This is a genomic window from Streptomyces sp. NPDC002817, from assembly GCF_053592055.1.
Genome location: NZ_JBSFUY010000051.1, coordinates 1 through 45,474 on the forward strand (window position 1 = coordinate 1; position 45,474 = coordinate 45,474).

34 protein-coding genes, 1 tRNA gene and 2 pseudogenes are annotated in these 45,474 nt (G+C 68.4%); 16 read left to right on the top strand and 21 right to left on the bottom strand.

Annotated elements, in window-relative coordinates:
- Positions 1-823: 823 nt before the first annotated feature.
- Positions 824-1,291 carry a GatB/YqeY domain-containing protein gene (locus tag ACWD3I_RS45725; protein ID WP_365406528.1) on the bottom strand — a complete coding sequence of 156 codons (468 nt, stop codon included), beginning with the start codon at positions 1,289-1,291 and terminating at the stop codon, positions 824-826.
- 110 nt (positions 1,292-1,401) lie between these two features.
- Between ACWD3I_RS45725 and ACWD3I_RS45730 the strand changes: the two genes are divergently transcribed.
- The 4 genes from ACWD3I_RS45730 to ACWD3I_RS45745 all read left to right on the top strand — a co-directional run bounded on the left by ACWD3I_RS45730 (position 1,402) and on the right by ACWD3I_RS45745 (position 5,319).
- Positions 1,402-2,328 (top strand): metallophosphoesterase, encoded by a 927-nt coding sequence (locus ACWD3I_RS45730; RefSeq protein ID WP_365406530.1) that lies wholly within the window; start codon positions 1,402-1,404, stop codon positions 2,326-2,328.
- A gap of 197 nt (positions 2,329-2,525) precedes the next feature.
- The gene (locus ACWD3I_RS45735) at positions 2,526-3,323 is read left to right on the top strand and encodes a Pr6Pr family membrane protein (protein WP_365406533.1); all 798 of its coding nucleotides are present in this window, start codon (positions 2,526-2,528) and stop codon (positions 3,321-3,323) included.
- Positions 3,324-3,365: 42 nt separating this feature from the next.
- Positions 3,366-3,439 (top strand) — tRNA-Pro (locus ACWD3I_RS45740).
- Between the two features lie 377 nt (positions 3,440-3,816).
- Positions 3,817-5,319: a PE-PGRS family protein gene (locus ACWD3I_RS45745; RefSeq protein ID WP_365406615.1), complete on the top strand. Its 1,503-nt coding sequence runs from the start codon at positions 3,817-3,819 to the stop codon at positions 5,317-5,319.
- On the opposite strand, the gene ACWD3I_RS45750 is transcribed toward ACWD3I_RS45745, so the two are convergent.
- From ACWD3I_RS45750 to ACWD3I_RS45765, 4 genes are all read right to left on the bottom strand, one after another.
- Positions 5,249-6,091, bottom strand: coding sequence for a PE-PGRS family protein (locus tag ACWD3I_RS45750; protein ID WP_365406536.1), 843 nt, complete (start codon positions 6,089-6,091; stop codon positions 5,249-5,251). The two genes, ACWD3I_RS45745 and ACWD3I_RS45750, sit on opposite strands and share 71 nt — an antisense overlap.
- A gap of 152 nt (positions 6,092-6,243) precedes the next feature.
- Positions 6,244-7,779, bottom strand: a complete 1,536-nt coding sequence (locus ACWD3I_RS45755) for a LacI family DNA-binding transcriptional regulator (protein WP_365406539.1) — start codon at positions 7,777-7,779, stop codon at positions 6,244-6,246.
- 48 nt (positions 7,780-7,827) lie between these two features.
- Positions 7,828-8,184, bottom strand: a complete 357-nt coding sequence (locus ACWD3I_RS45760) for a helix-turn-helix domain-containing protein (RefSeq protein WP_365406617.1) — start codon at positions 8,182-8,184, stop codon at positions 7,828-7,830.
- Positions 8,185-8,282: 98 nt separating this feature from the next.
- Positions 8,283-8,540 carry a helix-turn-helix domain-containing protein gene (locus tag ACWD3I_RS45765; protein WP_365406542.1) on the bottom strand — a complete coding sequence of 86 codons (258 nt, stop codon included), beginning with the start codon at positions 8,538-8,540 and terminating at the stop codon, positions 8,283-8,285.
- Positions 8,541-9,024: 484 nt separating this feature from the next.
- Between ACWD3I_RS45765 and ACWD3I_RS45770 the strand changes: the two genes are divergently transcribed.
- The 5 genes and pseudogenes from ACWD3I_RS45770 to ACWD3I_RS45790 form a co-directional block, all read left to right on the top strand.
- Positions 9,025-9,945: a hypothetical protein gene (locus tag ACWD3I_RS45770; RefSeq protein ID WP_365406545.1), complete on the top strand. Its 921-nt coding sequence runs from the start codon at positions 9,025-9,027 to the stop codon at positions 9,943-9,945.
- Entirely contained in the window at positions 9,942-10,637 is a 696-nt protein-coding gene (locus ACWD3I_RS45775) for an ATP-binding protein (RefSeq protein ID WP_365406620.1), read from the top strand. The genes ACWD3I_RS45770 and ACWD3I_RS45775 overlap by 4 nt, the downstream gene beginning before the upstream one ends.
- An 81-nt stretch (positions 10,638-10,718) precedes the next feature.
- Positions 10,719-12,050 carry a hypothetical protein gene (locus ACWD3I_RS45780; protein ID WP_365406548.1) on the top strand — a complete coding sequence of 444 codons (1,332 nt, stop codon included), beginning with the start codon at positions 10,719-10,721 and terminating at the stop codon, positions 12,048-12,050.
- Between the two features lie 29 nt (positions 12,051-12,079).
- Positions 12,080-12,685 carry a plasmid mobilization protein gene (locus ACWD3I_RS45785; protein ID WP_365406551.1) on the top strand — a complete coding sequence of 202 codons (606 nt, stop codon included), beginning with the start codon at positions 12,080-12,082 and terminating at the stop codon, positions 12,683-12,685.
- Between the two features lie 4 nt (positions 12,686-12,689).
- Positions 12,690-14,030 (top strand): annotated as a pseudogene (locus tag ACWD3I_RS45790) (mobilization protein); the annotation flags it as partial.
- Positions 14,031-14,039: 9 nt separating this feature from the next.
- Here ACWD3I_RS45790 and ACWD3I_RS45795 read toward each other — a convergent pair.
- Positions 14,040-15,173 carry an IS630 family transposase gene (locus tag ACWD3I_RS45795; RefSeq protein ID WP_365406554.1) on the bottom strand — a complete coding sequence of 378 codons (1,134 nt, stop codon included), beginning with the start codon at positions 15,171-15,173 and terminating at the stop codon, positions 14,040-14,042.
- Between the two features lie 91 nt (positions 15,174-15,264).
- Between ACWD3I_RS45795 and ACWD3I_RS45800 the strand changes: the two are divergent.
- A pseudogene (locus tag ACWD3I_RS45800) lies at positions 15,265-15,582 on the top strand (mobilization protein); the annotation flags it as partial.
- Positions 15,583-15,685: 103 nt separating this feature from the next.
- Entirely contained in the window at positions 15,686-16,078 is a 393-nt protein-coding gene (locus ACWD3I_RS45805) for a hypothetical protein (RefSeq protein WP_365406557.1), read from the top strand.
- A gap of 148 nt (positions 16,079-16,226) precedes the next feature.
- Here ACWD3I_RS45805 and ACWD3I_RS45810 read toward each other — a convergent pair whose 3' ends face one another.
- The 3 genes from ACWD3I_RS45810 to ACWD3I_RS45820 all read right to left on the bottom strand — a co-directional run bounded on the left by ACWD3I_RS45810 (position 16,227) and on the right by ACWD3I_RS45820 (position 18,272).
- Positions 16,227-16,769, bottom strand: coding sequence for a hypothetical protein (locus tag ACWD3I_RS45810; protein WP_365406560.1), 543 nt, complete (start codon positions 16,767-16,769; stop codon positions 16,227-16,229).
- A 252-nt stretch (positions 16,770-17,021) separates the two neighbouring features.
- Positions 17,022-17,480 (bottom strand): hypothetical protein, encoded by a 459-nt coding sequence (locus tag ACWD3I_RS45815; RefSeq protein WP_365406563.1) that lies wholly within the window; start codon positions 17,478-17,480, stop codon positions 17,022-17,024.
- A gap of 105 nt (positions 17,481-17,585) precedes the next feature.
- Positions 17,586-18,272: a DUF317 domain-containing protein gene (locus ACWD3I_RS45820; RefSeq protein ID WP_365406566.1), complete on the bottom strand. Its 687-nt coding sequence runs from the start codon at positions 18,270-18,272 to the stop codon at positions 17,586-17,588.
- Positions 18,273-18,887: 615 nt separating this feature from the next.
- Here ACWD3I_RS45820 and aspS point away from each other — a divergent pair.
- Together aspS and ACWD3I_RS45830 are read left to right on the top strand one after the other, a co-directional pair.
- Positions 18,888-20,198 (top strand): aspartate--tRNA(Asn) ligase, encoded by a 1,311-nt coding sequence (aspS, locus tag ACWD3I_RS45825; RefSeq protein WP_365406568.1) that lies wholly within the window; start codon positions 18,888-18,890, stop codon positions 20,196-20,198.
- Positions 20,199-20,490: 292 nt separating this feature from the next.
- Positions 20,491-21,348, top strand: a complete 858-nt coding sequence (locus tag ACWD3I_RS45830) for a hypothetical protein (RefSeq protein ID WP_365406571.1) — start codon at positions 20,491-20,493, stop codon at positions 21,346-21,348.
- On the opposite strand, the gene ACWD3I_RS45835 is transcribed toward ACWD3I_RS45830, so the two are convergent.
- From ACWD3I_RS45835 to ACWD3I_RS45850, 4 genes are all read right to left on the bottom strand, one after another.
- Positions 21,336-22,193 (bottom strand): aldo/keto reductase, encoded by an 858-nt coding sequence (locus ACWD3I_RS45835; RefSeq protein ID WP_365406574.1) that lies wholly within the window; start codon positions 22,191-22,193, stop codon positions 21,336-21,338. The two genes, ACWD3I_RS45830 and ACWD3I_RS45835, sit on opposite strands and share 13 nt — an antisense overlap.
- Positions 22,127-23,323, bottom strand: a complete 1,197-nt coding sequence (locus tag ACWD3I_RS45840) for a JmjC domain-containing protein (RefSeq protein ID WP_365406577.1) — start codon at positions 23,321-23,323, stop codon at positions 22,127-22,129. Before ACWD3I_RS45840 ends, ACWD3I_RS45835 begins: the two co-directional genes overlap by 67 nt.
- A 382-nt stretch (positions 23,324-23,705) precedes the next feature.
- Positions 23,706-23,846, bottom strand: coding sequence for a hypothetical protein (locus ACWD3I_RS45845; RefSeq protein ID WP_365406580.1), 141 nt, complete (start codon positions 23,844-23,846; stop codon positions 23,706-23,708).
- 176 nt (positions 23,847-24,022) lie between these two features.
- Positions 24,023-24,514: an ATP-binding protein gene (locus ACWD3I_RS45850; RefSeq protein WP_365406583.1), complete on the bottom strand. Its 492-nt coding sequence runs from the start codon at positions 24,512-24,514 to the stop codon at positions 24,023-24,025.
- A gap of 251 nt (positions 24,515-24,765) precedes the next feature.
- Here ACWD3I_RS45850 and ACWD3I_RS45855 point away from each other — a divergent pair, with 251 nt between their 5' ends.
- A complete protein-coding gene (locus ACWD3I_RS45855; protein ID WP_365406586.1) occupies positions 24,766-26,109 on the top strand; it encodes a transcriptional regulator in 1,344 nt (447 codons plus the stop codon).
- Between the two features lie 72 nt (positions 26,110-26,181).
- Positions 26,182-27,354 (top strand): serine hydrolase domain-containing protein, encoded by a 1,173-nt coding sequence (locus tag ACWD3I_RS45860; RefSeq protein WP_365406623.1) that lies wholly within the window; start codon positions 26,182-26,184, stop codon positions 27,352-27,354.
- Here the strand turns inward: ACWD3I_RS45860 and ACWD3I_RS45865 are convergent.
- On the bottom strand, positions 27,351-27,551 hold the full coding sequence (locus ACWD3I_RS45865; RefSeq protein WP_365406588.1) for a hypothetical protein: 201 nt from the start codon (positions 27,549-27,551) through the stop codon (positions 27,351-27,353). The genes ACWD3I_RS45860 and ACWD3I_RS45865 overlap by 4 nt on opposite strands.
- Before the next feature lie 272 nt (positions 27,552-27,823).
- On the opposite strand from ACWD3I_RS45865, the gene ACWD3I_RS45870 reads away from it, so the two are divergent.
- Entirely contained in the window at positions 27,824-30,409 is a 2,586-nt protein-coding gene (locus ACWD3I_RS45870; RefSeq protein ID WP_365406591.1) for a GmrSD restriction endonuclease domain-containing protein, read from the top strand.
- Positions 30,410-30,514: 105 nt separating this feature from the next.
- Here ACWD3I_RS45870 and ACWD3I_RS45875 read toward each other — a convergent pair whose 3' ends face one another.
- The 7 genes from ACWD3I_RS45875 to ACWD3I_RS45905 all read right to left on the bottom strand — a co-directional run bounded on the left by ACWD3I_RS45875 (position 30,515) and on the right by ACWD3I_RS45905 (position 45,230).
- Positions 30,515-32,665 carry a UvrD-helicase domain-containing protein gene (locus tag ACWD3I_RS45875; RefSeq protein WP_365406594.1) on the bottom strand — a complete coding sequence of 717 codons (2,151 nt, stop codon included), beginning with the start codon at positions 32,663-32,665 and terminating at the stop codon, positions 30,515-30,517.
- 116 nt (positions 32,666-32,781) lie between these two features.
- A complete protein-coding gene (locus ACWD3I_RS45880; RefSeq protein WP_365406597.1) occupies positions 32,782-34,134 on the bottom strand; it encodes a hypothetical protein in 1,353 nt (450 codons plus the stop codon).
- A gap of 122 nt (positions 34,135-34,256) precedes the next feature.
- On the bottom strand, positions 34,257-35,024 hold the full coding sequence (gene drmC / locus ACWD3I_RS45885; RefSeq protein WP_365406600.1) for a DISARM system phospholipase D-like protein DrmC: 768 nt from the start codon (positions 35,022-35,024) through the stop codon (positions 34,257-34,259).
- A 13-nt stretch (positions 35,025-35,037) separates the two neighbouring features.
- The gene (locus ACWD3I_RS45890; protein WP_365406603.1) at positions 35,038-36,972 is read right to left on the bottom strand and encodes a DUF1998 domain-containing protein; all 1,935 of its coding nucleotides are present in this window, start codon (positions 36,970-36,972) and stop codon (positions 35,038-35,040) included.
- A complete protein-coding gene (gene drmA, locus ACWD3I_RS45895; RefSeq protein WP_365406606.1) occupies positions 36,969-40,811 on the bottom strand; it encodes a DISARM system helicase DrmA in 3,843 nt (1,280 codons plus the stop codon). The genes ACWD3I_RS45890 and drmA overlap by 4 nt, the downstream gene beginning before the upstream one ends.
- A gap of 289 nt (positions 40,812-41,100) precedes the next feature.
- Positions 41,101-43,956, bottom strand: a complete 2,856-nt coding sequence (locus tag ACWD3I_RS45900) for a competence protein CoiA family protein (protein ID WP_365406609.1) — start codon at positions 43,954-43,956, stop codon at positions 41,101-41,103.
- 422 nt (positions 43,957-44,378) lie between these two features.
- Positions 44,379-45,230 (bottom strand): tyrosine-type recombinase/integrase, encoded by an 852-nt coding sequence (locus ACWD3I_RS45905; RefSeq protein ID WP_365406612.1) that lies wholly within the window; start codon positions 45,228-45,230, stop codon positions 44,379-44,381.
- Between the last annotated feature and the right edge of the window lie 244 nt (positions 45,231-45,474).

The following is a 45,474-nucleotide window of genomic DNA, read 5'->3' on the forward strand; positions in this document are numbered from 1 at the left end:
TGGTCCGCCTCGAACCCCGGCTCGACCAGCGACGCCAGCGTCTTCCAGGCGTAACCGCTCTTCTCCGTCGCGGTCAGCAGATGGAAGCCCTGGGCGTCACCGGTGGTCGTCCACGCGATGTCGGACGACGACTTGTAGTCCTCGCCGAGTACGTCGACACGCTCACCCGCGGGCACCGAATCCGGGCCGGGCTCGGCCGACTTGACAGTTGCCTCGGTCCCGGCGCCGGGTGAGGCATCCTCCTCCGCCCAGGCCGTGGCCTGGAGCAGACCCGCCAGAATTCCGCCGGCGGCTATGAGAGCCAGCGGAGCTCGTGCTCGTCCGAGTCCTTGCCTTGGTCCTTGTCTGGGTCCTTGTCTGAGTCCTTGTCTGGGGCTCAACCACTCGTCCTTCCTGCTCTCCTGATACGCGTGCCGGGACGGCACGCATCGTCCGGCCCACGGGTGCGCGTAGCGGTGGGGCCGGAAGTTGGGGGGGGAGGGGCGTATGCGGCGGAAGGGTGGGGACGGCGTCGTAGGACGTCTTCGTGTGGCACGTCGTAGGACGTCTTCGCGTGGCTCGTCGTACGGCGTTCCCGTGTGGGCGTTCTCGGAGACGAGTGCGTTGGCCGTGTCAGGAGCGCCAGGTGAAATCCCGCTGCTGAAGGCCTTGTTACTGCGTTATTCGATCAGAGAGGACAGCGATCTCTCAACGAACGCACACGAATTGACGTCATTACGCCAGGTTCGACGAGAAGGGTGAGCGGACACACAGAAAGCCCCGCTTTTCTCCCTGGAGGGAGGAAAGCGGGGCTTTTCGCGCTCTGAGTTTGTCGGCCCTGTTCTCAGCCGGCCAGCAGCTTCTTCACCACGGCGGCGACACGGCCGCCCTCGGCGAGGCCGGCGACCTTCGGGTTCACGATCTTCATGACGGCACCCATGGCCCGCGGGCCCTCCGCGCCGGCGGCCTTGGCCTCCTCGACGGCCTGGGCGACGATGTCGTTCAGCTCGTCGTCGGACAGCTGCTTGGGCAGGTACTCGGCGAGCACCCCACCTTCCGCCTTCTCCCGCTCGGCGCTCTCGGCCCGACCACCCTGCGCGAAGGCGTCCGCGGCCTCCCGGCGCTTCTTCGCCTCCTTGGTGATCACCTTGAGGACCTCGTCGTCGGAGAGCTCGCGCTTCTCCTTGCCCGCAACCTCCTCCTTGGTGATCGCGGCGAGGGTCATGCGCAGCGTCGAGGAGCGGAGCTCGTCGCGCTCCTTGATCGCGGCGGTGAGGTCTTCCTGGAGCTTCGACTTGAGCGTGGTGGTCATGTGACTGATTCTCGCAGGTGTGCGAGGCCGGACGCCCGTCGATTTCGGAGGGCCGGCTTCAAGGGACGGCGGGCGACGGGGTACTTGCCGGGTCTGACACGATGGGACCCATGCGCGCGCGATACGGAGTACCTCTGTCGATCGCGGCGGCTGGCGCCGCCGGTCTGGTGTACGCGGCGGGCTTCGAAGCCCGCTCCTTCCGCCTCCGACGGGTCACCGTCCCCGTCCTCCCTGCCGGAATGCGTCCCCTGCGCATGCTCCAGGTCTCCGACATCCACATGGTCGGCGGTCAGCACAAGAAGCAGCGCTGGCTGCGTTCACTGGCGGGCCTGCGCCCCGACTTCGTGATCAACACGGGGGACAACCTGTCGGACCCGGAGGGCGTGCCGGAGGTCCTGGACGCGCTGGGCCCGCTGATGGAGTTCCCGGGGGCGTATGTCTTCGGCTCCAACGACTACTACGGCCCCAGGCCCCGCAACCCCGCCCGCTATCTGCTGGAGAAGACGAGCGGCCGCCACGGTCTGAACGGCAACCCGCCCGCCGTCGGCGTCGTCCACAACCCGTGGGAGGACCTGCGGGACGGTTTCGACACCGCGGGCTGGCTCAACCTGACCAACACCCGCGGCACCCTGAAGGTCGAGGGCGTGTCGATCGAGTTGACCGGCCTGGACGACCCGCACATCAAGCGCGACCGGTACGCGGAGGTGGCCGGCGGCCCGTCGTCCTCCGTGGACTTCTCGATGGGCGTGGTCCACGCGCCGTATCTGCGCGTCCTCGACGCCTACGCCGCCGACGACTATCCGCTGATCCTCGCCGGCCACACGCACGGCGGGCAGCTGTGCATCCCCTTCTACGGGGCGCTGGTCACCAACTGCGACCTGGACACGGAACGGGTGAAGGGTCTGTCGACGCACACGGCCGAGGGCAGGACGTCGTATCTGCACGTCTCGGCGGGCTGCGGGACGAACCGCTACACGCCGGTACGGTTCGCGTGCCCGCCGGAGGCGACGCTGCTGACGTTGGTGGCGCGGGGGTAGCTTGCGCGTGGGTGCGTGGGTGCGTGGGTGCGTGGGTGCGTGGGTGCGTGGGTGCGTAGGTGCGGGTGCACGGGCCGGGCGCAGGTCCGCGGGCACGGGTGCCGGGCACGGGTGCCGGGCACGGGTGCCGGGCCGTGGGGTAACCCGCACGGCCCGCCCGTATCGCCCCTTTTGTCGGGGGTGCTTAGCGTGAGGGCATGACCGCCCCGATACCCAGGGACATCCCGGATCTTCCCGCGATCCCGGGCATGCCCGCGCTGCTGCCCTCTCCCGTCCCCGCCACGGCGGTGGTGGCCCCCGTACGCCGCCCCCTGGCCGCCGCGTACCGCCTGCTGGTCGCTCTCGCGGCCGCGGCGGCCGTGACGATCGATCTGCTCCTCGGCAGCCCCACCCGTGTGCTGAGCTACTTCTCGGTCCAGAGCGCGATCCTGCTGGCGCTGGTGACCGTGCTGTCGGCGAAGCGCGCGTGGAGCGCCCGCCGCCCGCTGCCGGCCGCCCTGACGGGCGCGACACTCCTCTACGTCCTGATCGCGGGCTCGGTGTACCACCTGCTCCTGGCGGACGCGACGACCCCGTTCTCGATGACGGGCGAGACGACTCCCCCGACCGGCTGGCAGGCCCTGGCGAACCACGTCCTCCACACGGGGCTGCCGATCGCGGCGGTCGTGGACTGGCTGTTCCTGACCGCACCCGGCCGCTTCCACCTCCGCCGGGCGGCGACCTGGCTCCTCTTCCCCCTGGCCTATCTGGCCTTCTCCTTCACCCGGGGCGAACTGCTCCTCCCCGGCACCCCGGCCCGTTACCTCTACTCCTTCCTCGACGTCGACCTCCACGGCTACAAGAGCGTCCTCGGCAACGCCCTCCTCCTCGGCCTCTCCTTCTACGCCCTCGCCATCCTCCTCGTAGCCCTCGACCACGCCCGCCCGAACCCCCTCCGCCACCGCGCCCACCACCGCGCGAAAACCGGATTTCGTCTCCAGCCACCAGTGGGCTAAAGTAAACGTCGTCGCCGCGACAAGCAGGACAAGCAGCGACATCGGGGTGTAGCGCAGCTTGGCAGCGCGCTTCGTTCGGGACGAAGAGGTCGTGGGTTCAAATCCCGCCACCCCGACAGCTGTAACACCAGGTCAGGCCCGGTGCTGAGAGATCAGCACCGGGCCTGATTTGCGTTTCGACCCTGTCTTGGGAGCCATTTGGGAGCCAACTGGGTGTGATCTTCCGGATCCGGCTCCCAGGTTGGCTCCCGAGGAGTGGCGTTCCGCCTCCTCCTAGCGCGATGTACGCCTCGCGCCCCGAGTGAGGCATTGCACGGCTTGTGCCGAGGAGACCTGAGACGGTACGACGATCGCCATGCACCCTTGGTCTCCGTTAAATGACCGGCAGCTCGCACTCCTGACCCGCATCGGGGGCGGAACCGACCCCGTCACTTCTGACAGCCCCGAGCTCGCCGTCACGGCTCGCGCGCTCAGGGACCGGGGCTTGGTGACCATGCCCCGGAAGAAGGGGAGGTGGCAGGCGGAGATCACTGACGCGGGTCGCTTCTACCTGGAGCACGGTCATCACCCCGACCGCCCGGAACTGGCTCCACGCAAGCCTCGCACGGCGGCGTCTGAAGCCGAGACGCCGGTTGCCGCTGGACCTCAGCAGAATGCCGATTGTCCGACGGAGACGAAGCCCGTATCGAAGCGTGCCATGAAACCTCCGCGCCCGTCGCCAGCGGCTGTCGGGCCGGCGCTCATCGCGCAGGTGCAGAAGGCCGGACGATTCCTTCGGATCCCGGACCCCAGTGCCGAGGAACGGGCTCGCTATCGCAGGGCGTTCGACGCGGCGCGGCAGTGCGCTCCGGAGGGGTATCACCTCAAGTACAGCGGGCGGGCGAAGGGCGACTTCTTCCTCGGCCTGCTCCGCGTGACTGGTGAGGACGACACTGAGTGGAACCGCATCCGCCTGGCGCGGAGCCGCGTGATCACCGACGTCGAGGACGTGCTCGCCGCCGTCACGGCGGACCACAGCGCTTTCGAGATCTCCGAGGAGATCCTGCCGAGAGTCCTCGCGCTGCTCCGGCTGCTCGCCGCGCAGGCTCTCGCGCGGTACGGCGAGATCGCGGTGTCCAAGAAGCGCAAACAGCCGAGGCCGCTGCTCACCGTCCACGGCAGGACGTACGAGATCGGCTTCCGTGAGCGGCAGAAGCAGGTCCGGTACGTCCCCAAGCAGCCGGGCCGGCGCACGTACGACTGGCAGCGGGTCACGCCGGCCCACAAGTTCGAGCCGTCGGGCGAACTGGAGCTGCTGGTCAGCGAGAACTCGGGTTACGGCTACAGCTACGGCTGGAAGAAGGAATGGGCCGACACGGCCAAGAAGCCGTTGGAGGAGCAGATCGCCTCAATCTTCCGGGCGTTGAAGGCACGCGCGGAGGAGCAGGAACGGGCCCGGCTGGAACGAGACGCGGAGCAGCGGCGTCTGCGAGAGGAGCGGGAGCGCCAGGAGGCCGAGCGCCGACGGCTGGCGGCGGAGCGAGAGGAGCGCGAGCGGCGGGAGTGGGAAGCTGCGGTAAGTACGGCTTCGGCCAGGGCAGCTCACGCGGTACGGGCCGAGCTCTTCGGCACGGCCCTTGAGCAGTGGCGGGCCGCGGGTGAGATCCGGGAGTTCTGTGCCGCGCTGGATGAAGTCGCCGCCGCGTCGGAAGATGCCCCCGAAGCTGAGAGGCTGCGTGAGTGGTCGGCTTGGGGGAATGCGGAGGCCGATCAGCTCGACCCCACCACGAACGGCCAGGGCCTGGCCGCTCGCGACTTCCACGCGAAGCCGACGAAGAGGCAGCTGCGACCGTTCCTCGACGGGTGGCACCCGGACCGGCCGGAGAAGGAGAAGCCTCCGGCTCAGCCAACGCCTCCCAAGCCGGAGCCGGACCCATGGCGCGGCGTCATCGACGCACATCAGGATCAAGGGTGGCGATATGGACGCCCAGGTCGCGCTCAATGGTGGAGGCGATGACGCCATGACCTCGGTCGCGTAGGGCCTTGACCGCCTTCTCCACGAGTTCCCCGAGCCTGATGACCTCGGCGCGGAGTGCGACCAACTCGTCGTAGCGGTCGGCTTTGTCTTCGCCGCACCAGGCCCGGACGGTTCGCAGGACAGCTACCTCCGCGTCCAGCTTCCGGTCGTCCCTCCGGCTGTAGGAGTACCAGGAGGACTGGGCGCGCTCCTGCTCGATGCCCTGCTGCTTGCGGTCCACCTCCGGAAGGATCTCGTCGGCGAGGCGGCCGGCGACCTGGCGGGCGACGCGCTCGGTGACCGGCCACCCGGCCAGGCACATGCCGTGGCGGTTCTCGTAGACCATGGCGTCGCCGCGGAGTTCAGCTGCGTCCATGCCGGTGAGCGGTGCCGTCTCGTCGAGACGGCTCAGCTCCAGGACCCCGGCGTCGGCCACCGTTCGGCGCAGACGGAGCCTGTTCTTCGGACGGACGAAGCCGAGGATCATGCGGGCGGCCTCGAAATCCGTGCTGCCCCGGACGTGACGAGAGGACTCGGCCAGCGCCAGCTCCGCCGCGTCGTCCGCGCGGAACGTATCAACATCCGCCCACGGTGCTACAAGAGAGCCGGAACTGACCCACTCCTGCAGACCAGCAGCATCGCCTTCGAGGAACCGCACGTGGACCCAGCCAGACCTGCCGGAGCTGCCCACACGTACGACCTCCACCTGGCGGACCTCGCTACCCAGATCCTTCGGCCTCGCGCGGTACGCCCAGTGCTCGCCAATCTCCATGTGCCTATTGAGCCAGGTCTGTTGGCCCTCCCACCGGGCGTTTGCCATAACCTCCCGAGCGAGGTGACCTCCACGAGGTTGACGCTGCCTCCGCAAGGTGTCGCCGGAGACGGCTGTGCCTCTGTCGGTGACCGCAGGAGGCACAACAGCATTTACCGCAAGGACTCCTCAGGCTTACGTGATTCCCTGAGAGCACGTAGGAGATCGCCGAGTACGCGCACTGGTGAGGTAGGGCTCATCGCCAGGCGGGTGTCGAGTGCTGTCTCCCACTGCTCTGTCAGTCCGAGCATGAGGCGCTCGCGCATGCCGGGGGTGACATGGGCGTAGCGCGCCGAGACGGAGCCGTCGATGTGGCCCATGCGGTCGTCCATGAGGACCTTCTCGGTGCCGAGATCCTCCATCGCGGTTCGGTGGGTGTGGCGGAGGCCGTGGGGTGTGAGGCCCTTGGCGATCGGGAGCCAGCAGACGTCGGCCCGGTCGCTGGCTCCGCGTCCTCGGGCCGGAACTCCGGGCCATGGTTCGCCAAGCAGTGGTACGGGCCGGGTTTCCTGGGGTGCCTTCTTCGGGTACCAGCCGGAGACCGCCGGGGTGAACAGCCAGGTCGCGAAGCCGTTTCGGCGCCAATGAGCTGCGTTCTGAGCCACCGCGCCGCCCCGCATGAACCCAAGGTCCGCGATGGCCTGCTCCACCCTCATCCGCTTGGCTTCGGTGACGCGGTCGGGGTGGTTGAGGACATTGGACACGGTGCCCGTGGAGACTTCGGCACGGCGTGCGACGTCGACGAGCTTCGCACCGTGGTGGCCGCCGGTGCGGGCGGTGCCCTGCCCCCGGAAGACGTAGGTCTTGCCGTGACACGGGCAGGGTTTCGGCTTCGTGCGGGCGACGTGGTTGGCGACCAGGGCCGAGAGCCACTCCATCGCGTCGAGGGTGCGGTAGCTGTCGTCCTTGGGCGGGCAGCGCACGAGCTCGCCGGTGTCGAGTTCGTACAGCTGCCATTCGACGCGGACGGAGCCGGGGCGGGCGAACTCCGTTTCCAAGCCGACGATTTCGCCCCAACGCATCCCGGTGTAGCCCTTGAGGACGACGGCAACGAACTCGTCGTCGCGGCCGGAGAGCAGGGCGGCGCGCTCGGCGGTCAGCAGGATGCCGAGTGGGTCGGTGACGACCTTCTCCGGGCCACGGTCGCGGGAGCGGCCGGCGCGCTTGCCGCGTCCGCGCCGTCTGGCGGCCGGGTTCGAGGTGATCAGGCCCTCGTCGATCGCGTCCTCGAAGATCAGGTGGAGCGTCGAGCGCCAGGTCTTGACGCTGGAGGCGGCGTAGACGGCCTTCTCCTTCTTCTCCCACAGGTCGACGTCCGTGCGCAGGATGCCGGCGAGCGCCTTGTCCTCGAAGTCGGGGAGCAGGTGCTCCTCGATGTGGCGCTTGTAGTTCTGCATGGTCGAGGCGGCCAGGTCCTGGGCCTCGTACCAGCGGTTCGCGTACTCGCCGAAGGTTTCCTGGCCGAGTGCTGGGTCGCGCCAGTCACCGCGCCGGTACTTGTTCTCGGCCTCGCTCGCGGCGCGCTGAGCCTCGCCCTTGGTGGCGAACCGGATCGCCTTGCCGTTGTCGTCGGCCACCGTGAGGTGTTTGCCGGGCGCGGTCTTGTACCGGCCGCGCCAGTAGTTTCCGCGCTTCTCCGCGAAACCCAACTTCCGTCTTCCTCCCCTGCTCTCGGATTGTGACTGGGCGCGGGCGCGCTACGCGACGGTCTCGTACTGGGTACGGCGCGGCGGTCGAGCCCGTAGACGCCCCGGCGTCGAGGCCGTAGTCGGCCCAGTAGGCCGGGCGGCACGAGTTCGTGCCGCGGGAGGATTTGTCGCTGCACGAATCGCCGACACGCTGCTGTCGGCTCGCTTCGGGCGCTCTTCGTGGAGGCGGACGATCTCGGCGAGGTGCGCGGCGGTGAAGCGGTAGGCGCGGCCGACGCGGGTGTGCGGGATGAGTCCGCGTCGGGCCCGGTCCTTGACCCACCAGGCGGAACAGCCGAGGGCTTCGGCGATTTCTTCGGGACGGTAGAGACGGGGCAAGGGGGCACCACCCTCGGTGACGGGCAGGCGTCGTACGAAGGCAGGGGGTATGTCGGAGTGGTGCAAGAAGGGCGGGTCCTTACTGGGCGGGAGCGTGCTCTGTCAGCGGCGCTGGGCTGGCCTCGTCACGTGGCGGTCGGCCTCTGCAGCAGGACGAGAGGCGAGACGAGGAGGACTTCGGCGATCGCGACGAGGTCGTCGGCATCACATCGGCGTTGGGCGCGTTCGATGCGGGACAGCATGGTGTTGGACATCGGGTGGCCGAGGGCGGTCACGCGGCCAGCCAACTGGCGTTGTGACAGGCCGCGTTCGGTCCGGAGGATTTCGATGGTGCGAGCCGCCCGTATTCCAGCGGGTCCGACTTCCAGTGAGCGTGGGGGCATGGCTCCAATTGAAAGGTGCATTCGCCGGTTTGGGTAACCGGCGATCGTGGTCTATGTTGCGCTCGCGTCGTTCGCCGGGATGCGGTTCCCTGGGGTCGGGAAGGGACACGGAACAGCACATCGATCATGGCGTTGACGTGCGGTGTTGTGTTGTAGCTTCCCCGTCTGCGGCTCGTCAACGGCTTGCTGATGTGATGCTTCTGGCTCTGCAGTCCGGGCAACTATTTGGTCAACCGCCGATCGTGCCTTACGGTTTTGCTCCCGCCTGCCACCCAGCCCCCTTTCTCGCGGCCTTTCTGCCGTGAGAGATTGCGCCGGATAGGGCTGGACTTGCGCGACTGGGGTGTGGCTATGTTGACGACACCCCCGGAAACGCAATCGCTTCTCTGCGCGCGTCCGCGCCAACACCCCCTCGAATCCCGCCCCGACCGACGGTGAGCCGTGATGTCCACGCACAGGCCACCGAGTGAGGACCGCCCCGCACTTGGCACGAATCCGCACCATCAAGCCCGAAGCCTTCGTCTCCGAATCCCTGGCCGCCGTCTCCTTGACCGCCGAGCGCACCTTCCTCGGCCTGCTCACCCAGGCCGACGACCAGGGCCGCCACCGCGACCACGCCGCGATCATCGCCGGGCAGTTGTGGGTCCTACGCCCGGAGCACACCCCCTCCGACGTCGAGACGGACCTCGGCCAGCTCGCCGACGCAGGACTGATCTGCCGCTACAAGGGCGCCGATCACAAGCGGTACCTGCACATCGTGACCTGGCACCAGCATCAGAAGATCAACCGGCCCAGCAAGAGCCGCCTCCCCGCCTGCCCGATTCATGACGCTTCGGGCGCTGCCGCGCCTGCCGCGGGAGCCGGTGTCACGGAGTCCTCACTGCCGCCTCACGCAGTCCTCCCTGAGGGCTCCGACGAGGTACGTGAGTCCGCACTGAATCCGGGGCGCTATAGCGAAGCCACAGGTCAGGAGCGCTTCACGGAGCCCTCCGTGAGGGATCAGGGAGCGCTCGGTGAGGCAGCAGTGACCTCTCACCGTCCGGATCTAGGACCTAGGACCATGGATCTAGGAGATATCCCTTCGGGGGGCGCAAGCGCCCACGCGCCCGACACCATCTCGGCCAAGCAGCTCCTTGCCGAGTACATCGCCGCGTGCAACCACCGCCCGCCGGACGCCTTCCTGAACCATCTCGGCAAACAGGTGCGCACGCTGCTCGACGAGGGCATCGCTCCCGCCCACCTCCGGACTGCCCTCGAACGCCACCGGGTCAAGGGCCTGTCCCCGGGCGTCCTGCCGAGCCTGGTCCACGAGGTCATGAACGCCGCCTCCCCCGCCACGCCCGCCGCCCACCGGGCGTGGACGAATCCCACCGACGTCGTCGCCGCCTACGGAGATGAGCTCTGACCGCCACCCTCACCCGCGCGCCCCAGCCCGTCGGCGCGATCACCGACCGGCTCAACACGATCCTCGCCAACCGCGGCATCGACCCCGCCGCTGCCGCCCACGAGCCGGCGCCCGAGACCGTCACCGCCCTGGAACTCGCCGACGCCCGCATCCCCGCCCGCTACCGCCGCGCCCTGGCCGACCACCCCCAGATCACCGCCTGGGCCGACCAGATCGCCCGCGCCGGACGCCCCGGCCCGACCGGACCCGGCATCGCCGAGGGCCCGTCGCTGCTGATCGCCGGCCCCACCGGCACCGGCAAGACCCACCAGGCGTACGGCGCCGTCCGCGCACTCCTCACCCGAGGTGTCCGCCTGCGCTGGGAAGCCACCACCTCCGCCGACCTCCACGCGCGGCTCCGCCCCCGCGCCGGCCACGACGGCGAACGGGAACTGCAGACGCTGGCCCGCTGCCCCCTGCTGCTCCTGGACGACCTCGGCGCGGCCAAGACCAGCGAATGGACCGAGGAGCTCACCTACCGGCTCATCAACCACCGGTACGAGCACATGCTCCCCACCCTCATCACCACCAACCTCCCCACCGCCGACCTCCGCACAGCGCTCGGCGACCGCGTCGCCTCCCGCCTCGCAGAGATGACCGAACGCGTCATCCTCACCGGCCCCGACCGACGCCGCACCGCACCCGCCGCCTGAACGCCGCGCGCCCCCTCACCGCCCCGCCCGTCCGCGCTTCCGCATGCCCTCGAACGCGCGGACCCCTTGGAGAGCCTCTGCATGACACCTGGCACCACCACACTCATCAACGCCAACGGCATCGGCATGCTCGCCTTGCCGCACTGGCTCCCTGCGCCTGCGGCTATCGCGGCCCTGCTCGTCGTCGCGCTGTCCGCCGTATGGTCCCTGCAGCGGTGCCTACGGAAGCCGAGCGCTGGAAAGCGTCGTAGCACCGCGGCGATCCCGGTCGCCGCCATCGCCGCGATCGGCTGCACCGCCTACAGCGCGGACACCAGCTGGCGCTTCGCCGCCGACTACCTCGACATGGGCAGCACCATCGAGCGCGCCGCGATGTTCGCCGCCGCTGAACTCGCCTTGTTCGCCAGCGCACTCATGGCCCGGCAGAACCTCAACGGCCCGAAGCAGGCGCCCGGCGCGCCCGGCACCCTCACCTGGGTAATCACCGGCGTGCAGATCCTGCCTGCCTACGCCGAGTCCGGCCTGGTCGGCGGAACCGTGCGTGCCGTCGTCGGCCCGGTTCTGGCGGCCGTGCTCTGGCACCTGGCCATGGGTATCGAACTGCGCCACCGCAGCCCGCACGCAGACTCCCGCAGCCTGACCGCCGTCATCGCCCGACAGGCACGCGAACGGCTGCTGGCCCGCCTGGGAATCGCCGACCGGGACGCGGATGCCGCCCGGATCATCCGCGACCGCGCCCTCGACCGGGCCGTCACCCTGATCCTCCGAGCAGACATCATGCCGCCCGACAAGCGCACGAAGTGGCGAGGCCGGCGCCTCACCCGCCGCCTACACCAGGCTCTGGAGCAGGCCGATGTCGACCGCGACAAACGCCAGGACGAGCTGCTGCTACGCAAGCTCGCCACCCGCCAACAGGTCACTGCCCTGGCCTCCAAGCCATTGCCCGCGCGGTGGCCCGAACCCGCCACGCGTACGAGGGGCGGCTCCGCGACTGCCCACCCGCGGGCCACGGCAAGAGAGCGGGCAGAAACTTCGGGCCGCCCGCCCCCCAAGGTCGCGGGCGATGATGCCGCCGACGGGGCAGCCCGTCCCCAGCCCGAAAACCGCCCGCAACAGCCCGCCCGCACCACGGTCGGCCCGGAACGAAAGCCGGGCGAGGAACCGCCGAGCCACGACCAATGGACGGCCTCGCGGGTGGAGTCGAAGCGCCCGGGCCCCAAGCCACGCGCGACACGAGACCTCCTCAACGAGTACGCCCGTGACCTCTACCGCGAGCACGGACGTCTCTCCCGTGACCTGCTGGAGGAAGCCGTGCGCACGGACGGCTACAGCGTGGCCAGCGATACCGCCGGCGAGGTGGTCCGCACCGTCAAGGCCGAGCTGCCGACGGCGCCCGTCGGCCACCCACGCTGAGCCCCCCAACACCCAAGGAAAACCACTCAATGCACGACTCGCACAACGAACTCCCCACTCCCCAGGAGGGGATGATCACCGGCCTCGACAGCGCAGCAAGTTGTCGGATAAGGAGTCCTTATCCGGCCCCCGCCCTGGAGGGGGCGGAGGCGTCCGGCGCCGAGGCGGCACCGGAGTCGGCCGGCCCAGGGGGGCCAACCGGGACAGGGGGAGCCGAGTCGTCGTCCAGCATGCCGCCGCAGCAGTCTGCCCCGCGTCGCCGTCTGCGTGACAAGCAGCTGCGCGAGCGCCGCGTCCACCCTCGCTACAACGACGACGAGTTCGCCCTAATCGTGAATGCCGCTGCCCTGAGCGGCATGGCCCTGGGCGGCTACGTGGCCGAGTGCTCGCTCGCCGCCGCCCGCACCGACGACCCCACCGCAGCGGTCGCCGACTACCGCGCCATGGTCAAGGCGCTGATGGCCGCCAACGGACGGCTCGGCATGATCGGCAACAACCTCAACCAGCTCACATGGCACCTCAACAAGGACGGTGCCTGGCCCCACCCCGACGTCGTCCAACGGCTCCTGGCACGCGTCGAGGCATCCATCACCGAGCTGGACACCGCCATCGCCCAGGTCACTGAAGGGCGGTGAGCGGGTGATACCCAAGATCATCCTGAGTGCGGGCCCGTATGCCACGCGCCGCACGATCGGCTACCTCTTCGGCAAGGGCCGGGCCAACGAACACATCGACCCCCACCTGGTGGCCTCCTGGAACGGCTTCGCCCCCGACCCCGGCCGCAGCCCCCACCGCGATCCGAAGGACGCGATGGCCCAGCTCGTCGCACAACTCGACCAGCCCGTGAAGATGCTGGGGGACAAGGCACCCAAGGACACCGTGTGGCACTGCCCCGTCCGTGCCGCCCCCGAGGACCCGATCCTCACCGACGCCCAGTGGGCCGACATCGCCCGCCGCATCGTAGCCGCCGCCGGCATCGCCCCCGACGGGGACGAGCACGCCTGCCGCTGGGTGGCCGTCCGCCACGCCGACGACCACATCCACATCGCCGCCACCCTCGTACGCCAGGACGGCCGCCGTCCCGAGCGCGGCTACGACCAGCGCGCCGTCCAGCGCGAGGCCCGAAAGATCGAAATCGACTACGGGCTCAGGCAGTTGAAGCAGGGAGACGGCACCGGTGCCAAGCGCCCCACCAGCAAGGAACACTTCAAAGCCAGGCGCCTGGGCCAGGACGCCGCCACCCGCGACGTGCTGCGTCTGCGGGTTCGCCGAGCGGTCGCCGCCGCGGCCGACGAGGCCGAGTTCTTCGCTCTGCTGCAGGCGACGGACGTGATCGTGCGCCTCAAGCTCGGCCCCTCCGGCGACGCGCTGGGCTGCAACTTCGCCCTGCCCGCAGACACGAACGACAAGGGTGAGCCGGTGTTCTACGCGGGCTCCACCCTCTCCCCCGACCTGTCCCTGCCCAAGATCCGCAAGAGCCTCGCCACCACCGGCCCCGAACCGGCTACTGCCCGGCCGGGCAACCCGTGGCACCAGGCCACCGCCGCCGCCAAACGCATCCCCCACCACCTCGCCCACGACGACGCCCACGCCGCCCAGGGCCAGCTCGTTGCCCTGGGCGCGACGCTGGACCTGCTGCCGGCCACCGCTCCGGCCACGCTGAGGGCCGAACTCGAACGCGCCGCAGCCGCCTTCGAGCGAGCCACCCGCTCCCGTATCACCGCCGATATCGCCAGCACCCGCGCCCTGCGCCGCAGCGTCCAGGCGATCTGGCGCGACCACCCGCAGGAGGGTGACGGCACGGGGCTGGCGATGCTCCTCGACGCCGCCCTCACCGCCGTGGCGTTCGCCGTGCACTGGCACCGCACCCACCAGCACGCCCAACAGGAAGCCGCCGCCGCACAGGCACTCGTCCACCTACAGATCGCCTACGGGCAGGTCGCCGAGCCGGTCCTGGCGGGCCTCGCCCAACGCACCCCTAGTGCCGCATCAGGCAACGTTCGCCTTGTTCACGACACTGCGCAGGTGTTCGTCGGCGGCGTGCTTGTTCCGCCAGATGATGTAGCGGCGGATCATGCTGCCCTGCTCCTTGTGGCTGGCGTGATCGGTGCCGTCGAGAGCGAAGTAGCGCAAGGCGGTGAACTGGGCCTCGATCCGGTTCAGCCAAGAGCTGTTGGTCGGCGTGTAGGCGATCTCCACGTTGTTCGCCGCCGCCCATGTCCCCACCCGCTGACACCGCTTCGTGGTCAGGTGCGGTGAGTAGTTGTCGCAGACGATCGCGATGCGCTTCTCGTCTGGGTGCAGTGAGCGCAGGTAGCGGCAGAACTCCAGGAACTTCGACCTGTTCTTGGTCTTCTTGACGTGCCCGTAGAGCTGGTCCTTGGCGAGGTCGTAGGCGGCGAACAGGTGCCGGACCCCGTGCGGGCGTGTGTAGGTCGCCCGGCGTCGGGGCCTCGGATCGCGGTCGGGGTCCTTGTGTCTGCCGCCGCGTTCGGCCCATTGCCGACCGGGGTGGGGCTGCAGGTTGAGCGGCCCGAACTCGTCCATGCAGAAGACGACTTCGGGCTCGCCCTTCTCGGCTATGACCTCGCCGTCGGCGATCGCATAGAGATGCTCGACGCGGGCCTTCTTGGCCGCGTAGTCCGGGTCGCGGGAGGTCTTCCAGGTCTTCACGCGTTGAAACGAGACGCCCTCCTCGCGGAGCAGGACCCGAAGGCCCTCGTGGCTGATGTCGTCGACCACCCCCTCGGCGACCAGGAAGTCGGCCAGCTTGGCCAGACTCCAGGTCGAGAACGGCAGGCCGTGCTCGGCCGGCTTCGACTTGGCCATCTTCTTGATCTCCCGCCGTTCCGGGAGAGTGAAGGTCTTCGGCCGGCCACCCTTGTACTTCGGGTACAGCGAGCCGAAGCCGTCCGCGTTGAAGTTGTGGATCACATCCCGGACCCGGTCCGCACTGGTGAAGGTCACCTCGGCGATCTTCGCCACGGGCATGGCCTGCGCCGATAACAGCACCATCTGAGCCCGCCGCCAGGTCACCACCGAACCAGTGCCTCTGCAGATGATCCGCAGCAACCGACTGCCCTCGTCGCCATCAATCTCCCGGACCCGCACGCGTTCAGCCACGTGATCATTCTCGCTGTCCGAGGCCCGTCGACGCAGCAACTGGGCGACACATCACGACAGGGCGAACGTTGCTTGATGCGGCACTAGCGACCAGACCAAGCGCCGCTTCGCCCATCACCTCCAGGAGACGGTCCCGGAGCACGCCGAGCGCATCCTCAACGACGCCTCCTGGGACGCGCTCGCCACCGTGCTCGCCCAGGCGGAAGCCGCCGGGCACAACGCGGCCACCGTCCTGGACCAGGCACTTGGACAGCGCACGCTCGACGACGCCCACAGCCCGGCCCGCGCGCTGACCTGGCGCATACGCCGCCTCGGCGAGCGTCACGCCCCCAGCCCCCGCGCCCAGGCAGCAGCCCGCCCCACAGTCGGCGTGCCGCTTCAGCAGCGGCCTCCTGCGCGGCGGCGCTGACCCGCAGGCGCGCGGACTGTAGCCGACGATTCCCGGTTACCGAAACCGGGGATCGTCCGGAGCATTTGTGCCCCAACCCCGACCTCCGGAAGGAACCCCCTCCATGGCCCAGACCGACATCCGCCCCCGCGTCGTCATCCTCCTCGCCGACGTAGACCCCTCCCGCCGCGACGGACCCGGTCGCCTGTACCGCCGCGACGGCCGCCCCCTCACCGGCGCCGAGCACGACCTGTTCGCCACCAGCACCTCGGACGAGATCGCCATGGCCGTCGCGCACAGGCTGCCCGACGAAGCCAGCTGGATGAGCGAAGGCGATCTGGTGGCGAAGTCCCTCGTCAGCCTGTACATGAAGTACGCGTACCAGCTGCCCGACGACTCCCTGGACAGCGTCTACGACCTCATGACCGACGAGGACTACGCGGAGTTCGAGCGTCTGACCGACCTCCAAAACGCCCTGTACGCACGCGAAGAGCACGCCGAACTCGAAGAAGACTGACCGACCACACACCAGCGGGCGGCGATTCAGGACCACGCCCACCAGCCAGCGCCCTCAGCACCACGCACCCATCAACGTGAACCCCAGCCCCACACACGCCGCAGGCCCGACCGGAAACACCGGCCGGGCCTGCGGCATCCACACGAACTCACGTGGTCACACGGGCTTTCGCCACCGCCCTCTCCACATGGGCATCAACCAGCGCGGCCGAACCCGAGACCACCGCAACGACCATCCCCACACGAACAGCCGTCTGCTTGACTACGCGGCTGCGCCCGTCAGCGGTGAAGGTGAGCAACTGGCCCCAGCGCTCGTCCCCCAGCCTGGGCACGGACACGCTCCGAGTCGTGACCGTGACGGCCGCGCTGCCGACGAGGACCTGGTAGCTGGAGCAGGACGTCATCGCCTCGAAGATCCGGCCCACCCCGCTGGAGAGCTCGGCCGCGGTACCGCTGTACAACTCCTCAGAGACCTCCGAACCGGTGCCGCTCGCGTAGGTGAAGGAGACCTTCGCCCGGCGCGGGAAGCCGAGGCTGCCGCCAGCCGCAGCGTCGCCGCCGAGGTCATCCAGCGCGGGACAGCCGGTCACGGTGACGTCATCGTGCCGACCGGGCTGTTCCGCCTTGCGGGCGTAGCCCTCGCCCAGGTCGCCCTCGTCGAGAAGCCGCTTGGCCAGCGCGGCTGAGGACAACGGCCCAGCAGCCGGGGCGTTCCTGCCCTCCTGGTGTCCCGATACGGAGGCGGAAGACGTCGGGTCCGTGGCGCGGGTGTTGCCGCTGGAGCAGGCCGTCAGGACCAGGACGGACGCAGCTCCCAGGCAGAGCGCGGTCGTGGTGGGAAAACGGATGTGGAACCCCCATGTTGGTGCGGAGCGAACGGTCTGACCAAGCCGGCTCTCCGGGGCCGGCGATGTGGAGGGGAAGGGAAGGGGGGTTCGTGGGAGTCAGTGGCCGAGGTGGCGCAGCCCGTCCTCAAGGGCGGGGTGCCAGTGGTCGGCCGGACCGGAGTGGCGGTTGTACCAGGCCGCGTCCAGCTCCGGCTCCCTCGCCGTATGGCCGGCACGGCAGCGCAGCCACACCGAGTCGTCGCGCAGGCAGAGGACAACCCAGTTCCGGTACGCGCCGCACGTGTGACACTCGCGTACCTCGCCGCCGATGACGAGCGGCTGGTCCCAGCGCATCATGAACCCGGCGACGTCCTGTCGGGACGGCGCCCGAAGTTCCGGCGGCAGGAAGTCGGAGTCCGGCCCAGCCTCCCCGGTGTCCTGGACGGCAGCGGCGACAGGGCCGGGCGCATCGGGCCAGGGCATTTCGGTGTGCATCTGCAGCAACGCCTGGCCCGCACGCTGAGCGTCACGGAACGCATGGTCGGCGCGAGCACGGCGCCGGAATATTCGGAACATACGGGTCTCCTTCATTGTCATCCGGCGAGTCCGGGAAACAGCCCTCTCAGGGACATCGGCGCTCGGCGAGAAGCCGCACGCCAGCCACCCGCGGGGCGTGGGTCGTCAGCTGCGGCGGACGACCATGAGCCGGCCCTCGGCGTCCTTGGGCAAGGTGCGGCGGGACACCACGGCTGGCGAGGCCAGCGAGGAGGCGAAGGCGGCGACCAGATCATGGGGGACACCGGCGCTGAAACTGGCGCACCACAGATACGGGGCGCCGAGAACGGGTTCCGTCCACGCCTGCCAGCCCATCAAGCCGGGGCGCGGATCGGCGTCCTGGACGAGCGGCGGCTGCAGCCCCAGGGAGAAGGTGGCGGAGAACCCGGGGTCCATGGCGGTGGTGTGGGGACTGTCCAGGTCACGGACCCAACCCTGGGCGCCAAGCGAGTTCAGGACCGTCTCGGGCCCCTCGTAGCCGATGTCGGGCGCCTCGCGGGTGTCGACCGAAACGAGGAGGTCGGCGAGTGCCTCATACGGGATACCGGCGGTGAAGTACGCGTTCCACGATGTCATCACGGAGTCGGCGTCCGGGCGGGCGCTCAGTTGCCAGGCCACGGGCAGCCCGCCCAGTTCGAACGGGTAGCCCGCGAGGACCCACTCGGCACCGCACAGCCCGTCCGGGCTCACGTACAACAGGGTGTCGCTGGAGGTGGGCCACATGCGCCAGCCGAGACCGGTCAGGGCGGACCCGATCTGCTCGGCGAGTACGCCGTCGTCACCAGCCAGGTGCCGAGGGGTGACCCAGTACAACGGCTCCTGCGAGTCGGGGCGGAGGGGGTCGCTGGGGTGGTGCGGGTACAGGGGCGCCTCCGTGGGTTCGGGGGTGGGTGTTCTGGCGGGGGTGTGTACGTTGACATGGCTTGCGGCCGGGCACCAGTTATTTCCGGAGATTTCCTGTCTGCCAATGGCGAACTGGAAAGAAGGCGGACAAATTTGCCCTCGCGCGTAGGGGCCTACCCCCCTCGTTGTGCCTGAGTACGGAAGGGGCAGACGGCATGACGACGAGCGAGTAAACCGCGTTCCTCCATGCGCCTCTGGCTGCACGCCCGTCTTTTTGATTGCTGCTGTCACTGCCCGCTCCGTATCCTGCTGGGCAACGCGTTGACGGAGACGAGTAACCACAGATCACGCGAGCAGAGAGAGCCGCCGGAAGCTGGGAAGGCGGTCTCGCGTCCTGTGGTGAAGACCCTCCTGAGCGCGGGGAGGAACGACCCCGTCTGGTGGTCTAATGCCCCGCCGCCCGGCCCCCGTTACTGGGCCTGAACGAGGTCGCCACCATGTGGCGGCGAAAGTGCGGTGGTACCGCGAGTTGCCCTTCTCGCCCGCACTCCCAAGGGATCATGACGACGTCCTTCGGAGGACCGAATGATCCACAGCCGCGTACCCGTCTCCGACCTGCGAGAACACGTTGGCCGTACCGTTTCCGTCTGCGGATGGGTGAACGCGCTCCGCCTGCAGCGCAAGATGCAGTTCGTCATCGTGCGCGACCACACCGGCATGGTGCAGGTGACCCACAAGCGCGACAACGGGCCGCTGGAGGCCCAACTCGAAGCTCTCACCCCCGAGTCCGCAGTCAGGATCACAGGGCGCGTCGTCGACGCAGCCCAGGTCAAGCTTGGCGGCCTCGAAATCGTCCCCGAGGCGGTCGAGGTTCTGAACCCGGCCGCGACACCGCTGCCCATCGACGAGCACACCGGGCTGGAGCAGCGGATGGACTGGCGTTTCCTGGACGTGCGCCGCCGTCCTGCCACTCAGTTGTTGTTCGCCGTGCAGACCACCCTGGAGCTGGGTATGCGCGAGTACGCCTACGCGCAGGGCGCCACCGAGATGCATACCCCCAAGCTCATGGGCACCGCCTCGGAGTCCGGCGCGGAGGTCTTCGAGGTCGGCTACTTCGGCCGTAGCGCCTACCTGGCGCAGTCGCCGCAGTTCTACAAGCAGATGGCGATCGCGGCTGGCATCGACAAGGTCTTCGAGATTGGGCCGGTCTTCCGCGCGGAGCCGTCGTTCACCTCGCGGCACGCCACCGAGTTCACGGGCGTCGATGTGGAGTTGGCGTGGATCGGCGGCGTCGAGGACGTGATGGCGTTCGAGGAGCAGATGCTCGCCCACGCGATCGCCAAGGTCGCCGACGCACACGGCGAAGCGATCGCCGAGCACTTCGGCGTCGAGGTCACCGTGCCCACGACACCCTTCCCCCGCGTCACCATGGCCGACGCGCAGGAGATCCTGCGGAAGGGTGGCTGGGACCTGGCAGGGGTGAAGGAAGACCTGGACCCGGAAGGCGAGCGGAGCATCTCGGCCCACATAAAGGAGGCCACCGGGCACGAGTTCGTGTTCATCACGCACTACCCGGTCGGCATCCGACCCTTCTACCACATGCGGTCGGCCGATGACCCGAGCGTGACCCTGAGCTTCGACCTGCTCTGGAAGGGCCTGGAGGTCACCACCGGCGCGCAGCGCGAGCACCGGTACGACGTGCTGCTGAAGCAGGCCGCCGAGAAGGGCATGAGCCCTGAGCCGATGCAGGAATATTTGAACGCATTCCGGTACGGATGCCCGCCCCACGGCGGCCTCGGCATGGGGCTCGGGCGAGTGCTGATGGTGCTGTTCGGTCTGGACTCCATCCGCCAAGCCAGCTTCCTGTTCCGCGGGCCGAACCGGCTCACCCCGTAGCCAGCCGCACGGACAATCTGGGCTTGAGCAGTTTCCAGCACCTTCTCCCAACAGGACCCGTCCGCCCCGCCCCCTGCCTTCGGGTGGTGGGCTCGGGCGCACTGATCAGGGCGCCCGTCTCGCACAGCCGCTCCAAGCTCAGGCCGTACACGGGATGGGCGACCTGGGCAGAGTTCAGAAACGGCAGGACGGTGGTGGGGACCCTACAGTCGGGTTCTGGAGTGGCTGGCGGTTACCGCCCGCACCTCGGCAAACGGGCGCCTCTCATCGCACCACTGCTACGGTCGCGTCCATGACGCTCTCGGTCTCCACGGGTCAGGCTGTCGACCTACGTGTACAGCCGGTTGACGAGGTTCTTGATCGCGTCGAGCGGTCTCTCCAAGTGGGGCTGCTCCCGGAGACGATGGTGCGCAAGCGCCGATCCGTGGGGGCCAGAACCGACCGCGACACCTGGGTACGGATCGAGCGGCGCCTGTTCGACAAGATCTCCGACCAGGGGTGGAACGGGACTGAGAGTGCCGCTCGTCTGGAGGGCATCGCCCAGCCCGAATGGCACGGGTGTGTGGTCTGGCGGGCCGCTGACGGGCCGGTGATGTGGCGAGCCGACGAAACCGAGCTTCTGCGAGGGGCGCCTGTCGGAAGCGCCATCGTGAGTGAAGCCCCGGAGCTGTCAGATGACTGGTGGGGGGCGCTGAACGCGTCGTTGGACGCGCTGGCAGCCCAGAACACGAACCGGGTCGCCACACCGGACACCGACACGATCACCCAGGCCCTCGTCACCGAGTCCGTCCGCGGTGTTTTCTCCGGCGATCTCGATACGACCATCGAGCGGTGGGTGCCGGCCCACGCGGACCTGAACTGGGCCAACGTGACCGCTCCGGCGTTCAGTCTCTTCGACTGGGAGGACTGGGGTAACGCGCCGCTGGGGCTGGACTCGGCGTCGCTGTGGGCGAGTTCCCTTGCTGTCCCGGCTCTGGCCGATCGCGTATGGCACGAGCGCCGGTCCGACTTCGAGAGCCGGGACGGCAAGGTGATGACGCTGTTTGCCTGCTCGAAGATTCTCGGGCCGTACGCGCACCCGGAAGACCCTCGGCTCGAACCCGCTCGGCGCGTGGCCGAACAGGTCATCAAGGAGCTTCAGACCGGCTGATCGCGTGAGCGGTCTCGCAGGAGACTCCGGTACTCCTGGACCGTTCGTTCCTCGACCTCGCCGACCAGGGCGCCGACGAGTTCGCCCAGATGGGCAGGCTCATCAGTGCCCACAGCTACGGTATCGACCCGCGGCAGGTGATAGGCGGCTATGAACGCCGCCTGCACGGGCGCGAGTTGACGGCTGCCATCGAGGAAGACGCGGGGGTCGATCTTGGTCCACACCGGGTCGCTGGTGCTGCCGCCGAAGGGGCTCATGCCCCATACCTCGCTGGGGTCCAGGTCCCACGCCTTGATGAGGGCGTCCGCGGCGTCCAGCGTTCTGACTGCGACGAGTAGGCCGGCGCGGACCATGAGGGTCGCTGGCCTCGGAACGGTCGGGCCGATCAGTTCCACCAGGAATGAAGGATCCCAAGACGCGATGCCCCAGGCGGCGCACAGGCCCTTGCTCGTAGCGTCATCGAGGGCAGCGCATGCTTCTGTCAGCACCTCCTGGCCATGCGGGCCAGCCTCGCGGAGCGAGTGTTCCGGGTTGTGCAGGAACACCAGATCCGGCTCCTGCCCCAGCTCCCCAGCCGCCTGTTCCACGGCCGCGTGCAGCCGTACGGGGTCCAAGGAGTGCTCCGCCCCGGGCGGTCCCGGAAAGTAGCCCACTTTCGTGGAGACGGTGAACTTCGTCAGCAGGTCGCCGGCCGTCTGCGCCAGGACCTGGTGCGAACGGAAGCCGAGGTAGTTGGTGCTGGTGTCGAGTGCCGTGACGCCGAGGTCGAGCGCCCCGGTCAGGAGCCGGCGTTCGTGACGAGACCGGTGTAGCCCGAGAACAACTCGGGGGTCAGCACCGCGCACAGCTCCTCCTTCACCAGGATCTCGGCGACCTCGGTCACTTCGGCTCCGACGACGGCCGCGGCCTGTTCCAGCTCAACCGGCTTGCCGCTGAGCAGCAGACGCAGGGCGGGCAGTGCCTTGGCCGCGAGGGTGAGCTTCTTCCCCGAGGCCACGACGTTGATGGTCTCTCCGTACGCGTGAATCTGGGGCGGGAAATGGGTGGTGCACACCACGGCGTCGAGCGGCCCGAGTACGTCGAGGAACGGCACGTGCCGAGGCAGGGTCGTCGCCTGCTCGTACGCGTCGAGGAAGTCGGCCGGCGGACGCTCGCTGACCAGCTGGACGGCGGCCTCGGTCAGAGCGTCGGTGCCGGTTCCGTGCCGGCGGTCGAGGTCGTGGCGGAAGATCTCGTGCTCGCGGCACCAGTCGGCCAGCCACGCGAGCCAGCTCGCCCCCGTGCGCTTGGTGATGCCGAACGTGACGTGAAGGCTCTTGCCGGAGCCGCTGCCGGTCCGTGTCGCCTGGTGCCAGTGGCCCCGGGGGATGTGCATGACGTCGCCGGTCCGCATCAGACCGGACCAGATGATCTCGTCGCTCGGAGTGCTGTTGGGGTCGGCGTCCCGGTACATCGGGACCGCGCGGGAGGTCGCGCGGACCTCCCACTCCTTCTCACCCGCGAGCTGGACGATGACGACGTCGTGGTCGTCCCAGTGCAGGGGGAAGCCGGAGGCGTCGTTCGTCGTCAGGTACGCGTTGACCTGGACTCGCTCGCGGGACCACCACTGCAGGGCCCGGCAGGCGACCTCCATCGTCGGGTCGAAGACGTTGGCTTGGTCCATGATCACCGTTGCGCCTTCGCCCAGGAGCCTGCCCAGGCTGCGTATGTTGACCATGGAGATGCTCTGGCCGCGGGGGCTGACGCTGTCGGTGTAGTAGATGGCCGGGTGGACCTCCTCGCCCTTCTGGAAGCACCGGAACTGCGGGCGGTTCAGGCTCCTGCGCATCGCGACGTCGAGCAGGCGGTTCGGGGTCATGATGCGGGAGACGAGTGCGGGGTCGTCCATGCTCCCTCGTACGAAGTCCTTGCCGAGTTCCTCGGCTCCACTCCAGCCGAGTGCTCCCTCGATGGCGCTGATCAACCGGTGTTCCATCGTGCGTCCTCCATGGGTTCGACCACTGATGCGGACACAGTGAGGGCCGACCACGCCGGCCCTCACCGCTTGGTGCCTACTCGCTGTCGTGCAGGTTGCCGTCGCCACCCGGCCACGGAGCGTCGCCAGAACTACCCTGGTTGTCCGACCGGAGGCTGTCGTACCGGTCGTGGACGGCGGTCAGTTCTTGCACCGCCACCAGGAGGCCACTTCGGGCCGGAGGCGGTGTCGTGGGCTCTTCCACCTCGTACTCCTTCCTCTTCGGTTCTCCCGTCAGGGCTCCGACGGGAGGTCTATGGCCGCCCCACGGCCGTGGGATGCGGTGGGGCGGCAGTCATTGGCAGCTCGCTGAGCGGCAGTCCGGCGCCAGGGACAGGGCAGGTCAGCGGTGGTTCGGCAGGCCGCCGACGTCCTCGCGCATGTTGATCTCCAGAACGCGCTGGTCCAGCTCATACAGACAGGCACGGCAGGCGTAGAGGGCCGCGTGCATGCCGCTCGACCGGACGGGTCCGATCCACGTCACCTCGACGTCGTCACGTCCGCACCACAGCCAGCACTCGCCGCGCGCTTGCCACTCGTGGCGGTCCCATAGCGCGTAGTCAGTGGGCGCTCTGGTGACGGGGTCGATGTCTCGGCGGGTGGGCCGGAAGACCACGTCGGGGTCAGGAAGCGGATTCGCTCGTAAGGTGTGCCGTCCCATTACGCGACCGCCAGGGTGAGCGACTCGGGCTCAGCTACCACGCCGCGCTTCGGCCGTAGCGCGAATAGCCTGCGCAGAACGGCAGCTCGGATGGCGGGCGCCGCTTTGGGAAGCGCGATCTCCGCCCATACGCGTTTGCCCTGGCCGGCGGGTTCCCAGGCACACCGCGAAGCGAGAAGCTCGACCAGCGCCAGGCCGCGCCCGCTCTCGTCGTCGGCCTGGGCACAACTCGTCTGCGGAGCAACAGGATTGTCATCGAGTACGTCGATCACCAGGCGGCCGGGCCGGTGGTACAGCGTGACGGTGACGAGCCCTTCCCCATGGACCACGGCGTTGCTGACGAGCTCGGAGGCGACGAGACGGATGGCGTCAGCCGCGTCGTCGTTCAACGGCACACCCCACGCACGCACCTTGTCGACGACCGTGCGCCGGGCGAGGGAAACTTCCCTCTCCTCACCCGCGAGGACGAACCGATGGGCAAGCGTGGGCATGGTTGACGCCTCCGAGGAGTTGGAGAGCGGCTCCGTCCCCGACGGGGAAACGGGGGCGGAGCCGCCGATCTGAGAACCGTTCCGGAAGCTGCACCCTGCGCGGGCTCCGTGGACGGCTGATATTCAGTCAACGGCCCCTGGCAGCAAGGCGGAACGTTTCTAGGGGGTTCCTCATGGGGACGCCCTCCCCGTACGCGGCCACGCGAAGTAGCCTCCCCACTGCGCCGCGAGGAGATGACGGGAGTGATGACATGCCTGGTGAGCCGTTGGCAGTCCACCCGCTGAGCTTCCTCCGCCAGACACGCGGTTGGGGGAAGGCCGAGTTCGCCCGGCTCATGCAGGCACACGGGCGGTCGCTCGGAATCCCGCTCGCGACCAACCGGACCACCGTATGGAAGTGGGAGCAGGGCCAGGAACCGGATGCGGACGCCCAGCACGTACTCGCCGACCTGCTACGCGTCCCGTACGAGCAGGCCCGGAGGGAAGGCTGGCCCCGGTGGCTGCCGGTCTGGGAGGTCACGGGACTCACCGCCCCGTGGACCGAGGCCGGTACCGTTGAGGCGTTGTCCGAACTCGTGGGGAGTGGCCGCATGGATCGCCGGGGCTTTCTCACCATCACCGGCGTTGCCCTGACGGGCCTCGCGGCGAGCTGGGTGGACGCGCCGTCCGCCTTCGCCTCGGCCCTGGGCGGGGATCAGGTCACGGACACGATGGTCTCGACGATCGAGCAGCGCATCAGCACGCTGCGCACCCTCGATGACCAACTCGGCGGCGCTACACTCCTGGAACAGGCACGCGGCGATCTCGCCCTCGTCACCGGCCTCCTGAGCACCGGCAGGTACACGGAGAACATCCGACTCCGCCTCTACGCCCTGGCCGCCCGGGTATCGCACCTGACCGGCTGGATGGCCTACGACGCGGGGCTGCGGTCCGTCGGCCAGCGCTACTACGTCGGGGCCCTGCGCAGCGCCCGTACCGCTGGAGACGACGCATTCGGCGCCTTCATCCTCGCGGAGATGGGCGTCCACGTCTCCGAGGCCGGACGCACCGCCGAGCGCGTCGACCTCATCTCGACCGCCATCGACAACGCCCCTCGAACGCTGTCGCCGTACACCCACTCCTTCCTCTACCTGCACAAGGCCGAGGCGCTGTCCCGCGACGGCGACCATGCGAAGGCCGGAACAGCGCTCAACCGCGCCGTGTCCCACTGGGAGCACCACACGACGGAGGAAAACCCGGACTGGCTCAACTGGTTCGGCGAGGCACAGCTGAAGTCGACCGAGGGCAAGGTCCTGCTGCGGTCCGGGCAGGTGGAGCGCGCTACGGGCTCCCTGGAGACCTCCGTGAAGAGCGCGGCTCCTCGGGACAAGGCCGTACGTTCCAGCCGCCTGGCCGAGGCTCGCCTCGCCGGCGGTGACCTGGACGGGGCGCTCGACGCTGCGAACTACGGCACGGAACTCCTGGAGAGCAGTGTCAGTTCCGTACGGGCGTTGGACCGCTTGAAGGAGTTCTCCGCGCACCTCGAACCGCGCAAGTGCGTCCCCGCTGTCCGTGAGTTCCGCGAGCGCCTTAAGGCCGTGCCCGTCGCGGCGTGACCGTCACCTCTCGGACTTCGAGGCCGAACCCACCCCCTCGGAGCACGTAGTCCGAATGCCAGGATGGACGGCATGACGACGATCCACGGTGAGGTCGCGGCTGGGTTCGAACCGGTGCGTGAGGCGTTCGCGGCGAACTTTTCCGAGCGCGGGGACATCGGCGCGGCGGTGTGCGTGTACCAGTACGGTCAACCGGTGGTGGACCTGTGGGGAGGCGTCGCCGACCCCGAAACCGGTCGGCCGTGGACGCGAGACACGCTGCAGCTCGTCTACTCGGCGACCAAGGGGGCGACCGCGACCGCGGCACACATGCTGGCCGAGCGCGGTGCGCTGGACCTGGATGCGCCGGTGGCGAAGTACTGGCCGGAGTTCGCCGCGAACGGCAAGGCGGACATCCCGGTGCGCTGGCTGCTGTCCCACCAGGCCGGCCTGATCACACTGGACCAACCCGTCCCGCTGAACGAGGCGTTGGCCTGGCACCCGATGGCGACCGCGCTGGCCGCTCAGCGTCCACAGTGGACTCCGGGCACGGCGCACGGGTACCACGGTCGAACCTGGGGCTGGCTCGTCGGCGAGGTGATCCGCCGGGTGTCCGGCCAGACCCCGGGCCGCTTCTTCGCCGACGAGATTGCCGCCCCCCTCGAACTGGACTTCTTCATCGGACTGCCGGCTCATGAACGCGACCGGGTGAGCCGCATGGTGTACCAGCGCCCGGCCGTCGACCTCACCACAGTGCCCGCCGAGTCGGTTCCTGAGGAACTCCGCGAGCAGGTTGCCGCGTGGCGGGATCCGAAGTCATTCAGCAACAGGGCGTACGCGGTCACCGACCCTGCCGCGATCGACTTCGACTCACCCGAGGTGCAGGGCGCAGAACTCCCCGCTTCTAACGGCATCGGCACCGCACACGGCCTGGCGCGCATGTACGCCGCGCTGATCGGCGAGGTGGACGGTACGCGCCTGGTTGCTCCGGAGACCCTGGAGTCAGCGACCAAGGAGCAGGCCAGCGGGAAGGACCAGGTGATGCTGATCCCGAGCCGATTCAGCGCCGGATACATGTTGCCTACCGAGACCAACCCGATGATTGGGGCAGGCTCTTTCGGCCACACGGGACGAGGCGGCTCGCTCGGCTTCGCCGACTTGGAGCACGGCGTTGCCTTCGGTTATGCGATGAACAACGTCATCGGGGGAGCTGACGATATGCGTGCGCACGCGCTGGTAGACGCGATGCGAAGGTCGCTCACCTAGGTGCACGTTGTCTGGAAGCAGGCGCTATCCCCGCACGCATCCGAGCCAACCCGCTCGGCCACCAGGCCCAGGACGTGCGCCTGCTCCTCGTCCTCCAGACCATGCCGGACTGTGAACGCGTTGGCCCAGTCGGCGAGCGTTCCCCGTCGGTCCACGAGTGTGTTGTCGAGGTCGAGGAGAACCAGAGGGCGTCGCACATCTCGCACCATAGTGCTGCAGCGTGTTAGTTCTTCGAGGTCAAGTCCCCTGTAGTGGCGTAATCGCGTCTTCTACGGCTGACTCGGCCGATCATGTGGCTTCTGCGGAGTCCCTCTTCGAGCCCGAAAATGTGTGGCGGCGCGCCCGTGCAGCCGGGAGGCCCGGCTCCCGAAAGACACGTCACCGCTACTGATCCAGTCGAGGACGAGGACACACGCACCCCGTGGGTGGAAAATGGGTCGTCCGGGACTCAGCGGGGGGGAAGACACGCGTGCACGCGCAGGAGACCACATTCAACGAACTCGTCCAGGGCGAGAAGCAGTACCAAGTGCCGCTCTATCAGCGCACCTACAGCTGGCAGCGGGATGAGCTGCGGCAACTCTGGGACGATGTTCAGGAGTTGGTCGAGGAGCACTTGGAAGGACGGCCCCCCGCCGCGCACTTCCTCGGCTCCGTGGTGCTGGCACCAGGCCGGATCACCGCTGGCGGCATGCAGCGTTGGCTTGTTGTCGACGGCCAGCAGCGGCTCACCACCCTCATGCTGGCCTTCACGGCGTTGCGCGACCGCCACCGAGAACGCGGCGCGGAGCAGAAGGCCGAGCGCATCCATGACCTCGTGCTCGTCAACAAATACCGAAGCGGCGACGACCACTACCGGCTTCTGCCCACGCAAGCGGACCGCGACGCCTTCACTGCCTGTGTCGAGAGTTCACCCAGGGCAGGCGGCCCCGGCAACGTGGGCGCTGCCTACCGGTTCTTCCTGGGCGCCCTCGCAGAAGGCGAGGAAAACGCCGGTGAGACGTGGACGGACGCGGTGGAGACCGTGCTGAGCGGTCTGCTGTCGATCGTGGAGATCACCGCGTCGGAGGGCGACAACGTCTACCGGATCTTCGAGTCGATCAACAACACGGGGGTCGGACTCAGCCAGAGCGACCTCCTGCGCAACTACCTCTTCATGTGTCTGCCGACCCGGGGCGAGTCCGTCTACCAGAATCTGTGGCTGCCTATGCAGGAACGGCTGGGCCCCGCCAACCTCGAACTCCTCGTCTGGCTCGACCTGGTGGTGGCCGGCAACAGCCGGGCGAAACAGAGCGAGATCTACCGGGACCAGAAGAAGCGCCTGGAGCCCCTGAGTTCTGACGAAGCGGCCCTGGAGGCCGAGATCGCCTCCCTCGCCCGCCGGGCGGAGCGTCTGATGCGGATCCTGGAACCCGAGAGGGAGCCCGACCCGGAGCTGCGCGAAGTTCTGGAGAGGCTCTCCCGGTGGGGCGGCCAGACCCACTACCCGCTGGCACTCCACCTGCTCGACCGCGTGGACGACGGGCAGGCCACACCCCACCAGGCCGCTCGGGCACTGGCGTACGCCGAGAGTTACATGGTGCGGCGCCTGTTCACGGGACACTCCACCACGGGCAGCAACCGGGTGTTCATGGAGATGGCCAAGGAGATGGAGAAGGACGACGACCCGACCGGGGCCGTAAGCCGCTTCCTGTCGAAGAGTAAGACGGGTGCCCGTGTCTGGCCCGACGACGACGCCGTCCGCGAGGCGATCCGCACCCGGCCCTTCTACAAGGCGGGCCGCAGCAACCAGCGGTTCCAGGTGCTGCGCAGGCTGGAGGAGAGCTACGGAGCCAGCGAACCGGTCGACTACGCCAAGGCGCATCTGACCGTCGAGCATGTGCTGCCGCAGAGCCCCGCGCACCAGTGGCTGGACCTGCTGGCCGAGGAGACCGAGGACGGACAGGGCGCCGAGGAACTCCACGCCCTACTGGTCCACACGCTGGGCAACCTGACACTCTCGGCTGACAACGCGAAGCTCTCGAACCATCCGTTCCGCCGCAAGCAGGAAATCCTGGACTTCAGCTCCCTGCGGATGAACCAGGAGATCGCAGGGCGGGAGCGCTGGGGGAAGACGGAGATCCTCGACCGCGCCGCCGCCCTCGCCGACCGGGTGGTACGGCTGTGGCCCGGTCCCGTCGCGGGCACGGTCCCGGTGGACGACGAGTGGTCAGGCTGGAAGGAGCTGCGGGCCGCGCTTCTCGCCATGCCGGCCGGGACGTGGACGACGTACGGTGACGTCGCGGCGCTCATCGGCACCCACGCCGTCCCGGTCGGCCAGCATCTGGCGTCCAAGGTGGGCCTGCACGGCGCCTACCGGGTGCTGACGGCGGACGGCCGCGTCTCGGCGGGCTTCAGGTGGCCGGATGGCCAGGACCTCGGTGATGTGCGAACCCGTCTGGAGGCCGAGGGAGTTTCCTTCGACGACGCGGGCCGGGCCCGCCGATCCCACCGGCTGACCACCTCCGACCTGGCGGCCCTGCTGGGCAAGGATGTCGCCGATGAGGCCGAGCCGTCACCGCGGGTCGACGGCGACGAGCAGCAGTCGGCGGCCAGCCGGTTCGAAACGCAGCTGCGCGACAACCAGACCGAGGAGACCGTCGACGGCGTCCTGGACGCCCTGCGTTTCTGGGAGCAGCAGGGCGGTCATCTCGCCTACGGCCGGGCAAGCGAGACCAGTTGCTTCCCCACAGTGCGTTTCGGCAACGCGCCCGCTTCCCGAGAGCTGTGGCCCCTGGCTCTCTACCCGGTCTCCGGCACCGTCGAGGTCGTCTTCCAGTATCTGAAGAGGCGTCCCCCGTTCGATGACGAGCCGCTGCGGCGCGAGTTGATGAACCGCCTGAACGGGATCGATGGCATCGACCTGGCCGAGGCGAAACTGGACCTTCGTCCCTCCTTCGCGGTGGAGGTCTTCGCCGCGCACAGCGAGGAGATCTGTGCCGTGCTGGAGTGGTTCGCGCATACGGCGGCCCTCGCGGAGGCCCGCCGTATGGTGGACGAGGACCCCAGCACTCCCTGACACCCTCCGTGCCCCCTCCAGCGGAGTGTGGGGCGACGGCATCCTGCTGGCCCCACGCACGTCACGCATGGGGCCAGCAGCAATGGCGTGCGGGACCTATGAACACTACGGGCGCAGGTTGACGACCGGCGCTAGGAACGGACTCGGCGCCCCGTGCCAGGACACCCGCAGCGCCTCGCGCGCCCGCGTGCACGCCACGAATAGCAGGTTCAGCTCGCCGTTCAGGTCCTCCTGGTGCTGCTGGGCGTCGACCTCGACCGCAGTGACGGCCGACTTCATCGGCACGGTGCCGTCATTCACCCCGGCGACGGCGACGCAGCGGAACTCCAGCCCCTTCATCCGGTGCATGGTGCCGATCCGGACACCGGCGCCACCGCGCCCGGCACCGAGCACGCACGCGGCGAGGCCGGCCTGCTCCAGTGCCTGAGCGATGTCCCGCCCCAGCTGGACGTAGCGCACCGCCACCCCGATGTCCTCCGCCTGCACCCCTGCGTCGGTCCAGTCCCGCACACGGGCCACCAGCGCCTCGATCTCCTCAGGCTTCGTGGCATATCCGGCCGTCTCCGGCCGCTCTCCGTGCATGGTGGAGCGGTATCCCGCCAGCGTCTCGTTCCCGCCGTCCATGTCGTCCGGCTCCTCACCGGTCAGCAGTGAGGCCGACCAGGCCAGGATTTCCTGCGTGGTGCGGTAGTTGATCCGGAGTCGGTGCGAGCGGCCGACGACCTGGACGCCGAGCGAGCGCAGCGACACCCGGTTCCCGTAGATCCGCTGGTAAGTGTCACCAGCGAGGAACAGATCGTCCTGACCGGGAGCGACCAGGGCCCGCAGGAACCGCCACTGCGCGGGGTGCAGGTCTTGCGCCTCGTCGATCACGACATGGTGGTACAGCCGCTGTTCCCGGCCGTCCAGGACACGTGCCGCCTCCGCACACACCTGAAGGAACGTCCACTCGCCCGCCTGGCGCAACTGCTCCTCGAAAGCGGAGACGGCCCGCCACACCTGAAGGCGTTTCAGTGGTGGGAGCGCGGTGCCGCGGCCGGTGCGCGGCGCCTTCAGGTACTCCTCCGGTTCGGTCAGGGCCTGCGCGAGGACGATCTGACGCCACTCCTGGTCGAGGAAGACGTCCGTGAAGTCGATCCCCAGCCGCTGCGCGATGCGCGTCCAGCGAGCGGTGATCTCCTTCTGGTCGAAGACCAGTTTCAGTGGGGCGCCGCCGCGCTCCGCCCGTACGATCTCGTTGGCCAGGGCGTCGACGTTGACCACCCGGATCTTTGCTCGGACGTTCTCTTCCTCGACCAGCAGCGTCAGACAGCGCTCCAGTTCGGCCGCGAGATCCCTGGTGAAGGTGGTGAGCAGAACGCACCCGTCGGGGGCCTCCTCGGGTAGTTGCCGGGCCAGGTGGTACGCCCGGTGCAGGGCGACCACCGTCTTGCCCGTGCCGGGCCCGCCGGTGACCCGGGCCGGCCCGGCGTAGCCCTCGTGGTAGGCCACCCGGTACTGGCTCGGGTGCAGGAAGACCCGCCAGGCGTCGAAAGGCCGCTCCAGGATTCCTTGCAGTTCGACGGGGCCCGACACGAGAGCGACCCGGCCGCGGGAACGGGCCATCGCGGTGCCCAGCTCGTCACCGTCGTCGGCCACGGGGGTCCGCGCGGCGGTCCGGGCGTACGCCTGCACCAGTTCCCGGTCGATCGCCTCGGGCTTCATGCCGGTCGCGAGTCCCAGCAGTACGTCGTACTGATGCTCCGGCAGCACCTTGTGCAGTGCCTCCAGATGATCCTCGTCCGGGATCAGCCGGATGATCGGCAGGATCTCCTCGTCCACACCGAGGCTGCGCAGCACCTTGTCCGGGTAGTCGGAGGTGGGGAACAGGCGGGTCGGTTCCTCGGCGGCCAGCGCACGCAGCCCTGCCGTGGCCCGTTCCAGGGCCACGTCGTTGCGTATCTCGATGCCTTGCGTCGCCTCGTTCACCGACGCGCGGTGCTTGGCGGCCCAGTCGTTGGCCTTGTCATGGGGAAGCACCTTGAGCAGCAGGTAGCTGTCGCCCGACTCGCCCTTGAGGACTACGCCGCGCCAGAAGCCGGTGATGCGGATGGTCCGCAGCCGCGGATCTTTCTGGTGAGTCAGCTTCTCCAGGTGCAGCCCAGTGTGCGTGGCTGCCGCGAACTTCTCGAACACCTCGAAGACCCGCTTCTGGACTGGTTTCTCCAACGCCGCGAACTCCAGCAGGAAGTCCCGGTGCATCCCCAGCGTCGCCATCCGCGCCCCCTCCAGAAGACTACGATCACCTTACTGACCGGCTTCGATTCGCGAGACCGGTCCGTACGTGCCAGGGCAGCCGGATCGCCTCGATCGCCGTCCGCCTGCGGCGCGGGTCAGTTGACTCGGCGGTTGCCGGGTGGAACCTCGCTCCGGTGCATCCCCACGACGACGGAGCCCGGCCCGTTGGCGGACAGGCTCTCGCGTATTAGGTCGATGACGTAGTCCCAGCCGGTGCCGCGCGTGCCGATCCATCCGTCCCTGAGCAGCGTGGTGAAGGTGGTGTTGTTCAGGTACCGGGGGACCGACTCCTCGACGATGCGTGTCCCGCCGGACGGCCCGTCGGCCTCGGGGCGTTGAAGCAGTTCTTGGAAGTGCTCCCGCGTCAGATACATGCCGGGAATGAGGGCGGCGGAGTTCATCATGAAGGGAGCGGTTCGGCACAGTTTGACCATGCTGGGCGTGGGGACCAGGCGTGGATCCCCCAGCGTCGTCGGCCCCTCCTGGCTGGTCCGAGCCCACTCGTCCTCGGCCTTGCACTGGTCGTCGACGGTCTCCATCCGCTTCAACTCCCGCTCGCCGGTGGCGTCGTGCCAGTACACCCAGCCGGGCCCGCTCTGACGCATCCGCTTGTACTGGACCATGGCCACGCTTCGGGCGTGCTCGTTCACGTAGATCATGTCGACGCCCATGACGGTCTCGGCGTTCGTGCGGTTGGCGTTGTACACGAACAGCCGATGGTGGGACTCTGAGTTACGACGGTAGATCCGCCAGCCGACCTGCACGGCGTCCTCGCCCTCCATGCCAGGGAAGCGCAGGTAGTCGTGGACGATCTGCTGGTCCTCGATCTGCCGGAGGTCGGGCATCCCTTCGATGAAGGGGACGGATCGGGAGCGGGGATCGTCCCCGCTGAGCGGCTGCTGCCACGCTTCGAGTGGATCGCGGTCCGCGCCGAACGTCTCCATGACGGTGCCCATCGCGTCCTTCTCAAAGCTCCGCTGTTCTCCCTCCCGACCTGTAGGAGGATTGGCCCCCAGGCTGTTCTCGAGGCCATCCAGCGTCTCGTTCAGTTCCGGCCGCAGATGCCGGATGGCGGCGAGCAGGTTGTCGCCAGCCGCGGGAGACAAACGACCGTCGTCCTTGAGGAATCGGCGGCTGGCCCCCATCGCACCCTCAAGGTCGACGAGCGGCAGCGGAACCCGGAGTACGGTGAAGTCGCGGGCGAGCAGGGCGCGTTCGTAGGTACCCGACCGCCTGCCCGGGAAGACGCCGCCCACCCCGATGATCCTGCGCTGCTCATAGCGGGCGTGACGGTCCGTGAAGAAGGCGAGGCACCAGACGCGCGGCTTCCTCCAGTCTTTGTATGGATACGCGAAGGTCCGCTCACCGCGGGTCAGCCATGCCGGAGGCTTTTCGGGGAGCCGCTCCGTCATCAGCGCGGTGCTGTGCACCAGAGCGACGGCGACCATTTGTGACCTCCTGCATCATGTGAAACCGGAGGCTCAATTGTTGGCCAGGTTCCGGCCGTCAGGGCTAAGTGGCCGTCAACCGGCCATGCAAATGGCGATGATTCGACCGTGACGGGACTTCATCAGGCGCCTGACCACCGTGCGAGAACCCCTCGGCGCTGCAACTCCCTTATGTGTTCCGCCATCCGTCCCGGCATGGGACCGCCGTTCAGCAGCACGCCTGCCTCGATGTTGCGCTCGGCGCCGGCCGCCGTGAGGTTGGCGCTGGAAAGAAAGAGGATCCGGTCGTCGGCCACCGCCAGCTTCGCGTGCAACCGGCTTCCAGGAGTGGGGCGTTGACCCGTCGGCCAGTGCCAGAGCCGCAGGCCCGGTACGCGGGAGAAGGCATCGGCCGGCTCACGCCCGGAGAGTAGCCCGCCCGCGCCTTCCAGCGTCTCCACGACGATGTCCACTGTGACGCCCCGGGCCACGGCCTCGGACAGCGCTGCGGTCAGCGGTGCGTACGAGCGGGCCGAGTAGGTCACGGCGACGAGCCGGTGCTCTGCGGCACCGACCACCTCCGTCAGCACCTGGGCGGTGGCGCGGCCGGGTGTTCCAGGCGTGGAAGGGCCGCTCCACACCGCACGGGCCTCGGTGTCCTCGCGCTGCCGGGTCCAGGCCGCCGCGTAACCCCGCAGATACGCCGCCGTCTCCGCCGCGGGAACGCCGTCCTCCGTCATCGACGCCAGCAACGCCGATACGGCTTCCAGCGCGGCTGGCGTCTGGAGCCTGCCGATGATGTACGCCGGGGAGCGGCCCTGGGAGAGGAGCGTGGCCAGCGCCTTAGTCCGTGTGGGCCCGAGCGAGGCGGCGGCCGTCGCTGCCGCCGCCTCGAAGCGTCTGCGGCTCACCGGGTCGATCCGCTCACCCGAAGTTCGGGATTAGGGCCAGCGTTTTCGGGTCGCCTGCCAGGTGGGTGATGAACCGCCGGTCCAGGAACCGGTTGCCGCGCTCGCACGTCGTCTCGGACACGAACAGGCAGGAGTGGCAGGCGGCACCGTGCAGGAAGTCCTCCGGCGCCTTGGGAAGACGCTCGCCGCACAGCGGGTCCGAGGAGCACCGCCCCGCCTTGTACAGCGCCGTCCGTACGATCCTGGCCAACCGGTTCTCCCCGGTGCTCGGGTCCTGATCGGCGAGGGAGACCAGCCCGCCGAGCGTGCCCTCCGAGTCCGGGACGGCCGTGTAGATGAGGATGCCGGTCCGCCGTTCCTCGGCGTCGCCGCTGTAGATCCGCTCGGCCAGACTCGCCGAGTTGTAGCCGCACTCCATCGCGATGGTGCGGATGAGCAGGTGGGAGAGCGTATGAAGGGCGATGTAGCGACCGCCCGGCCAGCCTTGCATCAGGTCGGAGCCGTCCTGGATCCGTTCCGACCTGCGGTGGTCACGGAACCGGCCGAATGCCGCGGCGTGTGCGGCGAGGGCGTCGCTCGACGCGACCCGCTGCTCCCACTGCTCGATCAGGTGATCGTCCACCCGCAGAAACAGCCCCTCGCCACGCACCTCGCTGGCTGGCACCCAGCCGCGTTCGCGCCGCCCCAGGTCGACGCGGGTGACCAGGCCGGGGTCCTCGGGATCGGGAGCGTCCAGCCGGGTGAAGCCGATGAGGGCCCGCACCTCGCGTAGCCGCTCCACCTGCCGCACCTGGGAGAAGACGGTGGACAGCGGCCCACTGAGCGAGGCGTCCACGAGCGCGAAGTCCTCGGTCGGGTCGGCGGTCTTCGCCGCGGACAGGACGTGCCACTCGGGGGTCAGCAGGTCGGGAGGGCCCGGCGGTTGCTCGGTCTCGCCCGCATCACCCGACAGGGCCGCGCGGTAGGCGGAGATGGCCTGCCAGACCTGTGCGGGCTCGTAGTCGCGAAGGTAGCGGTGGTGCTTCGACTTCTTGGCGAACATGGCGATCTCCGCCTCATCCTCGAAGTCCTCCAGGTCCGGCCAGCGTTCCTCGACGAGCTTGCGCAGCGAGTCGGTCCCGGTGTCGGGCAGTGCCAATGCGCTGAGCGTCACGGGGAACCACTGGTTAGACGCGCCCACGACCAGTAGATACGGCGTCTCGTCGCAGGTGTCGTAGACGCCGTCGAACTGAGGGTGCCGGCCACGGCAGCGGGGCAGGTTCTCGCGGCCCTTGTCGCCCATCGCGTCCCGGATGTTGCGTTTGGCCTTCTTGCACACGAGGCATTCGAGGGACACGTTGGCCGCGAGGTTGCCGCCGTTGTCGCGCATCCGCAGCGTCGGGTACGTCGTGTCGGGGCAGGCGCGACCCTCGTGCACGAACTCCGTGTACGGGAACTCGTCGAGGTGGCCCTTGGTGCAGGCGAGCGCGAAGCGGGCGGCCACGGCGAGGGGCTTGCGGCCCTTCTTCTTCCGGTAGCAGTTCTCGTGGTAGAACCGCGCCTCGTCGGGGCGGCGGGCGTTGTTGTTCTCGAATCCCCACTTGCCCGAGCCTAGGGAGGCCAGCTCATTGCAAGCCGTGCAGCGCAGCCACTGCGGGAAGGGGGTTACGGGCACGCCGATCCGTGCCGCGTTCCCCTTCGGGTCGGTGTCGGTTCCGGGGATCCACGGCGCGGCGCGCAGTTCGCCCACCTGGTTCGGGCCGTAGCGCCGCAGGGCCCGGTTGACGGCCCCGCGGAGCCGGGGCTCCTCGATTACCGGATCGGGCACACCGGCGTAACTCCAGTGGTCGAGGCCCTTGACCATGACGGAGAAGTTGGGCAGGTCGACGAGGGCGCCGACGCCGCCGGTGAACATGAGGTGGCTCGGCCGTACCGCCCCCACCCGCCTGAAGTATCCGCCGCTGCTCATGACCGCCGCCCCCTGGCCGTGCCGTCGTCGTCGCCGTTCCCGTCCGGGTCCGGCACCTCGCCGAGTTCGTCGCCGCTCGCCGTATCTGGGCCGTCGCCGTTTTCGGCGGGTGGTCCGAACTCCCAGGCGTTGCCGGCCGGGGCCGACAGCACGGTGTCGGCGGACAACAGCATGTTGATCTCGTTCTCCGTCTCGCGCATCGACTGCGGGACGGTGAGCACGTCCCATCCGCTGCCGTCCGCGTTGCGCAGCAGGCCCAGCACCGTCTGCTTCTGCCGGGTCTGGCCCCGGTAGCCGAGCCTGCCCTGCTCACCCTTCTTGGCCGTCCAGGCGTCACGCAGGGCGTCTATGCGCTCGGCGAGGTAGCCGCGCGCCCGGTCCCCGTCCACGGCCTCCGCGCGAGCAAGCAGCCGCCGCTCGACGTCCTGCACCCGAGGGTCGTCGAGGTCCACCCCCTCCGCGTCCACGTTGTCGGAGAACTCGTCGCACGCCTGCCGCACGGCGGAGACATACGTGGCGGTGGTGCCCCGGTCGAGCGCCCGCCGCGTGAACGGGGTCACCGACAGCGCTTCGACCTGCCGGTAGAACGTCGCGTGGTAGTGCTCGAAGTCCTCGAAGTGGGCGAGATCCCGGGGCCGTGCCCAGTTGTAGAGCGTGATCACGATGCCCGGCCGCTTGGCCTGACGTCCGACGCGGGAGGACGCCTGAATGTATTCGGCGGTGTTCTTCGGCTGCCCGGTGACGACCATCAGGCCGAAGCGGGAGACGTCCACGCCCACCTGGAGCATCGACGTGGCCAGCACGTGGTCGACCGGCCTGCGGTGCAGCGGGGCAGGCAGGACCCGCGGCTCACGGACCCTCCCGGCATCCCGGAGCTCGTCGACAATCGCCTTCTTGCGGACCGACGTGTCGTGCTCCGGGTTGAACCCGATCTCCAGCCGCTTGAGGGTGGCGCTGATCTCCGCCGACGAGATGCGGGAGGTCAGCTCCTGGAGGTTGAGCATGTCGGTGTCGCGCAGCAGCCGATTGGCAATGCCCCGGCGGCGTCCGTTGGCCCGCAGTCGGCTCGGCACGTCGTCGTCCAGGACGCGCCGCATACCGGCGAGTTCCTTGGTCGCGTTGAAGTACCCGACCACCGTCATGTACGGATCTGCGGGAGCACCGTAGAGGTCGAACATGTGCTGCCCGGCGAGCAACAGGATCTCCGCGACACGGATCTCGGCGGCCTTCATGCGCACCCCGTGCGCACAGACGCCGTAGTAGCGCCGCCCAGGGTTGTCCCGGGTGACGTCGACCTGCTGGGAGAAGAAGGTGTCGCTGACGTCGACCACCTGCGGCGGGAAGATCGCCAGGTCCCGAGCGAACACGCCCAGCACCTGCGCACGGGCGTTGCGGGTGGTGGCCGTCGACGCGACGATCTTCGGCCCGGTGTCCCGGAGCTGCCCGTGGGAGTCCTTCGCCCGCCAGGTGCACAACTGGTCGACGGCCGACTCGAACAGCCCCACCGTGGTGCCCAGCGCCCCGGAGATCAGGTGCAGCTCGTCCTGGATGATGAGGTCCGGAGGCCGCAGCCGCCGTGGCATCGGCCGGCTGGTCACGGCCTTGTGCCGGTCCTTGGCGTTGTGCCGGGATCCACAGCCGATCTCCTCATCGAGGTCGTCGTGGCGGTAACCGTGCCTCTCGCAGTAGGCGCTCACGCGCCCGAACAGCATTCCCGCGTAGCCGCGCCACGGCAGCTGGGCGAGCTTGTCCACGGTCGCGATCAGCAGGCTCGGCACCAGCCGGTAGATCTCCTCGTCGACCGTGAGGATCGGCAGCCCCTCACCCCGCGCCCGCATCCGGGAGAACGGGCAGGGTTCCGCGTCCTCCCCTCGCGGGCAGTACACGATGACGCGCCGTCGTACGTCGTCCGGTGCCACGTCCCGCCACGCGCGCAGCTCCTCGCCGCACCACGGGCAGGACAACACCTGCAGGACGTTCGCATGCCGCCCCGAGGCGGACTCGTTGGCCTCGGCGATCTGCTGCGCCGCGTCGCCGTACCAGTTCGGCGAGACCCCGGCACCGACCCACAGCCCGATACGGAACGGCCTGCGGCCCCAGACCTCCTCGTCCTCCCTGCGGAGCACCTCCGTCGCGCACACGAGGGCGGAGGCCCGCTGGAACTGCTGCGCCGTCAGCAGCCGCAGGGTGTACCGCATCAGTACAGCGACGCCGTCCCGCCCCTCGCGGGCGTCCTCGCCCTCCCCGACGACCTTCTGCAGTCGTCGAATGGCGAACGTGTAGGCCGTGAGACCGAGATACGCCTCCGTCTTGCCGCCACCGGTCGGGAAGAACAGGAGGTCAACCGTGGCGGTGCTGTCTGCCCTGCGCTCCTTGTGCGCGGGGGCGGTGAGGGAGCACAGGTTGAGCAGCACGAACGCCAGCTGGAAGGGGTACCAACTCGCGGCCACAGGACCGCGCGCATCGACCTCGGCGTAGGCCGCAGCGTACGTGGGCGGCTTCTCACCGCCCTCGGCCCGCAGCGCGGCCGTCGCCGTGGCCCGCCGCTGCATGGCCATGGCCCGGTTGGCGAACCGGAACGCCCGCAGCGCGTCCCGGTCGGTGTGCAGCAGCTCGATGCCGAGGGCGATCCGACCGCACGCGTCGCGGGCCTCGTCGACCGCTCGCAGCGCGGTGGTCCGCAGTTCGCCCGACAGCGACTCCGCCTTGGCGGCCTGCTGTTGCAACCAGCCGTCGTAGCCGTCGGCCAGCGGCTGCAGGGCCTTCAGCAGCTCGTCGCGCCGCTCCCAGACGGCCAGTTCGGCGAGCTTGTCCATGCTCACCTCAAGACCGGCGAGCAGCGGCTGCCGGCCCGTGTTCGGCGCGACCGTGGCCGGTACGTCCTTCACCGGCAGCCAGGTCGTCTCCAACTTGACCGCGCGCCGCCCCTTCGGCAGGACACTCGCGTGCACGGCGACGTTCCGCCCGTGCGCGTGCTTCAACTCCTGCCGGTACAGCAGCCGCAGATGCTGTTCCTCGGGGTTCTCCAGGATGTGGCCGGGCTCGTCGGACAACGGGTCGTCGATCGGCAGGAAGACGCTGGACTGCCCGTCGAAGGAGGTGACTTCCAACTTCGTCTGGAACAGCCACTGCCCGTCCCGCAGTTCACGGGACTCCTCCAGCGCGTTGATCAGAGACACGTCGACGAAACGCAAGTTATCCGCGCCGTCGACGGTGCCGGGACGCTCCCGCACGTGTATGTCGAGCCGAATGCAGGGAAGGTCCGGGTCGGTGTCGTCGACGCCTTCGAGAACCTTGCGGACGGTGCCCGACGAGTCGACGGGAATGTCCACCTCATGCCGGACGGGCTCCCGCGACCACGCGCGCACCGCCCGGCCGTCGTCCGTCTTGCTGTCGCTCTGCCGGTACCGGCCCCAGGAGGCGACGACACTGAGCATGCCCACATCGGCCGGCACCAGGAAACTCAGCCCCATGGACGACGCCCACAGCCGTCCGGCGGCCTGCGGGGTGAGCCGCTCCGATAGCTCGGGGTCCCGCCCGTCCCCCTCAGCGCTAACCTCGGTCTCCGCCTGGCCCGCCGCGACCTTCACGGGCGCGTCGGTCGGCGCGGGCCGGGGCCCGAGAAGCCCGACGAGGTAGCGGTCACGGGGCCCGGCGCTGTGCGGCGCGAGTGCCTCGGTCTCATCCGCCCACGGCCCGAGCAGATCCCGTGAGATCAGATCGCCGAGTTCCTCCCGGACGTCGTACGACGTCCCGGACCGGAAGGTCTGCGGGACCTCGTCCACGGGGTGGGGAACGCCGGGCTCTGGAGCGGGGGCGTTCTGTGATGGCGACGGCATGCGCGTATCCCTCCCTGGGCGCGGACCGTGCTGACCGACACCCGCGAACAACGATAGGGGGGTCCACTGACATTGATGGAGCCGCGGTGAGCCCCTCAGGGCCGTGCAAGTTCGGCAACGACTCACGCCGCCCCGAGGGCCCTGCCAGCTTCGGAGACCCGCCGCGCTACCGCAAAGCCCTGTGCCGGCGGGCGTGGACCGTATTCCGGGCGGTCCAAGTCCAGCTTCAGCTAGCTGCGGACCTCCGTGATCGGCTCATGGTCCGTACTGGCCAGAATCTCATCGCCCATCACCGGTGCTTCCACAGCGCGCGTAGGCGCAGCACGTCCACGGTCCACTCGCTCCGGAGGGCTGCGTCAGAGCGAGGGACCTCCCGGCCGAGAGAGAAGGCCACGTGCCGGTACAAGGGGTGGATCTCGCCGTCACCCACGACGATGAGGCTCGACAACAGGGGCTCGTCTGCCGGAGTGCCATGGTCGATAGCAACGAGGACCTCGCCCTGATCATCGGGATGCAGGTGGGGCAAGGCGCTCCCCCCGAGCCGCCGTCGCAGGTCACCCCACGTTGTCAGGGACTGACCCCGTGCGGTCTGTTCCAGCAAAGTGCGTACGGCAGAGGCGAGTTGTAGAACCTGTGACGGGGAGAGCCGACCTTCTGACGTGGGCTCGTTTGCAGACAGATCACCAGCCGAGGCGGGCCGCTCGGCCTCGCGTCGCGCCTTGAGGTGCTGCTGCCATCTGGCGAGATCCTTCTGTTCAGTGTCGGACAGAGTGACTCGTGCGCTCAGTGCTTCCGCTTCCGTCGCAAGGGCCGCCAGGGCATCGATACTCAGAGTGTCCTTCTCTTCCCGCATTCGGTGAATCAGACGTCGGCAGCGTTTGAGGACCGCTGAGGAGCGGTTGGGCTGCTGCACGCCCACCCACGTCCTAATCTCTGCAATGATCGCGCGATTCTGGTGCTGAAGTGCAGGAGACTGCATTCTGTAGATCGGGGTGGCCATGCGATAGATCTGTTCCGCCCGGTGGACGTCCAGGATCTGCTGTGCCTCTCTGAACTGGTCTACCAGTGATTGGAATTGCTCAGCGGCTGAATCTCTTGATGCTTCGGTTGTCACTTCGCCGGTCGGAGGCTTGGAAGGGGAGCACTCGGCGCTGATGAGCGGCGGAGTCGGTCGGGAAGGCTCTACTGGCTCGGCTTTCGGGATTGGTTGGCTGCTGGCGTAGGGTTCGACAGCTTCGATGGCCCGCGCCAGGAGCTGAGCGTGGTGGCCAGGTGTATCGCTCCGGCCACCGAGCCAGTCGAGATAGGCCGTGCCCTTGGCCCGTGCGGACTCGTAAGCGTTCAGGCGGTTACGCGCCCCTTTGGCTGTGCCGGACAGGCGCTTGTGGTGTCGTCCACTGATTCGTGGTAGCAGTTCCTCGGCTTGTGTCAAGACCTGCCGAAGTCGCTCCACTCCTTCTTCTAGAGGGCCGTTTCGTCGCTGATGCTCACTATCTGGCCGTGCTGCGGCGCGTTTCTTGGGCTGGGTAACCACCGATTGCTCGGATGCCCTGCCGTTGGCGCTGAGCGTGAGTCGTGCAGGGATCACGAGGACACGCGATGAGCTGTGGGCCTGGAAGGCGCGCTCCTTCTCACGGTCACACCAGAGCTTCAAGGTGATGTCATCGGCGGGTGCCTGAAGCCCGAGCTTGCGGATGATGGTCGTCATATCCGGCAACGGACGGCCACCAGAGTCTCGTACCAAGGCTGAGAGCATCGGTTTGTCCGGCGTGGCGGGGCGATCCACTGCGATGAGGAGGTCCCGGCGCTCGGTCGGGGAGAGGCGGACCAGATTGAGCTTCGCGACCGTTCCCAGCGTGCTCCATGTCGTGGGGGTGCGGCGCCTGGCGAAGTCCTCCAGGGCCTTGCGGACCCGGGCCACCGTTTCCGGATCACTCGCGGGGACACTACTCGCCGATTGCGCTGAATTGGCCCGGCCGGAAGGGGCCACGGTCGTTTCTGCAGCGGGGCGCTGGGCCGGAACCGGGGCGGCAGATGTTGTCCGTACAGGCTTGGGAAGGGCAACGCCTGGGCACCACAGGCCGGTGCGTTCTGCCTCGATGCCGCTGAGCTGAATGACGCCATCGGCCCTCACAGCCCATTGTGCGCCGTCCTGCGGATCAGGGTCGGTCAGGAGGAGACGGGCTACCCCGTGCAGCCGATACACGTACTGCTCGGTCGGCACGGGGACGACATCCGGAAGGGACACGTGTGCGCGGATGATTCGGCTGCCGGCGGGCTTCACGTCCGCGGTGATGATGTAGCGGCCTTCGGCTGCGAGTGGGGAGTGCTTGGGCGCCGGAGCCTTGGCATCGATAGCGAAGACGATCTGATCGGCGCGGAGTGGGAACGTGGCAGGTCGGAGCCACGCGCCTTTGCCGCGCTGGGTGACACTGCCGTCTCTGAGTAACTCTTCCAGAACGGGCGTGACCAGCCCGTCGGAAGTGAGTCGACAGTCGTCAAGTGGTGACCAGGTGACAGGCCGCCCGGTGCGTTCGACGCCGATCAGGACACGCCGGTTCGAGCCGTGGGTCTCACACTTGACGCGTAGCGCGTAGCCCTGCCGCTCCGTCATGTTGGCGGAGATCGGCCCTTCGGAGCCGAAGAGCCAGTCCATCTGTTCCGAGGACGTGCTCAGCTCCCGTTCGGCCCGGTACCAGGTGCGGTAGTCCTGGAGACACAGCTGGAATCGCAGCAGTTGGTGGGTCGAAGGAAGCCAGAAGTCCACGGCGTCGCCGGGACCGGTACCGAGGTTGCGTAGCTCGGCACGTACGCGAAGCCCCTGGGCCTGGAGCCAGGCGATCACGTCTCTCTTGATGAAGAGATGGTCGGCGCTGTCGGCACCGTTTGCGATGCGATCACACACAGGAGCAGTGCCCGCATGGTCCGGATAGTGGGCGAAGTGGCACACCTTCGTTTCGTACCGCTTGGTCATCAACTCCCCGCCGCAACCGCCGAGCAGCGTGCCACACCAGAACCGCTTTCCCTGGAAGTAGCGACGGAACTGGTCAAGGTTGTAAGGCTCTTCGGGGAGGATGACGGGCTGGTCGGAGTCTTTCACGCCGATGACGGCGGTCTGAATCAGTCTGGTGTCGACGACAGACATGACGCGCTCCACTGGGCGGGAGTGAAGGTCGGGCCGGCGCCCGCAGTTTGCGAAGTCCCACGACGTCTTCTTCGTGACACTCGGAATCGTGCACGAAATTATAGAGGTCGGTGACCGAAGCTGCCATCGACCTCAGTTGTCCGCAGCGCCCCGTCGTGGATCACTCGTTGGCGAAGACCTATGTCCAGGCTCTCCCCGTACAGCGGGCAGATGTTGGCGACCAGGAACCACTTGGCAGTGCTGCCCAACAGGGCGCAGATTCAGTCCCCGGTTTGCTGCGGACCGGCCGCGACCAACTCATGAGCAGCATCAGCCACAACCTCGTCGCCCATAACCGAGCGATCTGTGTCGTGGTCCGCGACTCCGTCGTAGAAGGCGAGCACATGCCGCGTCACCGATGCTTCATGTGCCGCTCGCGTCGTTCAGACTCGGGCTTCCTGGCGGCACGACTGGCACCGGTTTGGGCTCGTCTTCCGTCCCTTGGACCGTGATGCGCCGGGGTCAGCTCCTGGAAGATCAAGCACAACCACGTGAACACGGTCGTCCGCGACGGCCGCGTACCCAGCTGTGGTCGCTGGAGACGCGTGGCGCATCAGGCGTTGCGTCATGAGCAGGTCTCTGCCGGAAGAGCGGTAGACCATCGTTCCGTATCGGTGCCTCAGCTGGTGGTAGCGCATGCGGATGCCGATCTTTGCAGCGATCCCGGCGACAGTTCGTGAGACGGATTCGGCACGCGTTCCTTCCCAGAATCTGCCGCTTCCCGTCAGGTCGAGTGCCTTCATGACGACCGGTGGCACAGGGATGGTGTCCGTGCGTCCGCCCTTGCCTGTAACGCGGAGTATCGCTGTGCCGTCATCGAGAGTGGATAGGTCTTCCCTGGCAAGTTTGGCCGTTTCGTGCGCGCGGAGGCCGCAGAAGGCCCCTAGCAGGACCCAGGTCCTGTGCGCTCCACGGGTGACTGCGGTGAGCCGCTTGAGTTCATCTTCTGGGAGCGGATGAGGTGTTGACCGGGGTGCTGCGGGCTTGCGTATGCCCTCTATGAGATCCACTCCCAGCCACTTTCCAAACGCCTGGAGATGGTTCAGGTAGGTTCTGCGTGACCATGGGCGTAAGGGGCGTGCGGCGAAGTACGCGATGACATGATCGACCTTGAGCTGGCCTGCGGTTACGCCGGCAGAGCGGGCTATGGCCTTGATGCAACGTACTCGGGCGCCGATGGTGTTGGTCGAGTAACCGTCCGCTCGCTGAGCCTCAGTGAACTTGTCGAGTGTCATGGGGAACGTCATGTGCCTGGTCGTGGAGCACTTACCGTAACGCGATGAGTTTGGCGAGATCCGCCCCTAAATCGTCCTGACCTGCACTCTTGGCAACCGGCAATCGTCTGGTAGCGAACAAGGGCAAGTCGTTCCAGGGGTCCAACGTCCTGGGTAAGGGCTTCATCCTCACCCCCGAACAGGCCCACGACCTCATCCAGCGCAACCCCCGCAACAAGGACGTCCTCTTCCCCTACCTCAACGG

Bases quoted from the DNA above. Each gene is read 5' to 3' on its own strand.
- ACWD3I_RS45725 (WP_365406528.1), bottom strand. From the start codon at position 1,291: ATGACCACCACGCTCAAGTCGAAGCTCCAGGAAGACCTCACCGCCGCG.
- ACWD3I_RS45730 (WP_365406530.1), top strand. From the start codon at position 1,402: ATGCGCGCGCGATACGGAGTACCTCTGTCGATCGCGGCGGCTGGCGCC.
- ACWD3I_RS45735 (WP_365406533.1), top strand. From the start codon at position 2,526: ATGACCGCCCCGATACCCAGGGACATCCCGGATCTTCCCGCGATCCCG.
- ACWD3I_RS45745 (WP_365406615.1), top strand. From the start codon at position 3,817: ATGCCCCGGAAGAAGGGGAGGTGGCAGGCGGAGATCACTGACGCGGGT.
- ACWD3I_RS45750 (WP_365406536.1), bottom strand. From the start codon at position 6,091: ATGGAGATTGGCGAGCACTGGGCGTACCGCGCGAGGCCGAAGGATCTG.
- ACWD3I_RS45765 (WP_365406542.1), bottom strand. From the start codon at position 8,540: ATGCCCCCACGCTCACTGGAAGTCGGACCCGCTGGAATACGGGCGGCT.
- ACWD3I_RS45780 (WP_365406548.1), top strand. From the start codon at position 10,719: ATGACACCTGGCACCACCACACTCATCAACGCCAACGGCATCGGCATG.
- ACWD3I_RS45785 (WP_365406551.1), top strand. From the start codon at position 12,080: ATGCACGACTCGCACAACGAACTCCCCACTCCCCAGGAGGGGATGATC.
- ACWD3I_RS45805 (WP_365406557.1), top strand. From the start codon at position 15,686: ATGGCCCAGACCGACATCCGCCCCCGCGTCGTCATCCTCCTCGCCGAC.
- ACWD3I_RS45815 (WP_365406563.1), bottom strand. From the start codon at position 17,480: ATGTTCCGAATATTCCGGCGCCGTGCTCGCGCCGACCATGCGTTCCGT.
- aspS (WP_365406568.1), top strand. From the start codon at position 18,888: ATGATCCACAGCCGCGTACCCGTCTCCGACCTGCGAGAACACGTTGGC.
- ACWD3I_RS45830 (WP_365406571.1), top strand. From the start codon at position 20,491: ATGACGCTCTCGGTCTCCACGGGTCAGGCTGTCGACCTACGTGTACAG.
- ACWD3I_RS45840 (WP_365406577.1), bottom strand. From the start codon at position 23,323: ATGGAACACCGGTTGATCAGCGCCATCGAGGGAGCACTCGGCTGGAGT.
- ACWD3I_RS45850 (WP_365406583.1), bottom strand. From the start codon at position 24,514: ATGCCCACGCTTGCCCATCGGTTCGTCCTCGCGGGTGAGGAGAGGGAA.
- ACWD3I_RS45855 (WP_365406586.1), top strand. From the start codon at position 24,766: ATGCCTGGTGAGCCGTTGGCAGTCCACCCGCTGAGCTTCCTCCGCCAG.
- ACWD3I_RS45860 (WP_365406623.1), top strand. From the start codon at position 26,182: ATGACGACGATCCACGGTGAGGTCGCGGCTGGGTTCGAACCGGTGCGT.
- ACWD3I_RS45875 (WP_365406594.1), bottom strand. From the start codon at position 32,665: ATGGCGACGCTGGGGATGCACCGGGACTTCCTGCTGGAGTTCGCGGCG.
- ACWD3I_RS45880 (WP_365406597.1), bottom strand. From the start codon at position 34,134: ATGGTCGCCGTCGCTCTGGTGCACAGCACCGCGCTGATGACGGAGCGG.
- ACWD3I_RS45890 (WP_365406603.1), bottom strand. From the start codon at position 36,972: ATGAGCAGCGGCGGATACTTCAGGCGGGTGGGGGCGGTACGGCCGAGC.
- drmA (WP_365406606.1), bottom strand. From the start codon at position 40,811: ATGCCGTCGCCATCACAGAACGCCCCCGCTCCAGAGCCCGGCGTTCCC.
- ACWD3I_RS45900 (WP_365406609.1), bottom strand. From the start codon at position 43,956: ATGTCTGTCGTCGACACCAGACTGATTCAGACCGCCGTCATCGGCGTG.
- ACWD3I_RS45905 (WP_365406612.1), bottom strand. From the start codon at position 45,230: ATGACACTCGACAAGTTCACTGAGGCTCAGCGAGCGGACGGTTACTCG.